Raw genomic sequence first — 57,671 nt, forward strand, 5'->3', positions numbered from 1 at the left:
GAGTCCGTGATCGCCGCGGCGGTTGCCGCCTCCAGCACGGCCTGGTGCGCCGGTTTGGCCGCGGCAGCCGCCTGCTCGCTCTTCTCGGATTTCTCTTCGAGATAATGCCGGAACCGGCGGGTCAGAACGTCGTGCATCGCCGCCGTGTCGTCCGTGGCGGCGGCCCCAGTCACGGTGAACTTGCGGTAGTCGGACTTCTTCGGCAGCCCGTCCTCCACCACCACCATGGAGCCGACCATGTTGGTGCCCTGGACGTGGGAAATGTCGAAGCATTCGATCCGGAGCAGCGCGACCGGGAGTTCAAGTGCTTCCTGGAGTTCCTGCAGGGCCTGGGAACGCATCGTGAGGTCTCCGGCGCGACGGGACTTGTGGAGTTTGAGGGCGTGCTCCGCGTTTTCCCGAACGGTGGACATGAGCGCTGCCTTGTCTCCGCGCTGGGGCACCCTGACATCCACCCGGGCCCCGCGCAATCCACTGAGCCATTGCGCGAGTTCCGCCGCGTTGCTGGGTTCGGCGGGCACCAGGACCTCCCTGGGCAACCGGCCTTGCACCCCGGCCTCGTCACCGTAAACCTGCTGCAGCAGGTGCTCGAGAAGTTCCGGGGTGGTGGAGTCCTCGACTTTTTCCACGACCCAGCCGCGCTGGCCCCGGATCCGGCCGCCGCGGACGTGGAAGACCTGGACGGCGGCCTCGAGCTCGTCTTCGTGCAGGGCGAAGACATCGGCGTCCGTGCCCTCGGCGAGGACCACGGCATTGCGTTCGAAGACCTTCTTCAGGGCCACGATGTCGTCCCGGAGGCGCGCGGCGCGTTCGTAGTCGAGCTCGGCCACAGCGGTGGCCATTTCCCGTTCCAGCCGGTTGACGAATGGTTTGGCTTCGCCGCCCATGAAGGTGCAGAAGTCCTCGGCCAGTGCCCGGTGGTCCTCGGCGGAGATCCGGCCGACGCAGGGTGCCGAGCATTTGTCGATGTAGCCGAGCAGGCAGGGCCGGCCGCTGGCCTGGGCGCGCTTGAACACCCCGGCGCTGCAGCTGCGCACGGGGAACACCCGCAGCAGGGTGTCCATGGTGTCCCGGATGGCGCCGGCCGTGTAGGGGCCGAAATACCGGGTCCCCTTGCGCCGGTCGCCGCGCAGCACCTGGACGCGGGGGTACTTCTCCCCCATCGTGACCGCCAGGTACGGGTAGCTCTTGTCGTCCCGGAACATCACGTTGAACCGTGGCGCGAATTCCTTGATCCAGGTGTATTCCAGCTGCAGCGACTCCAGTTCGCTGCCCACCACTGTCCATTCGACGCTGCTGGCCGTGTGCACCATCGCGTAGGTCTTCGGCATCAGCCCGGCAGGGTTGGCGAAGTAGGAATTCAGCCGGGAACGGAGGTTCTTGGCCTTGCCGACATAGATGACCCGGCCGTGCGGGTCGCGGAAGCGGTACACGCCCGGATTGGTCGGAATTTCACCCGTCTGGGGTCGGTAACTCGCTGGATCTGCCACGGTTCCAGTCTACTGAGCCGCAGGGGGTGCCGCCGCACCTGCCCGGCTGGCAGCACGCCACTGCAGCCGGTATGCGACTGGCTACGGGCGCGCGGGACCTACTCGTACTACTCTGTGGTTTTGCTCTGGTTGTAGCTGGTGGAGCGTTCCTGGCCGCTCAATTCCGCGATCGCGTCCATGATGCGGTCCGTGACCTGGCGGCGCGCCGGAAGCGAGTGGTCCGGGCCCGTCTTCTCGAAGTACAGCGGCTCGCCCACCTTCATGATGAAGTGCTGCGGCTTGACGGCCTTGCTGTCCGCGGGCAGCAGGTGTTCGGTGCCGATCAGGCCCACCGGGATCACCGGCGCGCCCGTCGTGAGGGCCAGCCAACCGACGCCGGTGCGTCCCCGGTACAGGATGCCGTCGCGGGAGCGGGTGCCCTCGGGGTAGATCCCGACGCCCTTTCCGGCTTCGAGGATGTCCAGCAGCGTCTTCAGTGCCTGCACGCTGGCCGCCTGCTCACCGCGCTCCACGGGGATGGAGCCCACAGCTTCGAAGAAGGACTTCATGGCCTTGCCCTTGATGCCGCCGGTGGTGAAGTATTCGGCCTTCGCGAAGAACGCCACGGGCCGTGGCATGAGCGCCTGGACAATCACGCTATCCAGGAACGAGAGATGGTTGGGCGCCACGATGAACGGGCCGTTCTTGGGCACGTTTTCCAGGCCAATGACCGTGGGACGGCAGGTGGTGGATATGAGCCCGCGGGTGGTCCAGCGGATTCCCTCAAACATTGCCATCGGCGGGCACCTCGTTCAGCGCTGTGGTCCCCGGGCGTTCGGAGAGTCGGGTGATGGTTGCGTGAAGCGCCGCCGCGTCGTGCACGACCTCGACGGCGCCCGCCTCGTGCAGTTCGCCGTCGGGCGCAAAGCCCCAGCCTACGCCGATGCAGTCCAGCCCGTTCGCAGCCGCCCCGGCCACGTCCTGCGCCCTGTCCCCCACCATCACAGCCTGCCCGGCCAGTGCAGGGGCGGCCGCGGCCAGGTCCGAGAGCGCGGCGGCGACGATGCCGGATTTGCCTTCCGGGACGGACGCCGCTCGCGGGCCGGTCGCGGACTCGTCGGCGGCGGAGCCCCGGATGCTGTGGAAGAGCCCGGCAATGCCGTGGTGCTCCAGCACGGTGCGGGCCAGCCCCTCCGGTTTCTGCGTGGCGACCGCGATGGGACGCCCGGCGGCGACAAAATCCTCGAGGAGCCCGCGGATTCCCGGATACAGCCGGCTCTGCGCGATGCCGGTGGACGCGTAGTGCACGCGATAGATCCGGATGACGTCGTCCAGCAGTGCGGCCGGAACGCCGGCAATTTCCGTGAGCGAATGGCTCAGCTTGGGTCCGACCATGGCGTCCATCCGGGACTTCTCCGGAACGGGGAGGCCAAGCTCGGCGAGGGCCGCCGCGATTCCGCCCGTGATGCCCCCGGCCGGATCGACAAGAGTGCCGTCAAGGTCGAAGATTACGGGCACTGTTGTTTGGGTCACCGGCTTAGTTTCTCACGAGTGCGCGGCTGCCAGAAATTCGCATACTCCGTCAGGAATACGTCAGGCGAAACGCTGCATCGTCAGGGGGACGGAATCCCGCCGAAGCGGCGCCCTTCCCCCTCACGATCCAGCCTCCGCTCCCGGCCCCCGCGCCCAAACGAGGAGCTAGCGCCGGCGCTCAGGCGAGGAGCTCGGCCAGGAACGCGGCGGTGTGGCTTTCGCTTGATGTGGCCACCTGCTCCGGTGTGCCGGTAGCGACCACCCGGCCGCCGCCGGAACCGCCGTCGGGGCCGAGGTCCACGATCCAGTCGGCGCTCTTGATCACGTCGAGGTTGTGCTCGATGGTGATCACCGTGTTGCCCTTTTCCACGAGGCCCTGCAGCACCATGAGGAGCTTGCGGATGTCCTCGAAGTGCAGGCCTGTGGTGGGCTCGTCCAGGACGTAGACGCTGCGGCCGTTGGAGCGCTTCTGGAGCTCGGCCGCGAGCTTCACGCGCTGGGCCTCGCCGCCGGAGAGCGTGGTGGCGGGCTGGCCGAGCCGGACGTAGCCGAGGCCGACGTCGACCAGCGTGTTGAGGTGGCGCGCGATCGGCGAGAAGGCGGCGAAGAACTCGGCGCCTTCCTCGATGGGCATGTTCAGCACGTCCGCGATCGTCTTGCCCTTGTAGTGGACCTCAAGGGTTTCACGGTTGTACCGGGCACCATGGCAAACTTCGCACGGGACGTAGACGTCCGGCAGGAAGTTCATCTCGATCTTCAGCGTGCCGTCGCCGGAGCAGGCCTCGCAGCGGCCGCCCTTGACGTTGAAGGAGAACCGGCCCGGCATGTAGCCCCGGACCTTGGCCTCGGTGGTTTCGGCGAAGAGCTTGCGGATGTGGTCGAACACGCCGGTGTACGTGGCCGGGTTTGAACGCGGGGTGCGCCCGATGGGGCTTTGGTCGACGTGCACCACCTTGTCCAGGTGTTCCAGGCCCTGGACGATCTTGTGCCGGCCGGCGACCTGCTTGGCGCCGTTGAGCTTGTTGGCGAGGACCTTGTACAGGATCTCGTTGACGAGGGTGGATTTGCCGGAGCCGCTGACGCCGGTGACGGCGGTGAAAAGTCCCAGCGGGAAGCTGGCATCGACGTTGAGGAGGTTGTTCTCCTTGGCCCCGACCACCTTGAGCTCGCGCTTCTTGTCGTACTTGCGCCGCTTCTTCGGGATTTCGATCTTCTTCCGGCCCGCAAGGTAGTCGCCGGTCAGCGAATCCCTGTTTTCCAGCAGCGCCTGGTAGGACCCGGAGTGGACCACCATGCCGCCGTGCTCGCCGGCGCCGGGTCCGATGTCCACGACCCAGTCTGCCTCGTGGATGGTGTCCTCGTCGTGTTCCACCACGATCAGGGTGTTGCCAAGGTCCCGGAGCCGGGTCAGCGTTTCGATGAGGCGCCGGTTGTCCCGCTGGTGCAGGCCGATGGACGGCTCGTCGAGGACGTAGAGCACGCCGACGAGGCCGGAGCCGATCTGGGTGGCCAGCCGGATGCGCTGGGCTTCGCCGCCGGACAGGGTCCCGGAGGGCCGTTCCAGGTTCAGGTATTCGAGGCCGACGTCGAGGAGGAAGGTCAGGCGGGCCTGGATTTCTTTCAGGACCTGGTGGGCGATCTGCGCTTCGCGGCCCGTGAGGACCAGGTTCTCGAGGAAGTGCGCGCATTCGCGCATGGGCAACGCGGCGACCTCGGCGATGGACTTGCCGTTGATCAGCACGGACAGCGAGGCAGGGTTCAGCCGCGCACCGTTGCACGCCGGGCACGGGACCTGGCGCATGTATTCCTCGTAGCGGTCGCGCGCGAAGTCCGAGTCGGTCTCGCCGTGCTTGCGGTGGACGTACTGCACCACGCCCTCAAAGCCCGTGCTGTACTTCCGTTCCCGGCCGAAGCGGTTGCGGTATTGCACCACCACTTTGTGGTCCTTGCCGTGCAGCACCGTTTGCCGGACGTCGGCGCTCAGCTTTTCCCACGCCGTCGTCATCGAGAAGCCGAGCTCCTCGGCGAGGCCGCCCAGCAGCCGGTTCCAGTATTCCGTGGTGGCGGTGCCCAGCGACCACGGCGCAATGGCTCCCTCGGAGAGCGAGAGCTCCGGATTGGGAATGATGAGTTCCTCATCGACTTCGAGTTTGGTGCCGATGCCGCTGCAGGCACTGCAGGCACCGAACGGGTTGTTGAAGGAGAAGGAGCGCGGCTCAATCTCGTCGATGGCCAGGGGGTGTTCGTTGGGGCACGCAAGGTGCTCGGAGAACGCCCTGATCCGTCCGGGGTCATCTGCCTCGACGTCGACGAATTCGGCCAGGACGCGGCCCTCCGCCAAACCGAGCGCGGTCTCGACGGAGTCGGTCAGGCGCTGGCTGATGCCTTCCTTGACCACGAGCCGGTCCACCACTACTTCGATGGTGTGCTTGAACTGCTTGCCCAGCTTCGGCGGATCGCTGAGCTGGACGAGGTCGCCATCCACGCGTGCCCTCGAGTAGCCCTTGGCGGTCAGTTCCTTGAACAGGTCGACGAATTCGCCCTTGCGCCCGCGGACCACGGGTGCGAGCACCTGGAAGCGCGTGCCCTCCGGGAGTTCGAGCAGCTGGTCCACAATCTGCTGGGGGGTCTGCTTGGTGACGGGCTCGCCGCAGACAGGGCAGTGCGGCCGGCCTACGCGGGCCCAGAGCAGGCGCATGTAGTCATAAATCTCGGTAATGGTACCCACGGTGGAGCGCGGGTTTTTGCTCGTGGACTTCTGGTCGATGGACACAGCCGGTGACAGGCCCTCGATGAAGTCGACATCGGGCTTGTCCACCTGCCCGAGGAACTGCCGGGCGTAAGCGGAGAGCGATTCAACGTAGCGGCGCTGCCCCTCGGCGAAGATGGTGTCGAATGCGAGGGACGACTTGCCGGAGCCGGACAGGCCCGTGAACACGATCATCGCGTCGCGCGGCAGGTCCAGGTCCACGTTGCGCAGGTTGTGCTCGCGCGCGCCCTTGACGACGAGGCGCGTCATGTCCGGCCGCTTCAGCACGGCACGGGACGGGACGGGATCATGGACTGCCAGCGGTTCGACGGTGGGGTGGACTTCAACGGCTGGATCTTCAGCTACGGCTTTAGGCACGAATCTAATGCTAATCGAAAACTTCTTCGAAAAACTATTCTGCGCACCCTCGGCACCGGCCTGGTGTGCTAGTGGCGGTCGTAGGCGGCGGCCAGCAACTGCACGGCCTCGGCGAAGCTGGCGCCTTGCGCCTTGGCGGCCGCGGCAAACTCCGCGGCGGCGGCCGACAGGGAACTCCAGGCCTCGTCGCGTGCGCAGACCACGGTGCCGTTGCGGCCCCGCGTCACCACCACCCCGGCGGCCTCCAATTCCTTGTAGGCGCGGGCCACAGTGTGGGGTGCGACGCCCAGTTCCCCCGCCAGGCTCCGCACGGGGGGCAGCCTGGTTCCCGGCGCGAGCGTGCCCTTGTCGGCGCGTTCAATGACATACAGCCGGAGCTGCTCGAAGAGCGGAACGGAGCTGGCCGGGTTGGTCCGCCAGGCGCCCGGGAACCGCTCCCCCGCGGTGTCCGCCGGGCTCACAGTTCCGGCTCCGGAACGGCCTGCACCTGTTCGCGACCGGCGAACTGCGCCTCATAGAGATCCTTGTAGAGCCCGCTCCCGGCCACCAGTTGCTGATGGGTCCCGTGTTCAACGATCCGTCCGTGGTCCATGACGAGAATTAGATCAGCGTCCCGGACGGTGGACAAACGGTGTGCGATCACGAAGCTCGTATGACCTTCGCGCAGCCGGGCCATCGCGTGGCGGATCTGCAGTTCGGTGCGGCTGTCCACGGAACTCGTCGCTTCGTCCAGGACCAGGATGCTGCGCCCCGCCAGTTGCGCCCGTGCGATCGAGACAAGTTGGCGCTGCCCGCGGCTCAAGGCGTCGCCGTCGTCGCCGACCATCGTGGCGTAACCGGACGGCAGGGACCTGACGAAGTGGTCCACGTGGCTGGCCCGGGCCGCTTGGACGATGTCGGCGTCGCTGGCCCCCGGCCGGCCGTACTCGATGTTCTCCCTGATGCTGCCGGTGAACAGCCAGGCGTCCTGCAGGACGATGCCGAAGGTGGACCGGAGCTCGTCCCGCGGAATGGTGGAGATGTCGGTCGAGTCCACCAGTATCCTCCCGGAGTCGAGTTCATAGAAACGCATCAGGAGGCTCACCACCGTCGTCTTGCCGGCCCCGGTGTGACCCACGATTGCCACGGTCTGCCCGGGCTCAACCGTGAAGGAGAGGTCCTTCACCACCGGAGTGCCGGGGCTGTAGCCGAAGCTGACGTGCTCGAAGGTGACGCGGCCCGCCACCGCGGCCGGAGCGGGCGCGTTCTGGGCCCCATCCCCGGCGCGGGATGCGTGCCGCCCGTGGGACTTGCCGGGTGCGTGGATCTTATGCACGCCATGCACCGCATGGAGGGAACCTTTGCCGCGAACCCGGCCGGCGCCGTTGGCCGACGCCGTCGACCGTGCCGGCGCTGCAGTGTCCGGCGGGATCTCCGGTGCGTCGAGCAGTTCGAAGACCCGCTCCGCGGAGGCCAGGCAGGATTGCAGGAGGGTGAGCATCCCTCCGATCTGCCCCATCGGCTGGCTGAAGAGGCGGGAGAACTGAATGAAGGCCTGGAGGCCGCCGATCGTCATGGCGCCGGCAGTCACCTGGAACGCACCCACGACGGCCACGGCAATGTAGTTGAGGTTGGCCACAAACACCAACAGCGGCTGCACGATCCCGGACAGGTACTGCGCGCGGGCGCTGGACCGCGTGAGCTGCTCGTTGCAGTCCCGGAAGCTTGCTGCTGACGCCTCCTGCTGGCCGAAGGCCTTGATCACTTCATGCCCGGTGAAGAATTCTTCGAGTTGGGCGTGCATGGCGCCGGTGCTGCTCCACTGCGCCGTGAAGTGCTGCTGTGAATGCCGCGCCACCGATACGGTGATGGCCGTGGACACCGGCACCGAGAGGACAGCGATCAGCGCCAGCAGCGGCGAGAGCCAAAGCATCATGGCGAGGGCGGCGGAGAGCATCAGGATGGACAGGATCATCTGGTTCAGCAGCTGGTTGAGGGCCTGGGAGATGTTGTCGACGTCGTTCGTGGCCCGGCTGAGCACCTCGCCGCGGCGCTGCTCCTCGAAATGGCTGGACGGCAGCACATGCAGCTTCTGCTCCACGGCCCCGCGGAGCCCGTAACTGACGCGCTGCACCGCCGTCGCCGTCAAGGCGCCCTGGATCCAGCTGAACAGCGACGCGCCGACGTAAAGGGCGGACACCGTCAACAGCCGGGCTGCCAGTGCACTGTCGTCGAGGGAGCCGCCCACAAAGCCCGCCACCACGACGTCGGTGGCGTCGCCGAGGATTTTCGGGGCGGCCACGTTCAGTGTCACGAACGCACAGGTGGCCGCGATGACGCCGGCCATCCGCCACTTCAATGGCCGCAACAGCCCCAGCAGCCTGGCGGCGGACCGCCATTTGGTGCCCTCCGCGGCACCGGGACCCGCGGCGGCCCCGTTGCCGGAGTTCCGGCCGCGGCTCACGGCGTTTCCTCCAGGACGAGCTGGGACGCGGCAATTTCCCGGTAGCTTGGCGAGGACGCCATGAGTTCGCTGTGCGTGCCCTGGGCGACGAGGCGCCCGTCCTCCAGCACGAGGATCAGACCGGCATCCGCAACGGTCGCCACCCGTTCGGCCACGATCAGCACGGTGGCCGAACGCAGCAGGGGCTCGATCGCGGCGCGGAGCCTGACGTCCGTGCCGTAGTCCAAGGCCGAGAAACTGTCATCGAACAGGTAGACCGGGGCATTCTTGAGCAGTGCCCGGGCGATGCAGAGGCGCTGCCGTTCGCCGCCGGAAAAGTTGGTGCCGCCCTGGCTGACGTGTGCGTCGAGCCCGAGGGGCAGGTCGCGGACGAAATCGGCGGCCTGCGCGGCCGTCAATGCCTGCCACAAGTCCTGGTCGCCGGCCGCGGGGGCGCCGACCCGAAGATTCTCGGCGACCGTGCCCGAAAAGAGGTACGCCTGCTGCGGGACCAAGGCGAAAAGGTTCCGCAGCGCGTCCAGGGTCAAGGCCCGCACGTTGCGGCCGCCGATGCTGATCTCGCCGGCGGTTGCGTCGAGGAACCGGGGCAGCAGGTTCAGGAGCGTCGTCTTGCCGCTGCCGGTCGCCCCGATGATCGCCGTCGTGGTCCCGGGCGCGGCGGTAAACGTAAGCCCGTCCAGCACAGGCGCTTCGGCGCCGGGATATGCGAAGGACACGTTCCGGAACTCGACAGCGTTTCCCGGTGAGGTGTTGGCCGGTGCGGCTTTTCCCGGTGCTGCGCCGGCGGCCGGGTCCGCGATCGCCGGTTGCGTGTCCAGCACCTCGCGGATCCGTTCCGCGCAAGCGGACGCGCGCGGTGCGGTCATGAAGACGTACATGGCCATCATGATGGCGATCAGGATTTGCAGGATGTAGGCGATGAACGCGGTGAGGGCGCCCAGGCGCATTTCGCCGGAGTCGATCCGGTGGCCGCCGAACCACACCACGCACACGGAGGACAGGTTGACCACGAGCATGATCATCGGCATCATCCCCGCCACCAGCAAAGCGGAGTGCAGGTTGTTCCGGGTGAGGTCTTTGTTGGCTTCGTCGAAGCGGCGGATTTCGTGGTCCTGCCGGACGAAGCCGCGGATCACGTTCGCACCGATGATCTGCTCGCGCAGTACCCGGCTGATGCGGTCAAGGAGCGACTGCCCTTCGCGGTAGAGGGGAATTAGGCGGCGCACGATTACGGTCATGATCACCGTAAGGACCGGAATCACCGCGACCACGATCCAGGACAGCGCGGCGTCCTGGTGCACGGCCAGGGCGATGCCGCCGATGAAGATGGCCGGGGCGGCAATCAGCATGGCGAAAACCAGGACGGCGAGGTTTTGGATCTGGACGACGTCGTTGGTGGCCCGGGTGACCAGGCTGTGCGCGCCAAAGACGCCGACCTCCTGGGAGGAGAAAGAGCGCACTTTCGTGAAGAGTTCCTCGCGCAGCTGCCCCCCGATATCCATGGCGACGACGGAGCCCAGATATCCCGCCGCGATGGCGGTGAGCACCTGCACGGCGGCGATTCCGGCCATCCAGCCGCCGAGGTGCAGGATTTCCCCGGTGTTCCCGGCAATGATGCCGTCGTCAATGATGGCGGCGTTCAGGGTTGGCAAGAGCAGGTTGGCGGTGGTTTGCATGAGCTGCAGCACAACGATGGCCAGCACGCTCCCTTTGTGCGCGGACAGCAGCCGCGCCATCAGGCGTATTAGCACCGAACCTCCATTACTAGCCCAGGGCTCGGAATGGAACCAGCCTAACGGCTGCCCCCAGACCGCCACGTCATTGTAAGCCCCATATCGGAGTGTTTCGTGTCATCGGGCTCACCCGCGTTTTTGCGCCACGGCGAACGTGCGCCGGAACGGAAAGACGGTCCCGTGCCGCCCCGCAGGGTAGGCAGTGTCAAGTTGCGCCGAATACTCTGCCTCGAACTCCGCCGCCTCATCTTCCGGGAGGGCCGCGAGGACCGGCCGGAGCCCCGTGCCGCGGACCCACTCGAGAACGGGGCGGGCACCCGGGAGCAGCTGCATGTAGGTGGTCTCCCAAGCGTCGGCGGCGCAACCGGCGTCGAGCATGATCTCCAAATACTCCGCGGCCTCCCCCACCACGTCATCGTGGCGCAGGACCCCGGCAAGCCGTCCCGCCCAGGCCGGCGACTCGGCCAACTCCCGCATCAGGGTGTGCGAGGGGGCGTTGAAGTTCCCCGGCACCTGAAGGGCGAACCAAGCCCCTGGTTTAAGTGCATCGAGCCAGGCCGGCAACAGCTCGCGGTGGCCGGGCACCCATTGCAGGGCTGCATTGGTGACCACCACATCCGTGTCCCCGGACGGCAGCCAGTGCAGGATGTCGGCCAGATCGAAGGACAGATTGGGCGCCGCGTCCGCACGGGCCTTGGACTTGGTCAGCATCTCCGGCGAGGAATCCAGGCCCACCACCTGGGCACCCGGCCAGCGCTCAGCGAGTGTCGCGGTCAGGTTGCCCGGACCGCAGCCGAGGTCGACGACGTGCCGCGGGGCCTCCGCGTGAATCCGGCCGGTCAAATCAAAGAAAGGACGGTCCCGGTAATCCCCGAACTGCACATATTTTTCGGGATCCCACTTCATGTCCACCTCCGGTCCCGGCACTGTTGCACTAACGGAAGCGTAGCCCCGCCCTGATGGCCAGCCAAGGAGGCAGGCACCGGGCGTGTGGGGCGGGACGTGCCGCCGGTGCCGCGGGCATCAGGCGGGCACTAAGCTGGAAGGCGATGAAACTCGCTGATCAGCTCCCTGCCCCGGCCGCCCGAATTCCCGGCAGGACTGGCCTGGACCCGGACGAGCTCTACACCCGGTTTGTGGAGTGGACTGAGACCCGCGGCCTTGCGCTCTACGCCGCCCAGGACGAAGCGATCATGGAGCTTGCCTCCGGCTCCAACGTCATCCTGGCCACGCCCACCGGCTCCGGTAAATCACTTGTGGCGATCGCCGCGCACTTCCAGGCCATGGCCCGCGGGCGGCGCAGCTACTACACCGCACCCATCAAAGCCCTCGTCTCGGAGAAATTCTTCGCCCTCTGCGAGATTTTCGGTGCCGAAAACGTCGGCATGATCACCGGTGACTCCGGCGTCAACCAGGAGGCGCCGATCATCTGCTGCACCGCCGAAATCCTGGCCAACATCGCCCTGCGGGAAGGTGCCGAGGCCCAGCTCGGCGCCGTCGTCATGGACGAGTTCCACTTCTACTCCGACCCGCAGCGCGGCTGGGCGTGGCAAGTGCCGCTGCTCGAACTGCCCCAGGCGCAGTTCCTGCTGATGTCGGCAACGCTGGGTGACGTCAGCCGCTTCGAGGACGGGATCAGCGCCCTGACCGGCCGCCCGACGACGACCGTCAGTTCCGCGGAACGCCCCATTCCGCTGCACTACTACTACGAGCAGACCCCGGTCCACGAGACCCTTGAGGAGCTGCTCGCCACCAAGCAGGTTCCGGTCTACGTGGTGCATTTCAGCCAGGTTGAGGCGATTGACCGGGCGCAAAACCTGATGAGCATCAACGTCTGTACCCGCGAGGAGAAGGACAAGATCGCCGAGCTCATCGCCGGGTTCCGCTTCGCCGCCGGCTTCGGCAAGACCCTCAACCGGCTGGTCCGGCATGGGATCGGCGTCCATCACGCCGGCATGCTGCCCAAGTACCGCCGACTTGTGGAGCAGCTCGCCCAGGCCGGCCTGCTGAAGGTCATCTGCGGCACCGACACCCTTGGGGTGGGCATCAACGTGCCCATCCGCACTGTGCTTCTCACCGCCCTGAGCAAGTACGACGGCGTGCGCACCCGGCTGCTGAACTCCCGCGAGTTCCACCAGATCGCCGGGCGCGCCGGACGCGCCGGCTATGACACGGCGGGCACTGTGGTGGTCCAGGCCCCGGAGCATGTCACCGAAAACGTGAAGGCCATGGCCAAGGCCACGGCCAAGTTCGGCGACGACCAGAAAAAGCTGCGCCAGGTGGTCAAGAAGAAGCCTCCGGAAGGCTTCGTATCCTGGGGCGAACCGACCTATAAGCGGCTGGTGGAGTCAGTACCGGATCCGCTGACGTCGAGCTTCACCGTGACCCATGCGATGCTGATGAACCTCATGGAACGTCCCGGCGACCCGTTCCAGGCCGCCCGCCGCCTGCTCACCGAGAACCACGAGAGCCGGGCCTCCCAGCTGCGGCTCATGAAGAAGGCCCTGGGCATCTACCGCGAGCTGCTCGCTGCCGGAGTCGTGGAGCGGATCCCGCCGGCGGAGCAGGAAGCGGACGGCCGCACGGTCCGGCTCACCGTCCACCTGCAGGCCAACTTCGCCCTCAACCAGCCGCTGTCCCCCTTCGCCCTTGCGGCACTGGAGCTGTTGGACCCGGAGTCGCCGTCGTACGCCCTGGACGTCGTGTCCGTGATTGAGGCGACCCTCGAAAAGCCCCGCCAGATCCTGTCGGCACAGCAGAAGAAAGCGCGCGGCGAAGCCGTCGCGGCGATGAAGGCCGACGGCATCGAGTACGACCAGCGGATGGCCATGCTTGAGGAAGTCACCTACCCGCAGCCGCTCGCCGAGATCCTCGGCGAAGCGTTTGATGTCTACCGCAAGGCAGCGCCGTGGGTCGGCGACTTTGAACTGGCGCCCAAGTCCGTGGTCCGGGACATGTACGAGCGTGCCATGAACTTCGGCGAATTCGTCCAGTTCTACGGCCTGGCCCGCTCCGAGGGGATCGTGCTGCGCTACCTCGCCGACGGATTCAAGGCGCTCCGCCAGACCGTCCCGCAGGACGCCCTCCGCGAGGACCTCGAGGACCTCATCGCCTGGCTGGGTGAACTGGTCCGCCAGGTGGACTCCAGCCTGCTGGACGAGTGGGAAGAGCTCACCTCCGGCGCCGCGCCCACACCGCACGACGCGCCCCCGCCACCGCCGCCGGCGCTGACCTCCAATCTCCGGGCCTTCCGCGTCATGGTGCGCAACGAGATGTTCCGCCGCGTGGAGCTGTTCGCCGATGAGGCCGCCACCGCCCTGGGCGAGCTCGACGCCGGTTCCGGCTGGGACGCGGAGCGTTGGGAGGACGCCCTGGATGACTACTTCGACGAGCACAACGACATCGGCACGGGCCCGGACGCCCGCGGCCCGGCGCTGCTGATCATCACGGAGGAACCAGGGCTGTGGAAGGTCCGGCAGATCTTCGATGACCCGGCCAACCACCACGACTGGGGCATCTCCGCCGAGGTGGACCTCGCGGCCTCGGACGAGGCAGGGTCCGCCGTCGTCCGCGTCACGGACGTCAACCGGCTCTAGCGTCCGGCGCCCGGCGGGCCGCGCACGCGGGCGCCGGCGGGAGGGGCACACGGGCGCCGGCAGGACGGGCACGCGCCGCTAGTAGACTCGAACAATGAGTGTAATCCGGCCCGCCGCCCCGCATGACGTCCCTGCCATTCTGCAGATGATCCACGACCTCGCCATCTACGAGAAGGAACCGGACGCGGTCCGGAACACTCCGGAGATGCTCACCGAGGCCCTCTTCGGGGAGAACCCGAGGGTCTTCGCCACCATGGCGGAGAACGCGGCCGGCGAGGTCCGGGGCTTCGCCCTCTGGTTCCTGAACTACTCCACTTGGGAAGGGGTCCACGGGATTTACCTGGAGGACCTCTACGTCAGGCCCGAGGCCCGCGGCGAGGGCCACGGCAAGGCCCTGCTGCAGCACCTGGCCGCGACCGCCGTCGACCGCGGTTACGCCCGGGTGGAGTGGAGTGTGCTGGACTGGAATGAGCCCTCCATCAACTTCTACAAGAAGCTCGGAGCCGTCCCGATGGAAGAATGGTCCACCTTCCGCCTCACCGGCGGGGCGCTGGACGCGTTTGGCGGCGCCGGCTCGCAGCCCGCCGCGGGCTCCCGCGCGGAGGCCGTCCATGGTTGATCTTCCGCTGACAGGGCTCACCGGAGCCGCGCTCCTGGAGTCTGCGTCCAGCGCCGAGCGCAGAGTGCCGCACAGCGTCCGGGCACGCCACACGTACCGGGGAATGCGCACCGCGGAACACTATTTCCAGGTCCCCCTGGACCACTTCGGCGACGCCGGCGGCCGCGGGGAGACCATCACGGTGTTTGCCCGGGAGTACGTGTCCACGGAGCACAGTGAGGAAGCCGCGGCCGGGTTGCCGTGGCTGCTCTACCTGCAGGGCGGTCCCGGCGGACGCGGCAACCGCTTTCCGTCGTTAGGCGGCTGGAGCAAGGCCGCCGCGCGGGACTTCCGCATCCTCATGCTGGACCAGCGCGGCACCGGCCTTTCCTCGCCCGTCGACCGCAACACGCTGCCGCTGCGCGGAACGGCGACGGAGCAGGCCCGCTACCTCACACATTTCCGGGCCGATTCGATCGTGGCCGACGCCGAGGCCATCAGGGCCACGCTCGGCGCGGCCCCGTGGACCGTCTACGGCCAGAGCTACGGCGGGTTCTGCGCCCTCAGTTACCTGTCTTTCGCCCCGGAGGGGTTGCGGGAAGCACTCGTGACCGGAGGCCTGCCCCCGCTGGGCGGTTCCGCGGACCGGGTATACCGGGCGACGTTCCGTCGGGTCGCGGCCCGGAACGCCGAATACTTCGGCTGGTATCCCGAAGACCGTGCCGCCGTCACCCGCATCGCCCGGCACCTGCGGGACACGGAGGAATACCTGCCCGACGGCGGCCGGCTCACGGTCGAACGGTTCCAGATGGTTGGCTCGTTCCTGGGCGGGAACACCCGGGTGGATGCGCTGCACCACCTGCTCGAGGACGCCTTCGTGGCAACTCCGGACGGTGACCGCCTCTCGGATGGATTCCTGGAGCAGGTGCGGGGCCTCGTCTCCCGGGCCGCGAACCCCTTGTACGCGCTGATGCACGAGTCCATTTACGCCCAGGCCGGAGCCACCGACTGGGCCGCCTGGCGGGTCCTGAATGAGTTCCCCGAGTTCCGCCCCGACGCGCGGGAACCGCTCCTGACCGGGGAAATGGTCTACCCCTGGTACTTCGAGCAGGACCCCGCCCTGCGTCCGCTACAGGACGTGGCGCGGCTGCTCGCCGAGAAGGATGACTGGGCGCCGCTCTACGATCCGGAGCGGCTGGCACTGAACACCGTGCCCGTCGCGGCAGCCGTGTACACCGATGACATCTACGTGGACCGCGAGCTCTCCCTCGAAACAGCCGCAGCCGTCCGGGGCCTGCAGGTGTGGGAGACCGACGAGTTCCACCACGACGGGATCGCGGACGACGGCGAGGCGATCTTCGGCCGCCTGCTCGGTATGGCCCGCTCCGCCCGCCGCTAGCCAGACAACCACTGGACATGTCCCCCCGCTCGCCAGACACCACTGGACATGTCCCCCGTTAGCAGCAAGCAATGGGCACAGTGCCTTCATGTCCGCTCCACGGACCTAGGAATGGACATGTCCCCCCGCGGCCCCAGACGACCACTGGACATGTTCCCCGTTAGCAGCAAGCAATGAGCACGGTGCCTTCATGTCCGCTCCACGGACCTAGGAATGGACATGTCCCCCCGCTGGTCCAGACGACCACTGGACATGCCCCCCGCGCGGGGGGCCAAAAGCTACGGCGCTGAGCCCGTGAGGGTCCAGCGCCGTACTTTTACATGCTGCCTAATTGCCGCCTAAAGTGCTGCCGGGTGTCCGGCCACCGCCACTAGTCGACGTCGCTCAGGCTCTTGCGGGCGTCTTCCTCCAGCCGGGCATCCAGCTTGGATTTCGACGCCTTGGAGCTGATCAGGCTGGCGATCACGGCGATGATGATGGTGCCCATGATCACGGCGAGGGAGACGAAGGTCGGGATCTCCGGTGCCCATTCAATGTGCTGGCCGCCATTGATGAAGGGCAGTTCGTTGACGTGCATGGCGTGCAGGACCAGCTTTACGCCGATGAACGCCAGGATCACGGACAGGGCGTGCTTAAGGTAGATCAGCCGGTTCATGAGCCCGCCCAGCAGGAAGTAGAGCTGGCGCAGCCCCATGAGGGCGAAAATGTTGGCGGTGAACACGATGAAGGCGCTCTGGGTAAGGCCGAAGATGGCCGGGATGGAGTCGACGGCGAACAGCAGGTCCGTCATGCCGATGGTGACGAAGACGATCAGCATGGGGGTGAACACCTTTTTGCCGTCCACCACGGTGCGGAGCTTGCCTCCGTCGAACTTCTCGGACATCGGCAGGATCCTGCGGATGCGGGCGATCAGCGGGTTTTCCTTGTCCTCTTCATCCTCGCCCTCGTCCTGGGCCTGCTTCCACGCGGTCCAGAGCAGGAACGCGCCGAAGATGTAGAAGACCCAGCTGAACTGCTCGATGACGATCGCGCCGAGCATGATGAAGATGCCGCGCAGGATGAGGGCAATGATGATGCCCACCATCAGCACTTCCTGCTGGTACTTACGCGGCACCGAGAAGCGGGCCATGATGATGATGAAGACGAAGAGGTTGTCGATGCTGAGGCTGTATTCCGTCACCCAGCCGGCGATGAACTGGCCGCCAAATTCGGGGCCGGTGAACGCGAACATGGCGCCGGCGAAGACCAGTGCCAATGCGACATAGAAGGTGACCCACAGCCCGGCTTCCTTCATGGAGGGCTCGTGCGGGCGTTTGAGGACCATCAGCAGGTCTATGGCCAGGATGAGGCCGAGGGCGACAAAGGAGCCGATCTCGAACCAAAGGGGTAGTTCGGGCACGGAGAAACCTTTCGTAGGGTACAGCTCAGCGGTGTAAGTCTCTCCGACAGCCTGCGCAAGATGTGGCTCGGCTGCCCGCTACGCCCGGCGCGGCATCCGTGCCTCGCGTGTTGACGATCGTAGCGCTTGGGATACTCCCCTACGTCCGTCCGAGTTTACCCTAGGCGTGCCCGGCGGACTGCATCTGCCGCAGTTCCTTCTTCAATTCGCCCACCTCGTCGCGGAGCCTGGCCGCGAGTTCGAACTGAAGCTCGCCTGCTGCGGCGTGCATTTGCTCAGTCAGCTGTTCAATCAGGCCCACCAGGTCCTCCGCCGGCGCGGCGGCGAGCCCGTCCTGCCTGATCGTCGAGGCACCCTTGCCCTTGCCGCGGGTCTTGCCCGCCGCGGCCAGGAGTTCGCGGGTATCCGCATCTTCCTTGGCAAGCTGGTCGGTGATGTCGGCGATCTTCTTGCGGAGCGGCTGGGGGTCGATGCCGTTCTCGGTGTTGTACGCCACCTGGATGGCGCGGCGCCGGTTCGTCTCGTCGATGGCCTTGGCCATCGAGTCGGTGATGCGGTCCGCGTACATGTGGACCTGGCCGGAGACGTTTCGCGCCGCGCGGCCGATGGTCTGGATCAGGGATGTCGCCGAGCGCAGGAAGCCTTCCTTGTCGGCGTCGAGGATGCTCACCAGGGACACTTCGGGAAGGTCGAGGCCTTCGCGGAGCAAGTTGATGCCCACCAGGACGTCGAAAACACCCATCCGGAGTTCGCGGAGCAGCTCGACGCGGCGCAGCGTGTCCACGTCCGAGTGCAGGTACTCCACCTTCACGCCGTGCCCCAGAAGGTAGTCGGTGAGGTCCTCCGCCATCCGCTTGGTCAGGGTGGTGACCAGGACGCGTTCGTTCTTCGCCGTGCGGGTGCGGATTTCGCCGAGCAGGTCATCGATCTGGCCCTTCGTGGGCTTCACGACCACCTCGGGGTCGATCAGGCCCGTGGGCCGGATGATCTGCTGGACGAAGCCGTCGGCCCTCTCGAGCTCGAACTTGCCCGGCGTCGCGGACAGGTACACCGTCTGGCCCACCCGGTCCTGGAACTCATCCCACTTCAGCGGCCGGTTGTCCATGGCCGAGGGCAGCCGGAAGCCGTGGTCCACCAGGGTCCGCTTGCGGGACATGTCGCCCTCGTACATCGCACCGATCTGCGGCACCGTCACGTGGGATTCATCGATTACCAGAAGGAAGTCGTCCGGGAAGTAGTCGAGAAGGCAATGCGGCGCCGTCCCGCGGGCGCGCCCGTCGATGTGCGAGGAGTAGTTCTCGATGCCGTTGCAGAACCCCATCTGCTGCATCATTTCAAGATCATAGGTCGTGCGCATCCGGAGCCGCTGGGCCTCGACCAGTTTGTTCTGGCTCTCCAGGACCTTCAGCCGCTCAGCCAGCTCGTCTTCGATCCTGGTGATCGCCCGGCTCATGCGTTCCGGACCGGCCACATAGTGCGAGGCCGGGAAAACGTACATCTCGGTCTCGTCACGGATCACCTCGCCGGTGAGCGGGTGCAGGGTGTAAATGTTCTCGATCTCGTCCCCGAAGAACTCGATCCGGATCGCCAGCTCCTCGTACATGGGAATGATTTCCACGGTGTCGCCGCGGACCCGGAAGGTGCCGCGGTGAAAGTCCATGTCATTGCGGGTGTACTGCATGGAGACGAATTTCCGGAGCAGATCATCCCGGTTCATCTCCGCCCCCTTGCGGAGGGTCACCATGCCCAGAATGTACTCTTCCGGGGTGCCCAAACCGTAGATGCAGGACACTGTGGCTACCACGATGACGTCCCGGCGCGTCAGCAGCGCGTTGGTGGCGGAGTGGCGGAGCCGTTCGACTTCCTCGTTGACGGAGGAGTCCTTCTCGATGAAGGTGTCCGTCTGCGCCACATAGGCTTCGGGCTGGTAGTAGTCGTAGTAGGAGACGAAGTATTCGACCGCGTTGTTTGGCAGCAGCTCGCGGAATTCGTTGGCCAGCTGCGCGGCGAGCGTTTTGTTCTGCACCATCACGAGCGTGGGCCGCTGGATCTGCTCGATCAGCCACGCAGTCGTCGCGCTTTTGCCGGTACCGGTGGCACCGAGGAGGACCACGTCCTTTTCGCCGTTCCTGATGCGCTCCGTCAGTTCCGCGATCGCGGCCGGCTGGTCACCGGCCGGCTGGAACTCGCTGATGACCTCGAAGGGCGCCACGACACGGTTAATCTCCTGGGCAAGGCTCATGGCTCTAATCTACCGCCGCCCATCGGCGCCCACTTCAGATTCAGCTTTGGGCTGTACCCAGTCCGGCGGCGGCGCCCCTGTCCGGGGCGGTTGCGCCGCCGTCGGTGCCGCTCCCGCCGTCGACGGCGCCGCCGTCGTCCGCGTAAGACGGCGGCTGCCATCCCGTGCGCTGCACCCAGGCGTCCATCCGCGGGGCAGCGTAGTCCGAGAACCAGGCCTCCTTGTCCGCCGCGTACCCTGCGGTGGACCTGTCCACCCCGTGGAGCCCCGCCACGCGGCGTTTCTCCGCCACATAGTCCGCGCGCGCGCCGGCGTCAGAGCGGAGCCAGTCGCGGAAGCACAGCGAGTACCGCCAGCCCGGGGATCCCGCGGCGCGGATGTGCACGTTCACCGGCCTGCCGGGGTCGGCGTTGCCGTGCAGGCGCTTGCCCCAGTCTGCGGGGTCGGGGTGCGAGGGTTTGGGTTTGTCGGCAATGATGCCCGGCCAGCGAGGGAACCCGGCGTCAGCCAGCAGCGGGGCGAGCCGGTCCGCGGCGTCGAGGTCGCGGACGCTTAGCTGGAGGTCGATCACGTCCTTGGCGTCAAGATCCGGGACCGCCGTGGACCCGATGTGGTCGACGGCCAGGACGTCCTGCTGGACCGCGGTCCGCAGCCGGGCGATCAACCGGTCGGCCTGCGCCGGCCACGCCGGATCCGCCGTGGTGAGCACGGGCCCTCCCGTCCGCGGTGCGATCCGTTGTTCCTTGAGGTTCAGCGCGAACGGCACCAGCCGCTCCTCCCACAGCGTGTCGACCGCGTGCCGAAGGTGCTCCGGGGCGCCCGAGTTGTCCAGCACGACGTCTGCGGCCGCCAGCCGGTCCTCGCGGCTCGCTTGGGCATTCATTCGGGCGCGTGCCTCGTCGGCGCTCATCTGGCGGTGGTCGGCCATCCGACGGACCCGCACATCGTCCGGCGCGTCCACCACAATCACCAGGTGGAAGTTCTTGCCTTGTCCGGTTTCCACCAGCAACGGGATGTCCTGGACCACGACGGCGCCTGCCGGGGCGGCGGTGACCAGCGCTGCGGCGCGCTCCCGCACCAAGGGGTGGATGATCCCGTTGAGCGCGGCCAGGCGTTCCGCGTTCCCGAACACCAAGGCGCCCAGCCCGGGCCGGTCCAACCGCCCGTCGGCCCTCAGGACCGCGGCACCGAAGGTCTCCACCACCCGTGCCAGCCCGGGTGTGCCCGGCTCCACAACCTCCCGGGCCAATGCGTCGGCGTCGACAAGCACCGCGCCGAGCTCGCGCAAGCGCGCGGCAACCATTGACTTCCCCGCGGCGATCCCGCCGGTCAACCCGATCTTCAACACCTCACCAGACTAAACTGAACCGGTGGCAGATGAGGCGGACTCCCCCGAGAGCAGGACTTCCGTCTACACAACCCCCACCACCGGACCCGGGTTCCGTTCCGAGATTGAAGTCAAGCGGTCCCGGTTCATCACTGTCTTGGCGCGTACGCCGGACGAGGAGGCGGCCCGCACCGTCCTGGCCGGTCTGCGCAAAGAATTCCATGATGCCCGGCACCACTGCTCCGCGTTCATCCTGGGCCCCGACCGGGACGTGCAGCGCTCCAACGACGACGGCGAACCGTCCGGGACTGCGGGCATCCCCATGCTCGAGGCACTCCTGAAGCGTGAGACGGCGCCGGGCGTCGCCGACCTCAGCGACGTCACCGCCGTGGTGGTGCGCTATTTCGGCGGCATTCTGCTGGGCGCGGGCGGGCTGGTGCGTGCGTATTCGGAATCGGTGTCCACGGCGTTGGAACTCGCGCCCCTCGTGCGCCGCAGTCGGTTCCGGATCTGCGCGGTGCCGGTGCAGCATGCCGCGGCCGGGCGGCTCGAGAACGACCTACGCGCCGCGGGCTACGTCATGGCCGAGACCCGTTACGAGGCGCAGACCACCGTCCTGCGGCTTGCGCTGCCGGACAATCCCGCCGAACTGGCCCGCGCGGTGGACCGCGTGGCCGCCCTGTCCGCCGGCAGCGCCTCGCTGCTGCGCGAAGAAACGGCGTGGATCGACGTCCCGATCAGCTGAACGGTGCCCGCGGGAGCTTGGCGGGCATTGCAGGGCGGCCTGGCCCGCCGGCGCCGGACATGTCCCCCGGCCACGGCGAGCGATGGACACAGTGCCTCTATGCCCACCCTACAAACCCAGGAATGGACATGTGCCCCCGCCGGGCGTCTGTCGGAACACGCTGCGGGCCTGCCGCAGCTGCCCTCACGGAGCTGCGGCGGCGGCCTCCGACTCTGCTGTGCGGGTAAGGAAAGCCCCGGCCCGCTGGAAGTCGCGGACAGAAAACATAATCCCCGTCACTATGACAGCCACGCCCGCGGCCATGAGCCACGAGCTGAATCCGTCTCCTCCTATGACTTGGGGAATGAGCACGAACGGGTACGCGGACATCCAGACGAGCTGTGTGGCGAGATTCTTTCGTAGCTGCACTGCGGCGGCCCGCGAAACGACAAGGTGATCCGGATCAATGGGTGCCTTGCCGAGAACTTGGCGGCGGATGTCTTTTCGCTCCTCATCCTCCAGCGACAGCAGCACGTCAATCTTGCCCAGTTCCGCTGCCGGAGCGATTTTCTTCGCGTTATAGACGAAACCACCGATCACGACGCCCAGCACTGCAAGGAAGTATCCGAACACCAAGAAGTGCGGCCAGTCCCCCGGCCCACCTCCAAGGACCAGGATCCCGCCGATGGTTCCTGCCGCGACAAGGATGATCACGCCGGCCGGGAAATAGCGCGTGTAATAGGCTTTCAGCGCACCGTCAAGGCCCCGGTCTGCCACGCCCTGCGATCTTCTCGTGGCCTTGGCCCAACCGTCGTTGGACTTTGGCATGAGATCATCGATTCCGGTCATCGTCTCTTTCCCCATAGGCGCAGTAGATGGTGCAAGGGCCCGATGATCCTCCGCCGATACTGCCGAGCCTGCTGCTCAAATCCTGAAATTTTCAATGCCCGTAAGCCAGCAGCATGGAATTGACAAAACATAGGGGCACCGCCGCCGGCATTCGGCACCATCCGACATGCCTACCCACGGACCCAGGAATGGACATATCCTCTGCCGGGGCGCACGGATGATCGGCGAGGCTAGATCTCGTGGGCAATCTCCCAGATGTGCCCGGCGGGATCACGGAAGCAGGCCGTGCGGACACCCCAGGGCGGGTCCATCGGTCCGTTGAGCAGGTCCACGCCGCGGCGGGACAGTTCGGCGCACATGGAATCGACGTCGTCCACCTGGATGGTGAACTGGAGTCTGGCACCGGACTCAGCGCTGGCCACGGCCGCCGGGTGGATCAGTTCGGTGGCTTCGGAGACATTGAGCAAATTGATCAATGTGTTCTCGAACTTAAAGACGGCAGAGACGTCGTCCTCAAAGACAAGCGGGAGCTTGAAGACTTCCGCGTAGAAACTCTTCGTAATGGCTAGGTCTTCGACAAACAGGGTGATGGCCCCGATGCGCCGTGGCCACGGGCCTACCGCTTTGCCTGTGTCCTGCGCTTCAACAGTCTCCGGCGCTTCAGCCATGGCAGTCACCTCGTCGTCGGCGGGAAATCTCAACCTGCAAAGTGTGGACTCGGGGCCGGGCTGCCGTCAAGGATTGCGCAACCCGCGTGTTCGGGGGCGCACGTCCGATTCTTCCGAACATGGCAGGGGATATGCGCTCGTCCAAGGTACATGCCCGTGGGTCTGGCCCCGGGAGTAGACATGTCCATGGCCGGGGCGGGCATCACCTTCCGACCATTGGACATGTTCCTAGGGACAGCCCGGGAATGGACATGTCCACGGTGGGGCCAGACGCCACCTTCGCGCCACTGGACATGTTCCTCACGGACCCGCAGGAAAGGACAGGATCCCCATATGCCCGCTTGTCAGTCCAAAGAATGAGCATGTCCCACTGGGAAAGCGCCAAGAATGAGCATGTCCCCCGGGGAGGCCTGGGAATGGGCAAGTCCCCACAGCGAGGGCGCCAGAAATGAGCAAGTCCGGTGGAGCAGGCAGCCGCGGAGCAGTCCCCACAGGGAGGGCGGCAAAATGGGCATGTCCCAACGGGAGGGCACCAAAAATGGGCATGTCCGGTGGAGCAGGCGACCGCGGAGCATGTCCGTGGACAACGCGCAGGCAACGAAGAGGTGGCCGCCCCCGAGGGGACGGCCACCTTTGTGCACCGTGACGGTGCCGGTTCAAGCTACGAACTGCCTGGCCTCAGGGAGCGGACTCCCGGAGGGTTGAGGGCAATTAGTTGCCGGTCAGCTTCTCGCGCAGAGCGGCGAGAGCCTCGTCCGAAGCAAGCGTGCCTGCACCGGCTTCGGTTGCGGCCGGCTCGGAGGAGTAGCTGGTGGTGCCGGAATCGCTGTCACCGGACGTTGCTGCAGCAGCGTCGTCGGAAGCGTGCTGGGCAACCTGCTTCTTGTGGGCTTCCCAGCGGGTCTGGGCGTCAGCGTACTGCTGCTCCCAGGCGGCGCGCTGGTTCTCGTAGCCTTCAAGCCACTCGTTGGACTCCGGGTCGAAGCCCTCCGGGTACTTGTAGTTGCCCTCTTCGTCGTACTCGGCGGCCATGCCGTAGAGTGCCGGATCGAATTCGGTGCTGTCGGCGTCGACGCCCTCGTTGGCCTGCTTGAGGGAGAGCGAGATGCGGCGGCGCTCGAGGTCGATGTCGATGACCTTGACGAACAGCTCGTCGCCAACGGAGACAACCTGCTCGGCCAGCTCGACGTGGCGCACGGCGAGCTCGGAGATGTGGACCAGGCCTTCGATGCCGTCTTCAACGCGAACGAACGCGCCGAACGGAACGAGCTTGGTGACCTTACCCGGAACAACCTGGCCGAGGGCGTGGGTGCGGGCGAAGGTCTGCCACGGATCTTCCTGCGTAGCCTTGAGCGACAGGGAGACGCGCTCGCGGTCCAGGTCGACCTCGAGAACCTCGACGGTGACTTCCTGGCCAACTTCGACAACCTCGGACGGGTGGTCGATGTGCTTCCAGGACAGCTCGGAAACGTGAACCAGGCCGTCTACGCCGCCCAGGTCCACGAAGGCACCGAAGTTGACGATGGAGGAAACGACGCCGGGACGGACCTGGCCCTTTTCCAGCTTGTTGAGGAACGTGGAGCGGACCTCGGACTGGGTCTGCTCGAGCCATGCACGGCGGGACAGCACAACGTTGTTGCGGTTCTTGTCCAGCTCGATGATCTTGGCTTCGATCTGCTGACCGATGTACGGAGCGAGGTCGCGCACACGGCGCATCTCGACGAGGGATGCGGGCAGGAAGCCGCGCAGACCGATGTCGAGGATAAGACCACCCTTGACAACCTCGATGACGGTACCGGTGACAACACCGTCTTCTTCCTTGACCTTCTCGATGGCGCCCCAGGCACGCACGTACTGAGCACGCTTCTTGGAGAGGATCAGGCGGCCTTCTTTGTCTTCCTTGGTGAGCACCAGGGCTTCGACCTGATCGCCAACGGAGACGACGTCTCCGGGGTCAACGTCGTGCTTGATGGAAAGCTCGCGGGAGGGAATGACACCTTCGGTCTTGTAACCGATGTCGAGCAGAACTTCGTCGCGGTCGACCTTGACGACGGTACCTTCGACGAGGTCTCCGTCGTTGAAGTACTTGATGGTCGCGTCGACAGCTGCGAGGAAGTCCTCAGCGGTACCGATGTCGTTAATCGCGACTACGGGGGTACCGGGCTTCTCGGTGGAGGTGATGGTCATGTAGTAGGGGCTCCGTTGTGGATAGTTAGTCGGTCAGGCAAACCGCTTCGCCCGCATTATGGAATGCAGGCGAAGAATACGGCTTCACAGCAAGGGATCCGCCGGGTCATCCTGATTTTGTGGATTGTAAATGCGCGCACGTAGTATGCGCCCGTTTAGTCTAGTCGTTTACTTCAACGCGGGTCAAAGCGCTAGAAGTGCGTCAGGCAGTGCGGTGAGCGTTCGACGGCGAACATGAGTCGCGCCGCCAGCGCGGCTCCCGCGGTGTGTTCGGTGATCCGGCCGGCGGCCTTCAGGGTGACGGGACAGACGGCGCCGAGATAAATGGAGCCGAGGTCCGCGACATCCAGGGTCAGGTCCGGCTCGGCGTCCGGTGCCGGCGCCGCCGCGGCTTCTCCCCCGCGGACTTCCAGGGCGAACGTGCCGGCGGCAAAACCGAGGCCGTCGCGGATGGCGAACACCACCCGCCCGTCGGCCGAGTACCGCCGGGCGCCCAGAACCCGCACGGGGTCGAGGATTCGCAGCCACAGCATGTCCCGTTGGTCCGAGGATTCGAGGCAGCGGGGGTCCTCCAGGGCCCAAGTCAGCGGGTCGTCGACAGGCGCGTCCTGCCAGCTGATCCGTTCCACGAGGTCAATGCTGCCGAGGAACTGCCACAGTTCCAGATAGGCGGCGTCGGTGGCCGCCACGAGGTCGACGATCTCCATGGTGTACGGCTTGGCGTCCCAGCCGCCGAACTTGTAGGAGACGTACCCGTCCACGGTGCCCGCGGCGTCGTAGTGCAAAGCACAACGGACTGCCTCGTCTTCGCCGCCGTCGCGGCCCAGCGTGCCCGAGGACCGCAGCCGGTAGGCCTCCTGCCGGACGATCGACCCCGGGGTCTGGTGGTGCAGCCGTTCGAAAACCTCCGTCGCCAGCTCCAGCAGGACTCTCCGGTCCGCGATCTCCACCGAGCCGACGGGCTCGTGGCGGAGACGGAACCGGGGACCAGTGTCCACCTTGATGCTGCGTTCAAACGTCGACACGCCGTAGCCGAACCGGCCATAGATCGACGCCTCCGAGGCCGTCAACGCCGCCAGGGCGACGCCGTCGGCCTTCGCGGCGGCGAGGTCCTCTGTCATCATCCGCCGGAGCAGCCCCTGCCGGCGGTGGGTCCCGCGTACCGTGACAGCCGTGACCAGGTGCGCCTCGAGCTGCCGCCCGTAGCCGATGTTCAGGTCCTTGCGCATCGTGGCGAACGTGGCCACGGGGACCTCGGCGGCCAGCGAGTGGGCCGCGACGCCGTCGGCCTGGTACACCCCGGTCATCTCGCGGTTGTCCACGCGGTACATGGCCATGATCTTGTCGACGGACTCGTCCTTGCGCGGCTCGTCGTAGAAGCCGATCCCTACGCCGCGCAACCACTCGACGCCGGCCGCGTAGTCCTCCGAGTCCTTTTCAGCCGCGCGGAACCGCCTGAGCTCATACTTCTCTGTCACGTGTTTCTCCCCCTGAGATAGCTGTGGCTCCGGCAGCGCCGGACCGAAAATCTGCCGGAACGAAAACGCCGGCCCCGGTAAAGCGCTAGTGTCCGGCGTCGTACCAGCTCGATCCGACGCCGATCTGGACCTCCAGGGGAACGGTCAGGTCCGCCGCCGATCCCATTTGCTCCGTGACGAGTTTCTCCACGGCCTCCCGCTCGCCCGTTGCCACTTCGAGGACCAGTTCGTCGTGGACCTGCAGCAGCATCCGCGACTTGAGTCCCTGCGCTTTCAGCTCGGAGTGGACGCCCAGCATGGCCCGCTTGATGATGTCCGCGGCGGACCCTTGGATCGGCGAGTTCAACGCGATGCGCTCCGCGTTTTCCCGGAGCTGCCGGTTGGTGCTGGTGAGGTCGGGCAAGTACCGGCGCCGGCCTTCGATCGTGGCGGTGTAGCCGTCGATCCGGGCCTGGTCCACCACGCCACGGAGGTAGTCGCGCACGGCGCCGAACCGGTCGAAATAGTCCTTCATGAGGGTCCGCGCCTCGTCAACGGAAATCTCCAACTGCTTGGACAACCCAAACGAGGTCAGGCCGTACGCCAGGCCGTAAGACATCGCCTTGACCTTGGAACGCATGGCGCTGGTCACCTGGTCCGTGGGCACGTGGAAAATGTTGGAACCCACGAACCGGTGGAGATCTTCGCCGTCCTTGTAGGCCTGGATCAGCCCGGCGTCCCCCGAGAGGTGCGCCATGATGCGCATTTCGATCTGTGAATAGTCCGCCGAGAGCAGGCACTCGTAGCCCTCGCTGACCACAAAGATGCCGCGGACGCGCCGGCCCTCCTCGCTGCGGATCGGGATGTTCTGCAGGTTGGGATTGTTCGAGGAGATCCGGCCCGTGGCCGCGACGTTCTGCGCGTAGGTGGTGTGGATCCGGCCGTCCTCCGCCACCGACTTCTTCAGCGACTCCAGCATCTGGCGCAGCTTGGACGACTCCCGGTGCGCCATCAGCTGGACCAGGAATTCGTGGCCGGTCTTTTCCAGCAGGTTCTTCAGCGATGCGGCGTCCGTGGTGTAGCCCGACTTGATTTTCTTGGTCTTCGGCAACTGGAGTTCGTCGAACAGCACCGTCTGCAGCTGTTTGGGCGAACCCAGGTTGACCTCGTGGCCGATCGCGGCGAAGGCCAGCTCCTGGGCATTGTCAATCACTTTGGCCAGGTCCGACAGCTGCTCGTCGATGCGGGGCATGTCGATGGCGATGCCGGCGAGTTCCATGTCGGCGAGGACCCGGGTGACAGGAAGCTCCAGGGTGGCCAGCAGGTCCTCGGCCTTGCGGTCCTTCAGTTCCGCTTCGAAGTACCGGCTCAGCTTGTGGACGACGGCGGCCACCTGCACCAGGGCGCCGGACGCCGCGGCAGCGTCGTCGTCGAACTCCAGCTCCAGCTGACCGGCCTTCGCGGCCTCCGCAGAGACATGGATGTTCAGGTGGTGCTGGGCCAGCTCCGCCAGCTCGTAGGTGCGGCGGTCCGGCTCAATGAGGTAACCGGAGACGGACGTGTCGTCCACCACCCCTTCCAGGGCGAACCCGCGGTTGGTCAGCGCCTTCAGTGCCGCCTTGTAGCCGTGCACGACCTTCGGGGATTCCCCGTCCCGGAGCCATTGTGCCAGCACGTTCTCCGCGTCCGCGTCCAATCCCGTGAGGTCAACGTAAGCCGCCGCGTCGTCCCGCACGATGGCCACGGCGTCGGCGTCCTCGCCGATTCGTCCGGCCAGCACGTCCACGGCGAGGGCGGACCGCTCTCCGGTCCCGGCGGCGAGAAAGTCCCGGAGAGCCTCCGCATCCTGCAGCCTTGCGAAGTCCCGGTTTTCCAAGGTCTCGCGTTCTGCTTCGGGGATCTCACCGGCGTACAGCTCGAAGAGCCGGGTGCGGATGGTCTTGAATTCGAGTTCGTCGAAGAGCTCCTCAAGCGCCTGCTGGTCCGGTCGCGGGTCCGCGAGATCCTCCAGCGCGACCGGCAGGTCGAGATCGGTGTGAAGCCTGTTCAACCGCCGGTTGCGCTTGACGTCCTCAACATTTTCGCGGAGGGCGTCCCCTACCTTCCCGCCGATCCCGTCGAGGTTCTCAAGCACCCCCTCAAGGCCGCCGTAAAGGTTGATCCACTTGGCGGCCGTCTTGGGTCCGACGCCGGGAACGCCCGGGAGGTTGTCCGCGGTCTCCCCCACGAGGGCGGCGAGGTCCGAGTACTGCCCGGGGCTGACGAAGTACTTCTCCTGGATGGCTGCGGCGTCCATCCGCGGAATGTCGCTGACCCCTTTCCTGGGGTAGAGCACAAAGACGTTGTCCGTAATCAGCTGGAACGCGTCGCGGTCACCCGAAACGAGCAGCACCTCGAAACCCGCCTTTTCACCCATGGCGGCGAGGGTGGCCAGGATGTCATCGGCCTCATAGCCGGGCATCTTGATGGTCTTGATGCCCCACGCGCCCATGACCTTGTCGATGAGGTCGATCTGGCCGCTCATCTCCCGGGGGGTCTCATTGCGTCCGCCCTTGTACTCGCTGTATTCGGCCTTGCGGTGGGTGGTGTCGTCCGAGACGTCGAAGGCAACCGCTACGTGGGTGGGCTTCTGCTCCTTGATCAGATTGATGAGCATGGACGTGAAGCCGTGGATCGCGTTGGTGTGCTGGCCCCGGGCGGTTGAGAACTTGTCAGCGGGGAGGGCGAAGAAGGCCCGGAAGGCCATGGAGTGTCCGTCCAGTACCAGCAGGCGCGGCTGGTCCGTAATGGGAATCACGGGGGCTTCAGTGGCGGAAACCGACACCGCGGCCCGGGTGGAGGGCCGGGCGGACGGGGCCGCGAGCCCGGACTCCGGCTCAGCTGCCGGGAGGGTGTCTGATGCAGTGCGCCCTGTTGAGGCGGGGGCAGGGGCCGGTTTGGTTGTTTCACTCACAAGTGCCAGCCTAGTTCCCATGATGGACAATTTCACGCCGGCCCCGTTCGCGGCGGAGCTCGCGGCCGCCGGGGTTCCCGAGGAGATGCACGATTGGCTGGGCCAGTACGGCGTCGGCGCCCTTGTGGTGAAGCTGGGAATCCACTTCCTTGAGATGAGCCCGGAGCGCACCGTGGCCACCATGCCGGTGGAAGGAAACACCCAGGTGGCCGGCATCCTGCACGGCGGGGCCCACGTTGTCCTGGCCGAAACCCTGGGTTCCTTCGCGGCGGGCCTGCACGCGGGGCCCCACCGGCAGGCGCTGGGGATCGAAGTAGGCGCCACCCACCACCGGGCCATCTCCGAGGGAACCGTCACCGGCACCTGCACGGCCATCCACCTCGGCCGGACGCTCACCACCCACGAGATCGTCATGACGGACGAGCAGGGCCGCCGGCTCTCCACCGCCCGCATCACGAACCTCATCCGCGATATCGCCCCGTAGGGCGCCGCCGGGGGTTCGCCGGCCGGCTTCCGCGGGCTCTTATTCCCCTAGCCGTTGCCCGGGTTCTTGCCGAAACGATAGCGCAGCTCGACGACGCCGCGGCCCATGGTGCGGGACGAGAGCAACTCCAGCGGCGGCGTCGGGCCTGCCATGGGCAGCACCTGCTTGCCGCTGCCCAGCACCACGGGAATGACCGAGATAATCAGTTCGTCCAGCAGCCCGGCGTCGGCGAACTGTGCTGCCAGCACTCCCCCGCCCACCACCCAGACGTTCCGGCCCGCGGCCTCGTCCCTGAGGTCGTCGACGAACTCGGTGACCGTCCCGCGCACAAACGTCACGTTGGCCCCCTCCGGGGCGGAGTGTTCGTGATGGGTGAAGACCCAGCAGGGCGTGCCCGGGTACGGCCACGCGCCGGGCTCGTGCGCCAGCAGCCAAGCGTACGTATCGCCGCCCATGACGATGCAGCCGATGTCCGCCATGAACGCATCGTAGCTGTCCTGGCCGCCCTCAAAGCCGTCAAACTGAAGCAGCCAGGCCAGGTTGTCGTCGTCGGTGGCGATGAAGCCGTCGAGTGAGGATCCCACAAAGTACTGGAAGCTGGCCATGGCCACAGCCTAACCAACCACTGCCTGGTGGACTACTGCCTAATGGTGGAAGTAGGGAACGATCAGCCACAGCCCGAAGAGGACGGCCAAACCGCAAAAGCCGAAGCACACGTAAGAGAGCGGCCGGATCCAGGCCGCTGGCGAGCCCTGAACGTCCCCAGCGATGGCCGTGAGCCGGACGCCGAGGGCGTAGAGAACCACGACCGACACCGCGGCCACGAGTGTGGCACCGGCCACGCTCAACAGTTCCAACCATTTCATCGCTTGGCACCGCCGTTCTTGACCGCCTTGCCGGCGGACTTCTTCTTCTTCGGGAACTGCACGGCCTGGCCGACTTCCTCGATCTGAACCGCGTTGTCGTGGCCCACAGGGGATTTGCGCGAATGAACGAACATGTAAGCCACGGCCGCGGTGCCGACGACGGCCGCGATGACGACTCCGATCACGCCGGTCTGCACGAGCAGGGCCGTAAGCGCGCCAACGATTCCGGCCGCGGGCAGCGTGAAGAGCCAGCCGACGGCGATCCGGCCTGCTGTTCCCCATCGAACGGTGGTGCCCCGGCATCCCATTCCCGAGCCGATGACCGAGCCCGAGGCCACCTGGGTGGTGGAGAGGGCGAAGCCAAGATGCGACGAGGCCAGGATGGCGGAAGCGGTGCTGGTTTCGGCGGCGAAACCCTGCGCGGGCTTGACCTCGGTCAGACCCGAGCCCATGGTGCGGATGATCCTCCAGCCGCCCGCGTACGTGCCGATCGCAATGGCGAGGGCACAGGCGGTGATGACCCACCACTGCGGGCCGGAGCCGGCCGGTTGCGTGCCGGCGGAGATCAGGACCAGGGTGATGATGCCCATGGTCTTCTGGGCGTCGTTGGTGCCGTGCGCCAGGGCGACGAGACTGGATGTAAAGACCTGGCCGTTCCGGAACCCGCCGCGCTTCTGGGTCAGCTTGTCCCCGGTTTCCGGGTCGTGGCGGGACGTCAGGGCATAGGCCAGTCGGGTGCACAGGTAGGCCACACCGCCGGCGATGATCGGGGCGAAGACCGCGGGAAGGATGACCTTCTGCAGGATCGACTCGAAGTTGATCGAGTGGATGCCGATGCCGGCGATCGCGGCGCCGATGAGGCCACCGAAGAGGGCATGGGACGAACTCGACGGCAGGCCCTTGAGCCAGGTGATCATGTTCCAGAGAATGGCGCCCATGAGACCGGCGAAGATGATGTCCGGGGTGATCTGGACACCATCGGAGCCTTCCTTGATGATGCCGCCGGAGACAGTCTTGGCTACTTCCGTGGAGAGGAACGCGCCCACGAGGTTCAGCACCGCCGCCAGGGCGACCGCCGTCTTCGGCTTGATGGCACCGGTCGCGATGGGCGTAGCCATGGCGTTCGCAGTGTCATGAAATCCGTTGGTGAAGTCGAAGAACAGCGCCAGCAGTATCACTAGCGCAACCATTACGGTGATTTCCACCTGTTGCCCAATCTGAAGTATTCACGGTCGGCAGTTCCACGTCCCCGTTTGCCGCACGGCCACGACCCTCATCCGATAGATCCAATGATAGTCCAGGGCACATTAAGGCAGCTTGAAACCTTATCGATGGTACGTGGGAATGACGGCAGCGCAAAACGTGCCAGAAGACCCCAATTTCCAGGCAGCCGGGTTCGCGGCCCCGATCGGGAAGGCGGCGCGATCAAGGTCACAGGAAAACACAGCGGCCTACACGGTCCTACGGACGTCAGTCGCCGGACCGGCGTCAAGCATGGAAGCGATTTTATCCTCCAGCGCGGCGAGCGAGGCTTCGGGCAGCACGATCAATCCGTCGAGTTCGCGGCGGGCGCGCCGGTAGGCCGTCTGGCGTTCGGCGGGCGTCGCTGCGGCATCCGATGCGATCCTCAGCAGCTTGCGGGCAGTCTCCAGCCGTTGGCGTTCCGGGCCGGTGAATTTGCTGTCCCTGATCCTTTTGGCTTCGCGTTCGGCGACGTCGAACGCGATGTCGAAGCTCGTGACGGCGGCCCGGTATTCGGCGAGCCTGGCCGCAGTCTTGAGGTCCCCGGGGGCGGCGGGGCGCAGGCCGTCGGCCTCACGCTTGGCCCGCAGGAATGCCACAGTGAGAGGCTCGCGGACATCGGTCATGACCGGGAAGTCGATCAGTTTTCCCACATCGAGTTCGTAGTCCAGCCAGCGCTTGTTCACGGCGTCGTGCGCCTTCATGAGCCGCAACACCTCGACCTGGCTGGCCTGTTCTGCCTGCGCGGCCTGGTTCTTTAGCGTGTAAAGCTCCACCCGGCGGCGGTGCCTGCGCTCGGTGGCTCTCGACCAGGACCGCGCCCACCCGCCGAGCAGTCCGCTCAGGGGAAAGATGAGCCACCAAAAGTGGGTGACAAAATCGAAGTAGTGGTCCACGGCATCATCCTCCCACCGGTCGGCGGCGGCGGAAAGCCCCTCCCCGGAAGGTGCTCCCCGGCCGGTTCCGGGCCTGGCCTGAGCACGGATCGCCCGCCGGGCTCACTCCCCGTGCTTGTCCTTGTGCACCCGCGTGACGAGCGTGGGACACGGGACGTTCAGCAGCACCGCATGCGCCGTGGAGCCGAGCACAGTCCTCGAAAATCCGCCCCGCCCGTGGCTTCCGATCACCAGTAGCCTTGCTCCGGCGGCGATCCCCACCAGCGCCTTGGCCGGTTCGGTGTTCGTCTCGAGCCGCTGATGGACCACCAGGTCCGGGTACTTCTCGCCGAGCCCGGCCGCGGACTCGGCGAGCACAATTCGGCTCTCTTCAACGATGCTCGCGGCGAGGCCGCTGGAGGGCCGCTGTTTCTCGAGCCACCGGGCAGGGCTCTTGAAACCCAAGACGGCGGTCAGCTCGTCCCCGCTCAGGTCGGCCTCGGCGGCCGCGACGGCGACTGCCTGCATCGACTCCCTGGAACCATCGACGCCGACCACCACGCCCGCGGCCCCGGCCGCCGGCTCCTCCGCAATGACGGCTACCGGGCACTCCGAGGCGGACACCACCTGCAGGGCGCGGTCTGTCATCGGTCCGCCGTCCAGCCAATACTTGTCATGCCCGCCGACAACCACCAGCGCCGCCTGCTTGGAGACCTCCCGCAGCACCGACCCCCCGCTGCCGTGGCCGAGCTGGATGTCCACTTCAACGTCGGGGGCCTGGTCGCGGGCGCTCGCCTGTGCTTGGCGCAGCAGGTCCATTCCCGCTTCCCGGATGATCTCGTGGTACTGGAAGTCAGGTGTCACCCACCGGTCGTCCACTGCGTGGACCACTATGACCGGGAGCTTATCCCGGGCCGCCCGCCGCAGGGCCCAGGCCAGTGCGGCGTCACTGCGCGCCGACCCGTTGATTCCGACGACGATTGCCTTGGCCATGCTGGACCCTCCCTAGTAACCTGTCGGCTCAGTCTCAAGCTCCGGTTCCCGGGGCGGTCCCTCGTGGTGCACCGGCCGCAGCGCCTTGGTGTGTTCGAGCCAGAGGAGGGCATCGTAACGCTCCCCCATCCGGGTCGGGACGTAGTTCCCAACTTCCCTCTCCGGGTGGTAGACGACACCGATCGCCCGGTGCCCGAGCTTGGTCGAAAGCCACGGCCCGGTTCTGTCATCCCCGAAGTCCAGCACCGACGGCACGCCGAGGGCCTGATGCAGGAAGTCTTCGTGGCTGCCCGGCCGCGCCTCGGGCACCGTCAGGATCCGCTCCGGGCGGCCCCACCCGTCTGCGGCGATCACGGAGCCCCGGTGTGCCGCGAGGCCGACCAGCAGCACCCCCTCGGCCGCGTGGCGTTCACGCAGCAGTTGCCCGACGTTGACCAGGCCATCCTGTGCCATGTCCGTAGCCCTCGCATCCCCTACATGCGTGTTGTGCTCCCAGATCAGGCCCTTCGACGCCGGCCCGAGGTGCCGGCTGACCCGGTCGATGGTGTCCGCCATGTGGTGGTCGCGAACATTCCAGGACTGCCGGTCGCCGCGGACCATGATGCGGTAATAATGTTCCGCATTGGCGGCGACCTCGGCGTTCTGGACGGCGTCGAAAGCGTCTTCGTTCTGCGGGCCGGCGTTGGAGACCCGGTTCCGGACTTCGGTCAGGAGGGCCACGACGTCGGTCTCGCAGGACTGCGGCACAAGGCGCCTGCTCCAGGCCGCATACTCGTGCGGGTCCTCGTGGTGAGGCAGGAAACACTGCCAGGCGCGCATGGCCGCGGGGACAGCTTCCGGGACGTTGGCCTGGAGCCAGTCCATGATTTCGCGCAGCGAGTCCCAGAGCGAGTAGACGTCCAGGCCGTAAAAGCCCACCCGCTTGTCCGGGGGCCGCCCCAGGTTCCAGCTGCGCAACCAGTCCAGGAACGCAGCAATTTCCTCGTTCGCCCACATCCAGGTCGGCCAGCGTTCGAAGCCGGCCAGGAGCGCGTGCACGCCCTGGTCCTTGCCGTCCTGGCCGCGGACCCACCGGTTGATGCGCCAGCAGTCGGGCCAGTCCCCTTCAACCCCGATCCAGTTGTAGCCCTCCTCCGCGATGAGCCGCCTGCTGAGGGTGTCCCGCCACGTGTAGAACTCATGAGTGCCGTGCGACGCCTCGCCGATGGCCGCGAAGCGGCAACCGGCGGCCCGATTCACCAGTCCGTTCAGATCACGATCGCTTTTCAGCGGCCGGGCAAGGTCATGAATCTCCTTTAGCAGCGAGGTCCGGGTGGCCACGCCGGGAGTCATCGTGGACCCTCGGTTCCGGTTCTCTGCTGGTACCCGGGCGCCAACACTTTTTTGTTGGTGGTTCGCAGGACCTTAAGGCTCGGCTGCTGGTGTTTCATGGCACTCCCGTGGACCTCGACCTGGCACGACCCACATGCCGGACGTTTTATAAGCCGGACCTTTTTAAATGCACGGACATGCGAAATGCACGCCCTGCGACTCGCGGTGTAGGCCCCAGCTTCCGCCCCTCCGACGCCGGGCGCCAAGGGCCGAAAGTCACCTCCGCTCTGAGCGGCAGTTACCTGCAAAAGCGCAAGGTCGATGCTTGCGAAGGGGAATTGCCGACAGGCCCGGCGTATCCCTTGTGGCACGCAGGGGAAGCTGATAGGCCTGACGGTATGGTGCAAATTTGCACATCAGCGCGCCGCTTCCTCCGGGTAGCACCTGCCCCGGCGGTGTGCAGCGCGACACGTGCCCGGTGTATCAGGCACGTGCCTCAACTCCAGAGCGCCACGTGGAACTTGGACCCCCGCCGTTCCAGCCCCCGCGAGCCGCCGGGAGCGACCATGGCCGCGGTGGCATCGGCAGTGGCGGCAAACCGTTGCAGGGTCAGCGCCATGGTGGTCGCCCGGCGGCGGTCCAACGTGCTGGCCCACCAGAGTCCGGCGATCGGCGTTCCGGCGACCGGCACACGGACCAGCGCGCCGCTGCGGATCTCAGCCCGGACAATGTGCCCGAGCGCCATCATGGTCCCTTCACCTGCCCTGACGGCGGCGAGGGCCTCCGTCTCGCTGCTGAGCCGGACGATGTCCGGCACTACCCCTTGGGAGGCCAGCCAGCGGCCTTCCTCGCTGGCCGCCTGGATGCCGGCGGGGCCACTAAACCAGGGCCGCCCCAGCAATTCGGCCAGTCGCACCGGGCCGTGGAGCGAGGCGAGGGGATGCCCGGCAGCCACCACGAGGATGCGCTGGTACCGCAGGAACGCCACGGATTCCAGGCCGACGTCGCCCGTACTGCTGGAAACGGTGCCGTTGGGGGCAGCTCCGTTAGCGGCGGGCGGCCGGGCGCCCAGGGCGATGTCGTGGACGCGTTCCAGCAGCAGCGACGCAATGTCCTCGGCTTCCTCGACCACGACATCGACCGAGGCCCCGGGAACCCGGCGGGTGAAAAGGTCCAGCAGCCGGCCGGCAGCGTGCTCCGCAAACGGTGCCGTCGCCACGATTTTCAGGCGCCCGGTCTCGGTCTGGGCATGGGCCACCTCCCACCGGGCCTTGTCCGCCAGGCCGATGATGTCCGGGGCGTATTCGGCAAGGGCCCGGCCTCCCGGGGTCAGCGCAATCCCACCGTGGGCGCGTACAAAGAGCGGGTCGCCAAGGTCCTGCCTGAGCGCGGCGAGGGCCGCGGAAACGGCCGGTTCGCTGACGCCGAGGTGGGCCGCGGCAGCGTGAAGTGAGCCCAGCTTTGCCACCAAGGCAAAGGTCCGCAACTGTCCCAATGTCATCGCCACGGCTTCATAACCTTTCGCTTATGACGATATTGACACCCCGGTTTGGCCGGGGCAAGACTGGCCTCAATCCGGCCCCGGCAACGATCGCGCCACGCCGCCGGCCGTTCGAAGTGAGTTCGGAGTGAGTTCGGAGCGAGGCAGGGACTATGCAGATTCCGGCATCTTTTGACTACGTGCGCGCCAGCAGCGTGGACAACGCCCTGGAACTTCTCGCCCGCTACGGCCCCGAATCCCGGGTGGTGGCCGGCGGCCACAGTCTGCTGCCAATGATGAAGCTTCGCCTGGCCCGGCCCGAATGGCTGATCGACATCAATGACCTCTACGAGCTGGACTTCATTCTCCGCGACGGCAACAAACTCCGGGTGGGCGCCCTGACCCGCCACACCACCTTGCTGGAGTCGGACGAGGTCGCCGCGCTGTTCCCCATTGTGCGGGACGCCGAACGGGTGATCGCCGACCCTACGGTGCGTAATCGAGGCACCATCGGCGGCTCGCTGTGCCAGGCCGATCCGGCCGAGGACCTCTCCACTGTTTGCGATGTCCTGGATGCCGAGGCAGTGATCCGCGGGCCGGGCGGTGAGCGCGCTGTGGCCATGTCCGGGTTCCACCGCGGACCCTATGAAACCGCCGTCGGGCAGGACGAGCTGCTGTGCGAACTCAGGTTCCCCATCCGCCCCCGTGCGGGCAGCGCCTACGAGAAGGTCGAGCGGCGGGTGGGCGACTGGGCCACCGGTGCCGCCGGCGCCGCCGTCACCCTTGCCGCGGACGGCACGGTGGAGGACGCCACGGTCGGCCTCACTGCCCTGGGCCTTGACCGCACGGTTGCGGAGGCCGCGGCCGTGCTCCGCGGAAAGCGTCCGGCCGAGGACTTGTTCACTGAGGCCGGCAGGCTGGCAGCTGCGGCCTGCGATCCCGTACCGGACCAGCGTGGCCCGGTCGACTACAAGCGGCATCTCGCCGATGAACTCACCCGGCGGGTACTGCGGCGGGCCTGCGCCCGCGCCGCTCAGATGGCCGCACGGATGCAGGAAGGCTGAAACCGATGCAGATCAGCATGACCGTCAATGGCAGCGAGTTCACCAGCGAGATCGAGCCCCGGGTGCTGCTGGTCCACTACATCCGCGAAGTCCTGGGGCTTACGGGCACCCATTGGGGGTGCGATACGAGTAACTGCGGGACCTGCGTGGTCCTGATGGACGGTCAGCCGGTGAAGTCCTGCACGGTTTTGGCCGCCATGGCCGCCGGCCACGACATCCGCACTGTCGAGGGACTCGCCACCGGCGGCACCCTCGACCCCGTCCAGCAGGGCTTCATGGAGGAGCACGGGCTGCAATGCGGCTTCTGCACCCCGGGAATGATGCTGACCGCCCGTGCGCTGCTTGATAAGAATCCGCACCCCGACGACGCCGAGATCCGGCAGGCGATTTCCGGGCAGATCTGCCGGTGCACGGGCTACGCAACGATCGTCCGCTCGGTGCAATGGGCGGCCGCCCATCCTGCCGGCACCGGCTGGGACGGTGCGGACACCGCCGTCCCGGACGTCGCGCCAGAGACAGCGGACACAGACGCGGAGGTGAAGGCATGACCGTCATCCATGACCGGCCGTCAAACCCGGCCCCAGGCGACGAGGACCGTCCGATCGGCTACGGCCGCATCCAGCGGAAGGAAGATCCGCGCTTCGTGCGCGGCAAGGGCCACTACCTGGATGACATCGTGCTGCCGGGGATGCTGCATGGCGCCATCCTGCGGGCTCCGGTGGCACACGCCCGGCTCGTGTCCATCGACACCACGAATGCCCTGGCACATCCGAAGGTCGTGGCGGTCATCACCGGCAAGGACCTTCTGGGTCTGAAGCTCGCGTGGGCACCGACGCTCTCGGCGGATGTCCAGGCCGTCCTGGTCACGGACAAGGTCCGGTTCCAGGGCCAGGAAGTCGCGTTCGTCGTGGCCGAGGACCGCTACGCGGCCCGGGATGCGCTGGAGCTGATCGAAGTCGAATACGACATCCTTCCCCCGCTGGTGGACGCCCGCAAGGCGCTCGACCCGGACGCGCCGGTGATCCGCGATGAGATCGAGGGCCGGACGGACAACCGGATCTTCGACTGGGAGATCGGCGACAAGGCCGAAACCGATGCGGTGTTCGCCTCCGCCGATGTCGTGGTCAGCCAGGAGGTGGTGTACCCGCGGGTTCACCCCGCGCCGATGGAGACGTGCGGCGCCGTCGCCGATTTCGACGCCGTCAACGGCAAGCTGACGCTCTACGAGACCACCCAGGCCCCGCACGCGCACCGGACCCTGTTCGCGATCGTCGCCGGCATCCCCGAACATAAGATCCGGATCGTCTCCCCCGATATCGGCGGCGGCTTCGGCAACAAGGTCGGGATCTATCCCGGCTACATCCTCGCCGTCGTCGGCTCGATCGTCTCTGGCCGCCCGGTCAAATGGGTCGAGGACCGCTCCGAGAACCTGATGTCGACCTCGTTCGCCCGGGACTACATCATGCAGGGCGAAATCGCGGCCACCAAGGACGGCAAGATCCTTGCCCTGCGCACCCACGTACTGGCAGATCACGGAGCGTTCAACGCCACCGCCCAGCCCACGAAGAACCCGGCGGGCTTCTTCTCCATCTTCACCGGCAGCTACGACCTGCAGGCCGCCCACTGTTCCGTCACCGGCGTCTACACCAACAAGGCTCCCGGCGGGGTCGCCTACGCCTGTTCCTTCCGCGTCACCGAGGCCGTCTACCTGGTGGAGCGGATGGTGGACGTCCTGGCCCGCAAGCTGAACATGGACCCGGCGGAGCTGCGGCTCAAGAACTTCATCCGGCCGGAGCAGTTCCCCTACGCCAACAAGACCGGCTGGGTATACGACTCGGGCAACTACGCCGCTGCCCTGCGGCTTTCCATGGAACTGGCCGGGTATGAGGACCTCCGCCGTGAGCAGGCCGAAAAGCGCGAGCGCGGGGAACTCATGGGCATCGGGGTCGCGTTCTTCACGGAAGTCGTGGGCGCCGGCCCGCGGAAGCACTTCGACATTGTGGGCCTCGGCATGGCCGACGGCGCCGAACTGCGCGTGCACCCCACCGGCAAGGCCGTAGTCCGGATCTCCGTGCAAAGCCAGGGCCAAGGCCACGAGACGACGTTCGCCCAGATCGTGGCCGAGGAACTCGGCATCCCGCCGGAGGACATCGATGTGGTGCACGGGGACACGGACCAGACACCGTTCGGGTTGGGGACCTACGGCAGCCGTTCGACGCCGGTCAGCGGCGGTGCCGTCGCCCTTGTCGCCCGGAAGGTGCGCGAGAAGGCAAAGCTGATCGCCGGTGCCATGCTTGAGACCCGCCCCGAGGATCTCGAGTGGGAAAAGGGACGCTGGTTCGTCAAGGGCGACCCCGGTGCCGGGAAGACCATTGCCGAGATCGCCATGGGCGCCCACGGCACCGTGGCCCTGCCCGAGGGCGTGGACGGCAACCTCGACGCCGAGGTCACCTACGACCCACCCAATCTCACCTTCCCGTTCGGCGCCTACATCTGCGTCGTCGACGTCGACCCCGGCACGGGGCAGGTCAAGGTGCGGCGCTTCATCGCCGTGGATGACTGCGGCACCAGGATCAACCCGATGATCATCGAAGGCCAGGTGCACGGCGGACTGACCGACGGCGTCGGCATGGCACTGATGGAGATCATCGAGTTCGACGAGGCCGGCAACTGCCTCGCCGGGTCCTTCATGGACTACCTGATCCCCACGGCCATGGAGGTGCCGGACTGGGAGACCGGATTCACCGTCACCCCCTCCCCGCACCACCCGATCGGAGCCAAGGGCATCGGCGAATCCGCCACAGTCGGCTCGCCCCCGGCTATCGTCAACGCCGTGGTCGACGCCCTGGCGCCGTTAGGCGTCACGCATATGGACATGCCCTGCACACCGGCCCGTGTCTGGGCTGCGATGCAGGGCCGGGCCAGGCCGCCGATCTGATGCCCACCACCGCAGAGACCCTTGCCGCCAGGGCGGAAGAACTCGCCGGTCGCCGTGAACCGTTCGTCCATGCCACGGTGGTACGCGCCCAGCGTCCCGCAAGCGCCCACGCCGGGGACACCGCCCTGGTGCTGCCCAGCGGGGAGATCCAGGGCTTTGTGGGCGGAAACTGCGTCGAGGCATCGGTGCGCGAGTACAGCCTGCAGGCCATCGCCTCGCAGGAACCGCTCCTGCTGCGCGTCCTGCCCGGGGAACCGTCCCGCGCTGCAGAGGAAGGCGCCGTCGCGGTCTCTAACCCGTGCCTCAGCGGCGGGGCGATCGAGATCTTCCTCCAGCCGCGGATCCCGGCGCCCCGGGTCCTGGTGGTGGGCACGACGCCGGTGGCGCAGGCCCTTGCGACGCTCGGCTCGGCGGTCGGCCTCGACGTCGAACTCACGGACGGCGAAACCGCTGATCCCCACGGTGAGGACGCGGCCTTGATTGTCGCCTCCCACGGCAAGGCGGAGGAGGCCGCCTTGGAGGCGGCCCTGCGCGCCGGCGTCCCCTACGTTGCCCTGGTGGCCAGTGGCACCCGCGGCGCCGCCGTGCTGGAATCCCTCGACGTCGACGATGCCCTGCGCGCGCGTGTCTTCACGCCGGCCGGGCTGCAGCTCGGCGCCCGGACCCCCGGGGAGATCGCTCTCTCCATCCTGGCCCAGCTGGTCGGGGAACGGTCCAAAGCACGGAACGCCGCCCTGCGTCTTGCCGAAGCTGCCGGGGTGACCCCGGGCATGGTGGTGCCCCAAGAGCCGGGGCCTGCGAGCGCCGTTGATCCGGTGTGCGGCATGTCCGTTCCGGCCGTCGGGTCGTCGCTGCACGTGGAGTACAACGGAATCACCGTGTACTTCTGCTCCCCCGGGTGCCGGGCCGCCTTCCGCAAGGATCCGGGACGTTATGCCCTGGCTGTCTGATCAGCAGGGGCCCGCATGACGACGGCGGCGCGGGCCGGAGCGGAGGAGGACGTCCAGCGCCGGATCCCGGATGTCCCGTCACTGGTGGCCGCTCTGGACCGCAACAATTACCTGGCCGACGTCGGGCTGGCAACGGCGCTGTTCCTGGCCGTGCGTCTGCCGCAGCCCATCCTGCTCGAAGGCGAGGCGGGAGTCGGGAAGACGGAGGCCGCGAAAGCGCTGGCCGAGCTCCTCGATACCCCCCTGTACCGGCTGCAATGCTACGAGGGAATCGACGCCGGCGAGGCGCTCTACGAGTGGAACCACCCGCGCCAGCTGCTCGGCATCCGGCTGGCCGAGGCCGGCGGCGCGGCGGTCACCGAAACTGACCTTTTCGCCCCCCAATATTTGCTGCGCCGGCCGCTCCTGCAGGCGCTAGAGCACCCTGGGCCTCGGCCGGCCGTGCTGCTTCTGGACGAGATCGACCGCGCGGACGCCGAATTCGAGGCGTTCACTTTTGAGCTGCTGGCCGAGGCCGCGGTCACCATCCCGGAGCTGGGTACGATTCGAGCCACGCATCCCCCGATCGTGGTCCTCACATCCAACCGGACGCGGGACCTTCACGACGCGCTGACCCGCCGCTGCCTGTACCACTGGATCGATTATCCCGGGCCGGACCGCATCGCCGAGATCGTGCGCCGCCGGGTACCTGCGAGCAGTGGACCCCTGGCCCTACAGGCCGCGGCCGCCATCACCCGGGTCCGCACCCTTGACCTGGCCAAACCGCCAGGCATTTCCGAGGCAATCGACTGGGTCTCCGCCCTGGCCGTCCTCGGAGTGCAAAGCATCGACCCCGGGACGGCCGAACAAACCTGGGGCACCATCGTCAAGAATCGCGACGACCTCGAACTCGTCGGCTCCCGCGGAGCGGCCTGGCTCGTGGAGGGCACCGATGGTCAAGGGTGACATTGCCGTGGCAGCCCGGCCGCCGCACGTGGAGGCAGCCGCATTATCGGCCGCATTCGTCACCGCCCTCCGGCAGGTCGGCCTGCCCGTGTCGCCGGACCGGGCCGCGCGGCTGGCCGAGTCGCTCCACCTCATCCCCCCGGACCGGATTGAACAGCTCTACTGGACCTGCCGTGTGGTCCTGGTGGCCGCCCGCGAACAGGTGCCCCTGTTCGATGCCGTCTTCGCGGCCGTGTTCCGCGGGTCGGCAGCGCACAAGTCGGTAGGAGCCCCTGGCCGGGCGCTGCCGCCGTCGCCCGGGCAGGAGGCCCGGACCCGGCCTGCGCCGGCGGACGCCCGGCCACCCGGCACGGCAGCCGGCACGCATCCGCCGCAGCCTGCCTCCCCGCACCCTGCCGCGTCAGGCCTGGACAGCTCCCTCATGCCCGGCCGGGCCGACCGGGAGGCCATCCTGGCCATGGCCTCCCCCGACGAACACCTGCACGACACTTCCTTCGCCGAGCTCTCTTCCAACGAACTGTTCCAGGTACGGCGGCTGGCAGCGGAACTGCTGCTGGCGACACCGCTTCGACTGAGCCGCCGCACCCGCGCATCCGCGCACAGCACCGTGAGGCTGGATGTGCGGGCGACCGTGCGCGCTGCCCGCCGGTCCGGAACCGATGCACCGCGGCTGCTCTATGCCCGCCGGCGCGGGCAGCGCCGCAAGCTGGTGCTGCTGTGCGATGTGTCCGGCTCCATGGAGCCCTACGCCCGGGTGTTCGTGTCCCTGCTGCAGGGCGCAGTGGCCGGTGCTGGGGCGGAAGCGTTCGTCTTCTCCACCCGGCTGACCAGGGTCACGCGGCAGCTCGCCCTTCGCGATCCCGACGAGGCCCTGGCCCGTGCGGCTGCCTCCGCGCCGGGCTGGGCCAGCGGAACCAGGATCGCGGAAAGCCTGCGCCACTTTATCGACGAGCACGGCCGCCGCGGACTGGCGCGGGGCGCCGTGGTGGTGATTTTCTCGGACGGCTGGGCCGACGAAGATCCCGACCAGGTGGCAGCCCAGATGGGCCGCCTGCGCCGGCTCGCCCACAGGATCATCTGGGTGAATCCGCGTAAGGCGGCACCACGGTATCAGCCCCTCGTGGGCGGCATGGCTGCGGCACTGCCCTACTGCGACGCGTTCGTCAGCGGCCACAGCTACCGGGCGCTGGCAGAGGTGGCGGCCGCCATCCGCGGCAGTGGCGCCCCGCAGTAATGGCGGCGGCGACCAGATTTCCGGTGAGAGTCATCCACGAGTGAGAGGCAAGGGGCCAGCTGATGCAAATTGACAGTGAATTCTCGGTGACCGCACCGATAGACCAGGTGTGGGACACACTGATGGACTTTGAACGGGTTGCCGTATGCCTGCCCGGGGCCAACATCCTGAACAAGCTCTCTGACGACGCCTACCAGGTGGGCATGTCGGTAAAGCTGGGCCCGGTCACGATGCAGTACAAGGGCCTGCTGAACGTCATTGAACGCAATGCGGCGCAACACCGCGCCGTGCTCGGCGGCAAGGCCCAGGAGACGCGCGGACAGGGCACCGCCGAGGCAACCGTGACTCTGGTACTTGCCGAAGAGGGCGCGGCCACCCGGGGCTCAGTCGGTGCGGATCTGACGCTGTCCGGCAAGGCGGCGGCAATGGGCAAAGGTGTCATCGGCAGTGTGACGGAGCAGATGATGTCGCTCTTCGCGGACAATCTGCAAACCGTGCTGGCAGAGGGGGCGCCCCCGGCCGCAGTGCCAGCGGAAGGGGTGCCACCTGAGCCGGCCGGTGAGGGCATCGGTGAGGCAATCCCGGAGCCGGTCCCGGCGTCGGCGGCAGTCTCTGCTCCCGGGCCGATGACCTCGGCGCCATCGGCGGCAACGCCCCCTGCTGCCGGGTCGATGCAGGGCGGGCCTGCGGCGGCTGGCGGCCTGGACGCCTTGAGCCTCGCGAAGGGCATTGCGGCGGAGCAGCTCTCCAGTCCGGTGAAGGTCCTCGGGGCCGTCGCCGTGGTGGCGTGTATTGCATACTGGGCCGGCCGGCGCTCGGCCTTCCGGGCACTCCGGCTGTGCGGCAGGCTTTAGGGGACGCGGATGCACGATGTCCTGGCGGCCATGTTGCGGGACTGGCGGAGGGGTGCGACGTCGGGCCTGGCCACCGTCGTGAGCACGTTCCAATCCGCGCCACGGCTCCCCGGCGCGGCCATGCTCGTGACGGCGGACGGCGAGGCAGTGGGCTCCGTCTCCGGCGGCTGCGTGGAGGGTGCCGTCTATGAACTGGCCAGCGAGGTCGTCAACGGAGGCGAGCCGGTCCTGGTGCGCTACGGCGTCAGCGACGACGACGCCTACGCAGTGGGCCTTACCTGCGGTGGGATCATCGACATCTTCGTGGAACCGGTATCCCGGGAGCGTTTTGCCGAGCTCGACGCCGTCGCCCGGGCCATTGCCGCGGGGCGCCGGGTGGGGGTCGCCACGGTCATCGAACATCCGGATGCAAACCGGATGGGCAGGCATCTCATCGTCAGGCCGGAAGGGTTTGAAGGCGACCTCGGTTCCGACCGCACCAACCAGGCCGTGGGCGACGACACCCAGGGCCTCCTCGCCGCCGGGCGGACGGGCATCCTGACCTACGGCGTCGACGGAGAACGGCTCGACACCGGCATGCGCGTCTTCTTCGCAAGCTATGCCCCGCCGCCGCGCATGATTGTCTTCGGTGCCATCGACTTCGCCGCGGCCCTGGCACGGCTTGGCGCCTTTCTGGGGTACCGGGTGACCGTATGTGATGCACGTTCTGTCTTCGCCACGCCCGCTCGATTCCCCGACGCCGCCGAGGTGGTCAACGCGTGGCCGCACCGGTACCTGAGTGACCAGTACGCCCAAGGGCTGCTGGATTCCAGGACCGTACTGTGCGTCCTCACCCACGACCCCAAATTCGACATCCCCGTCCTTGAAGTGGCCCTCCGTGGCAGGCCCGTCGCCTTTATTGGCGCGATGGGATCCAGGCGCACTCACGAGGACAGGATGGCGCGGCTGCGGCAAGCGGGACTGAGCGAAACAGAGCTGTCTAAGCTCCACAGTCCGGTGGGCCTTGATCTGGGTGCCCGGACCCCCGAGGAAACGGCCGTGTCCATCGCTGCGGAGTTTATTTCCCAGCAGTGGAGCGGCAGCGGGGAGCCTCTGCGGCAACTAGGCGAGCGGATCCATCACGACGAGCAGCTGTAGCGGTATGTGAACCCGGGGTACGTCACCCGGCGGCACGTCGCGAACAGCGCCCGGACTGCCGGGCGTAAGCTCGTGCCATGGCGAGATACTTTGATGTGCACCCCGAGAACCCCCAGCCGCGTTCGATCCTGCAGGCAGTGGAGATCGTGCGCTCAGGCGGCCTGATCGCCTACCCCACCGATTCGTGCTACGCACTGGGCGCCCAGCTCGGTAACCGGGAGGCCCTGGACCGGATCAAGTCCATCCGGCACCTGGGCGACAAGCACCACTTCACGCTCGTTTGCAAGGACTTCGCCCAGCTGGGCCAGTTCGTCCAGATCGACAACGACGTCTTCCGCAGCATCAAGGGCGTGACACCCGGCAGCTACACCTTCATCCTGCCCGCCACGAGGGAGGTGCCCAAGCGGCTGTTGCACCCGAAGAAGAAGACAGTAGGCGTGCGCATCCCGGACAACCACGTAGTCCAGGCCCTGCTCTCCGAACTCGGCGAACCCCTGCTGTCCAGCACTTTGCTGCTTCCCGACGAGGAAGAGCCGCTGACGCAGGGCTGGGAGATCAAGGAGCGCCTGGAGCATGTGGTGGATGCCGTCATCGATTCCGGCGACTGCGGCGCTGAACCTACCACGGTGATCGATTTCTCGGGGGGAGCCGCCGAAGTCGTCCGGCGGGGCATGGGCGACCCTTCCCGCTTTGAATAGGCTGGTTTGGATAGGCTGGTGCCGCTACGCGGACCCGGCCGCGCGCGCCTGCCTGTTCCGCAGCCACCGGCGGACGAGATCGACGGCGGCCACCAGTCCGGCGAGGGGCGAAAGCACCGCTACGGCGTAGACGAAAAGCAGCCAGGTCAGGGTGGTCACCGGCGACTGGCGGGCGCTCAGGAGGGACAGTCCGCCGAACAGGCCTAGGACCCAGAATAGGATGACCCCGGACAGCACGGCGGCCGCGGGGAAGTACTCGTTCTTAACGACTTTCTTGACGTTCTTAACGACTTTCTTTACGGTTTCCATGGGCCCTCCTGTCACCCGGCGGTGGGACAGCCCGCCAGGCTCCTTCCCAGTATGAGGCCCCGGGTCCAAGGATTTGCCGCGAATCGCGGCCACGTGACGAAGTTAACTCCCCGTCCCGGCGGCAGCGCAATCCGGCGCAACGAGACGCTAGACGGCGGCCCGTACCCGCTGAAGAAACGAATCCAGCACGCGCCCGGCATTCTCGTGCATGCGCCGCGACTCCGCCGCCGGCAGCTGCCGGCTCTTGGGCCCGTTCATCCGCTCACCCAGATAGAGCAGTGCCGCGAGGACCTCGGAAAGTTCGGAATTTGCTTCCGCATGCTGCCGGAGCAGGCGAAGATGCGCCTGCTGCAGCGCCGGTCCGGGAGTGCAGCCCAGGTCGTGATCGAACAGCCGGCGGCAGCGGTCATACGCCGCCAGGCCTTCGGCCGGCAGGCCCGCCTGCTCATAGGCTGTCACCAGCACAGTCCAGGCCCGTTCGTTGAGGGGCTCGGACCGGATGGCAGCCTGTACCAGGTTGACGGCGTCCTCCGGTTTGCCCAGCATTGCGGCAGTCTCGGCCGCGAGGATCTGCAGCGCCACCTTTTCAGCCGCATGGCGTGTGCGTGCCTCTTCAGCCCAGTCGGAGGCAAGTTCGAACCCGAGCAGCGGTTCGGCGCTAAGGTCTAGGGCCTCGAGCAACAGCGGGTACGCCTCCGCTGGCGGCAGCTCCGCGGCAGCGCGGACCAGTGCACGGAACCGGAACAGGTCCAGGTCCACGAGGGCGGGGTCCAGGACGTAGCCGCTGTTGGCGGTGCGGAGCGGACCGGTCTTGGTCTGGCCCGGTTGGATGGCGCGCCGGATCCCGCTGATGTAGCTTTCCAGGGTGGCTACCGAGCCGTCGCTGGCTCCTGCGCCCCAAAGGAGATCGATCAGGCGGGTCTTGGACACGGGCGTGCCCAGGTTTAGGAGGAGGATCTCCAGTATGTGCCGCGGCTTGCATCCGCCCATGTCGGCGGCAGTGAGCGAGACGCCGTCCCGGCGTACTTCAAAGGATCCGAATAAGCGGACCGAAATGGGGGGTGCAGTTCCCGTTAGGCTTTCCACGTTGCTCTCCGATTTCCCCAGATAGAACGACCTCAATCGCCTGCGAAGAGCCGGTTCAGCATTGGAATCAGGCCATACTGAGACTCTGTTCCTCCGGCTTTCCAATGCCACCGTGACATGTCCGGACTTGGCGCAACAAGATATGCCGCTACCCGATCTTTCGCCCGGAGAAAGTCGGGTACAGGCGTCAGTATCGCTGAGTACGGCGGCGAAGCGGCAGGCAGGTACTTACGGCGTGAAACGAGTAATTCTGCGGGCCGCGGTCCCGGGCACCCAAGTAGTTTCCGGGACGGCAAATTCGTGCCCTCCCGCGATGCATTGCGCCGAAATCCGGCCCTGAATCCCGCGTTGAGCGGGCCTATGCCGGACGGTTTTCCCCTACTGGTTCTCCGTCATGTCCGCTGGCACCGCTACCAGACCCAGCTCCACGCCATCGCGCAGGACGGCCAGATCAAGTGGCTCCCCGATCGCTTCGGCGAAGAGCAGTTTCTGCAGGCTCTCGGCATTGGACACGGACCTCTCGCCTACCTTCAGGAGGATGTCGCCGCCCCGGAGCCCGGCGCGTTCGGCGGGCGAACCCGGCAGTACTTCCACCACCAGCAGGCCGTGCCGGCGACCGGTCCGGACGACGGCGCTCGGCTGCAGCTGGGTAGGCGTGCTGACGAGCCCAAGGTAGGCCCGGCGGACACGGCCGTCCTTGACCAGCGACGCGATGATGCGCCGGGACGTCGCGTTGACGGGAACAGCCAGGCCCAGACCGACGCCGGCGACGGCCGTATTGATGCCGACAATCCGTCCGCGGGCATCTGCCAGCGCCCCTCCGGAGCTGCCAGGGTTGAGCGCAGCATCGGTCTGGATGACGTCCTCGATCACGCGCCGGTTCCGCCCGGACCAGACTGGAATAGAGCGGCCCAGGCCGCTGACCACTCCGGCTGTGACGGAACCCGAGAGTCCGAGCGGATTACCAACGGCGATCACCAGTTGCCCGACCCGGAGCGATTCGGCGTCGCCCAAGTCCGCCGGTGCCGCCGTCGGCGCCCGGCCGTGGACCACGGCAAGGTCGGAGAGCGGGTCGGCTCCCACCACCTCCACGGCGGTGGACGTGCCGTCCGCGAAGAGCGCGTGTCCTGACTCGGCGCCGCCCACCACGTGGGCGTTGGTGAGCAGGTACCCGTCAGTGGTGAAGAGAACGGCAGAACCTGCTCCAACCCTGAACCTGCCGTTGCGCCCCTTGCCGGTCATCTCGATCGCCGCGACGTGTGGCGTGACAGCTTCGGCTACGCGGATGACCGTTGCGGAATAGGAGTCCAAGGGGTCCTCGGACACGTCAGATCCGGAAACCCTGCTGATGGCTTCGGCCACGGTGCACCTCCCTGCAAAACGGTACTCATCCAAGTCAACCACCGCCGTCCCGGCAGTAGTCCTGAGCGGCATACGCCGTCAGTGAAATACGCCGGATGAAGTGTCGGAGGTGCAACAGTTCAGCCGGGCGTGGATCCCCGGCTAGGCTCGAAAGATAGATCCGCCCGACCGCCCAGGAGAACCTACGTGAACCCAGCGTCCGCTTCCCCCGCTCCGTTGCCCCCGCCGGGCCTGACGTGGGGCATTAAGCGCAGCTTCATGGACTACATTGCGGGGCTCCCGGACGGCGCTGTCTCCGCCGCCGACGGCGCCACGGTGACAGCGTCCGGAGCATTCTGCTTCGCCCCCAACGGCTCCGAGTACGATCCCGCCGGCGGTACCGGCGTGCTGCGGTTCCGCGGCGACGTTCGGGTCGCCGGCCACCACGGCATGATGTTTGTCCGGCTGTTGGATCCCTGGGTCGAATTCGCCGGCGGGCACGGGGTCCTGTCCATCAGCACGGGCGACGGCGGCGGGAAAGACCGCGTGGACGTCGGTAACCTGCGCACTGCCGCGCCCCGCAACATGGAGGGATTCCTTGTCTGGGAGCGCGTCGACGTGGCGGTATCCCAGGCTGGTTCGGAACTGTTCGACGGCCAGTACGCCGACGGCCAGCCGATGGACCCGCTGGTTATCCGGGTGCCGGCCTGACGGGCCCTGGCCTGCTTTAGCGGGGCCGGGCTGGGCGCACCCTCACCGGCGCGACGGCACTGATGAGCGCGACGGCGGTCACGGAACCTGCCGCCATGATCGAGGCGAGCACGACGATCTGGAAGCGACCCGCTTCCACAGGTGAGAGTCCCCCGAAGATTGCGCCCACGAACGCCCCCGGCAAGGTGACCAAGCCGGTCGTCTTGGTCTGGTCCGTCGAGGGGATGAGAGCTGAATAGACCGCCCGCCGGGCCAACTCCAGCGTCGACTGGCGGCGCGTGGCGCCCAAGGCAAGCCACGCTTCAACCTCGTCCCAATGGTCATTCACCGACTCGGCAAAGTGCCGGCCGGCCAGCGTGGCGATCGTCATCGCATTGCCGATCACTATCCCTCCGATGGCCAGCGCGTACCGCGGCGTGAAGGCGATCGCGCCAGTACCGAAGTCGATCGCAAGCGTCACCACGACGCCCGCGGCCATGGAGCCGCCCACCACCGCGAGGCGGCTCCACGCCCAGCCCAGGCGTCGCGATGCGGTGACTGCGGCCACGGTGAACATCACGAGGAGTGCCGCGCCGACCCAGACCGGGCTGGTGATGACACCGCCCAGTATCAGGCTGATGACAGCGAGCTGCGCAGCTCCGCGGAGAATCGCCAGCGCCGGTGCAGATCTGTGCGGGATTCGGAATGCCGCGAGCAGACCGACAGCCACCGCCATCAGGAGCCCAACGCACAGCAACGTGGGCAGCAGATCAGGGAAACCGGTCATCAGGCCAGCCTATAGATCTGTCCGCCGGCAGCAGGCGCACTTGCGGTTGGTCTGGCCCCGGGATGGACGCAGCCGCCTGACGCCGGGAGACCTGCCGATGAGGGGTCCCGGCGTCAGGCCAGCGCGGCGCTATGGCTTCAGGACCACCTTGATGCAGCCATCTTGCTTCTTCTGGAACATCTCGTAGGCTGCTGCAGCCCCGTCCAGGGACACTTCATGCGTCTTCAGGTCCATTACGCCCAGAGGATCCGACGGATCCTCCACAATCGGGAGCAGCTCATCGGTCCAGTTGCGCACGTTGCACTGGCCCATGCGCAGCTGCAACTGCTTGTCGAACATTGTCAGCAAAGGCATCGGACTGGCCGTACCGCCGTAGACTCCACTCAGCGAAAGCGTTCCGCCCCGACGGACGGCGTCGATGGCGGAATGCAAAACCGTCAGCCGGTCCACGCCGGCGGTCTCCATGGCCTTCTTCGCCACGGCGTCCGGCAATATGCCCACAACATGTTGGGCGAACGCACCGACCGGTGAGTTGTGGGCCTCCATTCCGACGGCGTCGAGCACGGCGTCAGGGCCCCGCCCGTCCGTCATATCGCGCAGCCGGTCCCCGATATCCTTCGTGAAATCCAGGGTCTCTATCCCGTGGCGCTCAGCCATCCGGCGCCGCTCCGGGACAGGTTCCACCGCGATCACCCGCTGCCCCAAATGACGTCCGATGCGGCTGGCGAACTGTCCTACGGGGCCGAGCCCGAACACGGCAAGCGTGCCCCCGGCGGGGACGTCGGCGTATTTCACGCCCTGCCACGCGGTGGGGAGGATGTCCGAGAGGTACAGGTAGCGCTCATCCGGCAGTTCTTTCCCGACCTTAATGGGCCCGTAGTCGGCGTGCGGAACGCGCAAATACTCAGCCTGGCCGCCGGGCACGGAGCCGTAGAGTTCAGAGAACCCGAACAGGCTCGCCCCGCTGTTGTGATCGTGCACCTGCGTTGTTTCACACTGCGACTGCAGGCCCTGCTTACACATCCAGCAGTGGCCGCAGGAGATGTTGAACGGAATGACAACGCGGTCCCCCGGCTGGAGGTCGTGGACGCCGGCGCCGACCTCCTGGACGATCCCCATTGGTTCGTGGCCCAAGATGTCGCCGGACTTCAGGTACGGGCCCAGGACTTCGTAGAGGTGGAGATCGGACCCGCAAATCGCCGTCGAGGTAATTTTGACGATGGCGTCAGTGGGGTCCTGGATCACCGGGTCCGGCACGTTTTCAACGCGGACCGACCTCTTGCCTTGCCAGGTTAATGCCCTCATTAGAACTCCTTCGCGTGAACCGAAATTGCTAAGCATGCTGAGCATCCAGCCTAGCCCGGAGCCTCGTCCACGATCAAGGACTACCGGCGGAAGGCCGCCGAACGCACGCCCGCCGCGCTGCCCGAGCGCATCGTCCGGCGAAAGGGCGGCCGATTTCCTGATCGCACTCAGGGAGCCAGCACCGTCTCGATTAACATCTGCTCAAGCCAGGCGAGGTAGCCTTCCTCGCTCCAGCCGGCCTGCACCACCAGGAGCTCATGCTGGTAAGGGGACGTCAGGACAAAGAGCGTCGCAGCCACGGACTCTTCCGACATGTCCGCGCGAAGGCCGCCGCGCTGCTGAAGCAGGCGCGCCACCTTCAGCAAATCAGCGCGGATGCGCTCCTGGAGCCCGGCATGCGCCGCAGCGATGTCCGCATCCCCCTGTGCGGCAGCCGCCAGTGCCTGCCAGAGCCGCCCGATGCGGCCGTTGAGTTCCGCGGCAAACGAGGCCAAGCCGAGCAGCGCGTCCCGGGCCCGCTCCTGGGCCAGCACAGCCTGCGCCGCCGGCACCTCAAGAATGGACCGGCCGCCCTCCGCGCCGGCTGTCGCCGTCTCCAAGGCAGCGAGCAGCAGCCGCTTCTTTGGCCCGTGGCTTTGGACCGTCTCCACGGATACGCCGGCCTCACCCGCGATGGCCGCAAGCGTGGTCGCGGTGAAGCCGTTCGCCGCAAAGCAGCGGCCGGCCGCCTCAAGCACGCGCCTGCGGGTGGCGGACGCCTGCTCTTCCCGCAACGCTGAACGGTACTGCCGCGGCCCAGAATTATTCCTCGCCATTCTTCCTCACCATATTGACTACTGTTACATAGTAATCAAAACTGAAGCAACGTAATCAGTTCAGGAGGCGGCATGGCATCGGTACTTGTTTGTTCCAGTCCCTTGATCGGGCATGTCACACCGATGCTGGCCGTGGCCGCCGGCCTCGTGGAGAGAGGGCACGATGTCCGCTTCCTCACGGGGCAGCGGTTCGAGCACCGGGTGGCGGAGACCGGCGCCACCTTCGTGCCCCTCCCGCCGGCGGCGGACTTCGACGATACGAAGCTGGACGAGGCCTTCCCGGGCCGCGTGGGGCTGAAAGGACCCAGAGGAATCCGGTTCGACATCAAAGAAATCTTCATGCGTCCCGGGAAGGCCCAGTACGAGGCGATCCAGGCGGTCTTCGCGGAGCGTCCGGTCGATGCGGTCCTGGCCGAGTCGCTGTTCATGGGCGCCGCACTGCTGCTCGCCGGAGCGAATCCAGGCCGTCCTGCGGTCATCAACTGCGGCATCGTGCCGCTCAGCCTGGCCAGCCGCGACACGGCTCCCTACGGGCTGGGCATACCGCCAATGTCGGGCGCCGCGGGCCGGCTGCGGAACCGTGCACTGCAGACCCTGACCGAGAAGGTGGTCTTTGCCCCAGTCCAAAAATACGCGGACAACATCGCCCGCGAGGTCACGGGATCACCGTTTCCGAACTTCTTCATGGACTGGCCCCGCGCCGCCGACCACATCGCCCAGTTCGGCGTTCGCGACTTCGAATACCCCCGATCCGACCTGCCCGAGACAGTCCATTTCGTGGGCCCGGTATCCCAAGGCGGAGCAGCGGCCGCCAGCGCCCCCGCGCTGCCCGAGTGGTGGGCCGACCTCGATGCCGGCCGTCCCGTTGTGCACGTCACCCAGGGCACTGTCGCCAACCGGGACTTCGACGACCTCGTCCGCCCTGCTATTGAAGGTCTGGCTGACGACGACGTCCTCGTCGTCGTCACCACCGGTGGCCGGCCACTCGACTCACTCTCCGGTCCACTCCCCCGCAACGTCCGCGTCGCCACCTACCTGCCCTACGACGAACTGCTGCCCAAAACGGACGTCCTGGTCACCAACGGAGGCTACGGCGGCGTGCAGTTCGCCCTTCGCCATGGCGTGCCCCTCGTCGTTGCGGGCGAAACAGAGGATAAAACCGAAGTATCAGCCCGGGTGGCGTGGTCTGGCAGCGGAATCAATCTGCGGACCAACCGCGCCAAACCCGACGCCGTCGCCAAGGCCGTCCGCGCAGTCCTGTCCAGTCCTTCCTACCGCGACGCCAGCAACCGCATTGGCCTCGCCATCCGGGACTCGCGGGGCGTGGACGAGCTTGCCGATCTCCTCGAACGCCTTTCCGCCAGCCGGACGCCGCACGCTGACGAGGGCTGACCAGGACAGACCGGCATCACCGCGCCGGGGTTCCGAACCCCGGCGTGCCAGCCGCCCTCCCTTGGCAAGGATCAATCGGGACAAGTATCTATCGGGACAGGATCAACCGCGGCAGGGATCAATCGGACAAGTATCAATCACTACAAGATCAATCGCGCGAGATGGCTGAACTGACCGCGGTCGGGCTGTCGAATGTCTTGTCGGGCAGGCCTTCCAAAGCTTTCAAAGTTTCCGCGTCCGCCCCAGAATCCTTTGCCTTGGACAACAGCGTCTCCCGGTCTGCCGGGTAGTCCACTCCCCCGAGGAACTTCTGGACTTCAATGGGTGTAGGGAGGTCATTCATGGTCTTTCGTCCTTTCGCTCAATCAACTTCCTGGCCCAGTACTTCCAGGTAGGCTTCCACCGTCCGGTCCGGGATGGTGGTTGGCGCCTCCAGGTGCACGGCGCCCGAGGGAAGAATGCCCGCGCCGCCGTACCTGTCCATCACCTGCCATTGGGCGAGCACATCCTCGCCCGCGTGAACCGGCGGAAGCCGCGTCCAAAACTCGAACCCGCCGGCGTCGTGCAGGGCTGCGGTCCGATACATGACGCACCCGCCGAGCCATGCGATCCGGTACGCTATCCATTCCCCAGACTGGAGACCAAGGTCCGCGCTGAGGTGCGCCAAGTTCGCGGCACTATGGAGGGACCAACGCTCAAAACCGTCGGCCCCCGGCCTGATCCGTTCCGGATGGACCGGCCCATCCCACGGGGAGAAGGCACCTGTCTGCTCCGGGCGCCTGTCTGAGAGATAGGACAAGCCCTGCGGTGCCATGCCGACAAACCCACAATCGAGCTGTTCCAAGGCCTCACCCAGAAGTTGCAACGCGTCCGGCTCCAGCCAAACGTCGTCGTCGAGGAACAGAACTTTCTCCGCCGCGGCCTGTTCGAGCATGAACTGTCGATGCTCCGCCAGCCCCTGCCGCGGCAAATGCCGTAGGAGTTCGACAGGCCGGCCCTGCGCCCGTAGCACCCGGACCATCGCCGCCGCTGCCGCGCTCTCCCAGGCCGGCGCCCCCGAGGATTGGTCGCTGATGACCACCCTGAACTCCGATTGCTGCTGCGCCGCCAGCCCGGCCAGGGTCACACCAAGCTCCGCGGGACGGTCGCAAGTTGGAATAAGAACGTCGACAGGAACCTCGGCCGCCGGTATTGCCGGCTGTGCCCAATGCGAAGACGACCGGCTCATTAAAGTCTCCTCCCTCTCAGCCCGGAAATGTCCGGTGCCGCGTTTTTGGAGTCCCGGCGATGTGGGCGCCTGGGCGGGATGACCACTGATAATTCCAAGTCATAAGCATACTGAGCATAGGCGTCGATGCAAGGTCCGGCGGCACGGGCGGAAGGCACTTCTCAGCCACTGCGCAACGCGGATCCTTCCCAGACCCTACGAAGGTGGGTAATCTGAGAAAACTATCGGCCTTCGTGTTTGTGCATTTGGGGGCGGGCGGTTAAGGCTCGTGCAGGAAGGGCCGCTGGTGCCGTTAGGACAGTAGCGCAACCACCTCGGGCCTGACCGGCCCCTTCCACCTAGGACATCCATGCGCCGAACGGGACCCCGCACGCACGGTGACAGTTGCCGCACGTTCGGTGTCGAGGAAGAATTCCTGCTCGTCGACAGCCGAACAGGGCAGCCCATGCCAGTCGCCGAACAGTCACTTTCCCGACGCCAAAAATCTGTGGAAGCGCCTCTGGGGCCGGCGCTGACCCTGGAAGTTCAGCAGGAGCAACTTGAGGCCGTTGGCCCTGTCTGCCGCACCCTGCCGGAGTTGGCCTCAGCCATCCGCTCTGGCCGCATCCTGGCCGATGAGGCTGCCCGATCCATGGGAGCCCGGGCAGTCGCGTTGGCCACCAGTCCCCTGCCGACGACGCCAACCCTGGTGGCCCATCCGCGGTATCTGAACATGGCTGCCCGGTTTGGGTTGACCCTTCACGAGCAACTGACGTGCGGCTTCCATGTTCACGTGGCCATCAACTCGGCGGAGGAAGGCGTGGCGGTTCTGGACCGAATCCGCGTCTGGCTGCCAATTGTGCTTGCCCTGAGTGCCAATTCCCCCTTCTGGAGGGGAACCGACAGCGGTTATGCGAGCTTCCGGTACCAAGCCTGGAGCCGGTGGCCGACGGCGGGCCCCTGCGAGCACTTCGGCTCCGTGCGGGCATACCGGCGCCACGTGCAGTCCTTGCTGGCAGCAGACGTACTCCTGGACGAAGGCATGGTGTATTTTGACGCCCGGCTGTCGCGCAGCCATCCCACAGTGGAAGTCCGCATCGGCGATGTGTGCCTGGATGCCGGCCATGCCGCCACCATTGCAGCCGTCGTGCGGGCACTGGTCGAGCAAGCAGCCCGGGATTGGGCAGCGGGCAGCCCCGCTCCCCGCGTCTCAGCCGCAGTACTCCGCCTGGCCGGGTGGAAGGCCAGTTCGGCCGGCGTGGACGGAGCGCTTTTGCATCCGTTGCTGAACACGCCGTGCCCGGCGGCTGAAGCCGTCCAGGCTCTCCTGAGCCACATCCGCCCCACCCTGGCCGAAACAGGCGATGAGGAACACGTGACCGATGAGTTGGCCCGGATTCTCACGGCCGGCACAGGTGCACGTCGGCAGCGGGAAGTGATGCTCAGCAGCCAGAGCCTGACAGCGGTGGTGATGGACGCCGTCGAACTCACCCACGGCACAGCGCAGGGGCAACGTCGTCTGCCCGGACGACTTCAATCAGCCTGACTACCCGAGCGGAGCACCACCATGGACGTGGACGACGAGGTCCGAAGCTACGTGGACACCCACGCGCCCCTGCTCGTCGAGCGGCTCTCGGAATGGATCCGCATACCCTCAGTGGCCGGTGTCCCTGAGCGGAAACACAACCTTGAGCGGTCGGCTAACTGGCTGGCCGGAGAACTGCGCGGCGCCGGATTCCCCATCACGGAGATCTGGCGTGGGGCGGAGTGCCCCGCTGTCTATGCCGAATGGGTGGCCGCCCCGGGCTCCCCCACGGTGCTCATTTACAGCCACCACGACGTCCGCGCCGTCAAGGAGGAAAACTGGGACCAAACCTCCCCGTTCGACCCGGTGCGCCGGGACGGCCGGCTCTACGGCCGGGGAACCTCAGATGCCAAGGGCCAGGTCTTGGCCCACGTCTGGG

49 protein-coding genes (2 of these 49 cut by a window edge) are annotated in these 57,671 nt (G+C 66.7%); 18 read left to right on the top strand and 31 right to left on the bottom strand.

Annotated features, from left to right (window positions below; all coding sequences use genetic code 11):
* From uvrC to BM372_RS14220, 8 genes are all read right to left on the bottom strand, one after another.
* A protein-coding gene (gene uvrC, locus BM372_RS14185; RefSeq protein WP_090956092.1) for an excinuclease ABC subunit UvrC crosses the window boundary here: on the bottom strand, positions 1–1,490 show its 5' portion. 529 nt of this gene lie to the left of the window's left edge; the window shows 1,490 of its 2,019 coding nt (coding positions 1–1,490); its start codon is at positions 1,488–1,490; the stop codon falls past the left edge of the window.
* A gap of 107 nt (positions 1,491–1,597) precedes the next feature.
* Positions 1,598–2,266, bottom strand: coding sequence for a lysophospholipid acyltransferase family protein (locus tag BM372_RS14190; protein WP_090956093.1), 669 nt, complete (start codon positions 2,264–2,266; stop codon positions 1,598–1,600).
* Positions 2,253–3,002: an HAD hydrolase-like protein gene (locus BM372_RS14195; RefSeq protein ID WP_090956094.1), complete on the bottom strand. Its 750-nt coding sequence runs from the start codon at positions 3,000–3,002 to the stop codon at positions 2,253–2,255. The genes BM372_RS14190 and BM372_RS14195 overlap by 14 nt, the downstream gene beginning before the upstream one ends.
* 178 nt (positions 3,003–3,180) lie before the next feature.
* Positions 3,181–6,129, bottom strand: a complete 2,949-nt coding sequence (gene uvrA / locus BM372_RS14200) for an excinuclease ABC subunit UvrA (protein ID WP_090956095.1) — start codon at positions 6,127–6,129, stop codon at positions 3,181–3,183.
* Between the two features lie 68 nt (positions 6,130–6,197).
* Complete coding sequence (locus BM372_RS14205; protein WP_090956096.1) at positions 6,198–6,590, bottom strand: GntR family transcriptional regulator; 393 nt, start codon at positions 6,588–6,590, stop codon at positions 6,198–6,200.
* Complete coding sequence (locus BM372_RS14210) at positions 6,587–8,455, bottom strand: ABC transporter ATP-binding protein (RefSeq protein ID WP_177236020.1); 1,869 nt, start codon at positions 8,453–8,455, stop codon at positions 6,587–6,589. The genes BM372_RS14205 and BM372_RS14210 overlap by 4 nt, the downstream gene beginning before the upstream one ends.
* 113 nt (positions 8,456–8,568) lie before the next feature.
* Positions 8,569–10,308 carry an ABC transporter ATP-binding protein gene (locus BM372_RS14215; protein WP_090956098.1) on the bottom strand — a complete coding sequence of 580 codons (1,740 nt, stop codon included), beginning with the start codon at positions 10,306–10,308 and terminating at the stop codon, positions 8,569–8,571.
* A gap of 123 nt (positions 10,309–10,431) precedes the next feature.
* Complete coding sequence (locus BM372_RS14220) at positions 10,432–11,211, bottom strand: trans-aconitate 2-methyltransferase (RefSeq protein WP_090956099.1); 780 nt, start codon at positions 11,209–11,211, stop codon at positions 10,432–10,434.
* Positions 11,212–11,354: 143 nt separating this feature from the next.
* Between BM372_RS14220 and BM372_RS14225 the strand changes: the two genes are divergently transcribed.
* The 3 genes from BM372_RS14225 to BM372_RS14235 all read left to right on the top strand — a co-directional run bounded on the left by BM372_RS14225 (position 11,355) and on the right by BM372_RS14235 (position 15,898).
* On the top strand, positions 11,355–13,901 hold the full coding sequence (locus BM372_RS14225) for a DEAD/DEAH box helicase (RefSeq protein ID WP_090956100.1): 2,547 nt from the start codon (positions 11,355–11,357) through the stop codon (positions 13,899–13,901).
* 94 nt (positions 13,902–13,995) lie between these two features.
* Positions 13,996–14,520: a GNAT family N-acetyltransferase gene (locus BM372_RS14230; RefSeq protein WP_090956101.1), complete on the top strand. Its 525-nt coding sequence runs from the start codon at positions 13,996–13,998 to the stop codon at positions 14,518–14,520.
* Entirely contained in the window at positions 14,513–15,898 is a 1,386-nt protein-coding gene (locus BM372_RS14235) for an alpha/beta fold hydrolase (RefSeq protein WP_090956102.1), read from the top strand. The genes BM372_RS14230 and BM372_RS14235 overlap by 8 nt, the downstream gene beginning before the upstream one ends.
* 370 nt (positions 15,899–16,268) lie before the next feature.
* Here the strand turns inward: BM372_RS14235 and BM372_RS14240 are convergent, their stop codons facing one another.
* The 3 genes from BM372_RS14240 to coaE form a co-directional block, all read right to left on the bottom strand.
* The gene (locus BM372_RS14240; protein ID WP_090956103.1) at positions 16,269–17,297 is read right to left on the bottom strand and encodes a TerC family protein; all 1,029 of its coding nucleotides are present in this window, start codon (positions 17,295–17,297) and stop codon (positions 16,269–16,271) included.
* A gap of 160 nt (positions 17,298–17,457) precedes the next feature.
* A complete protein-coding gene (gene uvrB / locus BM372_RS14245; RefSeq protein ID WP_090956104.1) occupies positions 17,458–19,539 on the bottom strand; it encodes an excinuclease ABC subunit UvrB in 2,082 nt (693 codons plus the stop codon).
* 40 nt (positions 19,540–19,579) lie between these two features.
* Entirely contained in the window at positions 19,580–20,887 is a 1,308-nt protein-coding gene (gene coaE / locus BM372_RS14250; RefSeq protein WP_090956105.1) for a dephospho-CoA kinase, read from the bottom strand.
* A gap of 22 nt (positions 20,888–20,909) precedes the next feature.
* Here coaE and BM372_RS14255 point away from each other — a divergent pair, with 22 nt between their 5' ends.
* Entirely contained in the window at positions 20,910–21,611 is a 702-nt protein-coding gene (locus BM372_RS14255; protein ID WP_090956106.1) for an IMPACT family protein, read from the top strand.
* Between the two features lie 183 nt (positions 21,612–21,794).
* Here the strand turns inward: BM372_RS14255 and BM372_RS14260 are convergent, their stop codons facing one another.
* The 5 genes from BM372_RS14260 to polA form a co-directional block, all read right to left on the bottom strand.
* On the bottom strand, positions 21,795–22,454 hold the full coding sequence (locus tag BM372_RS14260) for a hypothetical protein (protein ID WP_256214259.1): 660 nt from the start codon (positions 22,452–22,454) through the stop codon (positions 21,795–21,797).
* 215 nt (positions 22,455–22,669) lie between these two features.
* Positions 22,670–23,107: a VOC family protein gene (locus BM372_RS14265; RefSeq protein ID WP_090956107.1), complete on the bottom strand. Its 438-nt coding sequence runs from the start codon at positions 23,105–23,107 to the stop codon at positions 22,670–22,672.
* Positions 23,108–23,818: 711 nt separating this feature from the next.
* Positions 23,819–25,294: a 30S ribosomal protein S1 gene (gene rpsA, locus BM372_RS14270; protein ID WP_090956108.1), complete on the bottom strand. Its 1,476-nt coding sequence runs from the start codon at positions 25,292–25,294 to the stop codon at positions 23,819–23,821.
* Between the two features lie 191 nt (positions 25,295–25,485).
* On the bottom strand, positions 25,486–26,772 hold the full coding sequence (locus BM372_RS14275) for a GNAT family N-acetyltransferase (protein ID WP_090956109.1): 1,287 nt from the start codon (positions 26,770–26,772) through the stop codon (positions 25,486–25,488).
* 85 nt (positions 26,773–26,857) lie between these two features.
* Entirely contained in the window at positions 26,858–29,497 is a 2,640-nt protein-coding gene (polA, locus tag BM372_RS14280) for a DNA polymerase I (RefSeq protein WP_371261748.1), read from the bottom strand.
* A 226-nt stretch (positions 29,498–29,723) separates the two neighbouring features.
* Between polA and BM372_RS14285 the strand changes: the two genes are divergently transcribed.
* Entirely contained in the window at positions 29,724–30,188 is a 465-nt protein-coding gene (locus tag BM372_RS14285; RefSeq protein WP_090956111.1) for a hotdog fold thioesterase, read from the top strand.
* A 47-nt stretch (positions 30,189–30,235) separates the two neighbouring features.
* Here BM372_RS14285 and BM372_RS14290 read toward each other — a convergent pair whose 3' ends face one another.
* The 7 genes from BM372_RS14290 to BM372_RS14320 all read right to left on the bottom strand — a co-directional run bounded on the left by BM372_RS14290 (position 30,236) and on the right by BM372_RS14320 (position 36,976).
* Positions 30,236–30,793, bottom strand: a complete 558-nt coding sequence (locus BM372_RS14290) for a dihydrofolate reductase family protein (protein ID WP_090956112.1) — start codon at positions 30,791–30,793, stop codon at positions 30,236–30,238.
* A gap of 39 nt (positions 30,794–30,832) precedes the next feature.
* Positions 30,833–31,054, bottom strand: coding sequence for a hypothetical protein (locus tag BM372_RS14295; RefSeq protein ID WP_090956113.1), 222 nt, complete (start codon positions 31,052–31,054; stop codon positions 30,833–30,835).
* Positions 31,051–32,259, bottom strand: coding sequence for an inorganic phosphate transporter (locus tag BM372_RS14300; RefSeq protein WP_090956114.1), 1,209 nt, complete (start codon positions 32,257–32,259; stop codon positions 31,051–31,053). Before BM372_RS14300 ends, BM372_RS14295 begins: the two co-directional genes overlap by 4 nt.
* Before the next feature lie 246 nt (positions 32,260–32,505).
* Complete coding sequence (locus BM372_RS14305) at positions 32,506–33,192, bottom strand: hypothetical protein (RefSeq protein ID WP_090956115.1); 687 nt, start codon at positions 33,190–33,192, stop codon at positions 32,506–32,508.
* A gap of 102 nt (positions 33,193–33,294) precedes the next feature.
* On the bottom strand, positions 33,295–34,164 hold the full coding sequence (locus tag BM372_RS14310) for a universal stress protein (RefSeq protein WP_090956116.1): 870 nt from the start codon (positions 34,162–34,164) through the stop codon (positions 33,295–33,297).
* 12 nt (positions 34,165–34,176) lie between these two features.
* Complete coding sequence (locus BM372_RS14315; RefSeq protein ID WP_090956117.1) at positions 34,177–35,496, bottom strand: erythromycin esterase family protein; 1,320 nt, start codon at positions 35,494–35,496, stop codon at positions 34,177–34,179.
* Between the two features lie 475 nt (positions 35,497–35,971).
* Complete coding sequence (locus BM372_RS14320) at positions 35,972–36,976, bottom strand: LysR family transcriptional regulator (RefSeq protein ID WP_090956118.1); 1,005 nt, start codon at positions 36,974–36,976, stop codon at positions 35,972–35,974.
* A 152-nt stretch (positions 36,977–37,128) separates the two neighbouring features.
* Between BM372_RS14320 and BM372_RS14325 the strand changes: the two genes are divergently transcribed.
* The 9 genes from BM372_RS14325 (at position 37,129) to BM372_RS14365 (ending at position 46,775) form a co-directional block, all read left to right on the top strand.
* Positions 37,129–38,019, top strand: a complete 891-nt coding sequence (locus BM372_RS14325) for an FAD binding domain-containing protein (RefSeq protein ID WP_090956119.1) — start codon at positions 37,129–37,131, stop codon at positions 38,017–38,019.
* 5 nt (positions 38,020–38,024) lie between these two features.
* On the top strand, positions 38,025–38,567 hold the full coding sequence (locus tag BM372_RS14330) for a (2Fe-2S)-binding protein (RefSeq protein ID WP_090956120.1): 543 nt from the start codon (positions 38,025–38,027) through the stop codon (positions 38,565–38,567).
* On the top strand, positions 38,564–40,957 hold the full coding sequence (locus BM372_RS14335; protein ID WP_090956121.1) for an aerobic carbon-monoxide dehydrogenase large subunit: 2,394 nt from the start codon (positions 38,564–38,566) through the stop codon (positions 40,955–40,957). Before BM372_RS14330 ends, BM372_RS14335 begins: the two co-directional genes overlap by 4 nt.
* Complete coding sequence (locus BM372_RS14340) at positions 40,957–41,907, top strand: XdhC family protein (RefSeq protein WP_090956122.1); 951 nt, start codon at positions 40,957–40,959, stop codon at positions 41,905–41,907. The genes BM372_RS14335 and BM372_RS14340 overlap by 1 nt, the downstream gene beginning before the upstream one ends.
* Before the next feature lie 15 nt (positions 41,908–41,922).
* Complete coding sequence (locus BM372_RS14345; protein ID WP_090956123.1) at positions 41,923–42,852, top strand: AAA family ATPase; 930 nt, start codon at positions 41,923–41,925, stop codon at positions 42,850–42,852.
* A complete protein-coding gene (locus tag BM372_RS14350) occupies positions 42,839–44,086 on the top strand; it encodes a vWA domain-containing protein (protein ID WP_090956124.1) in 1,248 nt (415 codons plus the stop codon). Before BM372_RS14345 ends, BM372_RS14350 begins: the two co-directional genes overlap by 14 nt.
* A gap of 62 nt (positions 44,087–44,148) precedes the next feature.
* A complete protein-coding gene (locus BM372_RS14355) occupies positions 44,149–44,940 on the top strand; it encodes an SRPBCC family protein (RefSeq protein ID WP_090956125.1) in 792 nt (263 codons plus the stop codon).
* A 9-nt stretch (positions 44,941–44,949) separates the two neighbouring features.
* A complete protein-coding gene (locus BM372_RS14360; RefSeq protein WP_090956126.1) occupies positions 44,950–46,077 on the top strand; it encodes an XdhC family protein in 1,128 nt (375 codons plus the stop codon).
* Between the two features lie 77 nt (positions 46,078–46,154).
* Positions 46,155–46,775 carry an L-threonylcarbamoyladenylate synthase gene (locus BM372_RS14365; RefSeq protein WP_090956127.1) on the top strand — a complete coding sequence of 207 codons (621 nt, stop codon included), beginning with the start codon at positions 46,155–46,157 and terminating at the stop codon, positions 46,773–46,775.
* A 24-nt stretch (positions 46,776–46,799) separates the two neighbouring features.
* On the opposite strand, the gene BM372_RS14370 is transcribed toward BM372_RS14365, so the two are convergent.
* The 3 genes from BM372_RS14370 to BM372_RS14380 all read right to left on the bottom strand — a co-directional run bounded on the left by BM372_RS14370 (position 46,800) and on the right by BM372_RS14380 (position 49,532).
* Positions 46,800–47,084 carry a hypothetical protein gene (locus BM372_RS14370; protein ID WP_090956128.1) on the bottom strand — a complete coding sequence of 95 codons (285 nt, stop codon included), beginning with the start codon at positions 47,082–47,084 and terminating at the stop codon, positions 46,800–46,802.
* 147 nt (positions 47,085–47,231) lie between these two features.
* The gene (locus BM372_RS14375) at positions 47,232–48,170 is read right to left on the bottom strand and encodes an AfsR/SARP family transcriptional regulator (protein ID WP_256214268.1); all 939 of its coding nucleotides are present in this window, start codon (positions 48,168–48,170) and stop codon (positions 47,232–47,234) included.
* A gap of 378 nt (positions 48,171–48,548) precedes the next feature.
* The gene (locus BM372_RS14380) at positions 48,549–49,532 is read right to left on the bottom strand and encodes a S1C family serine protease (RefSeq protein WP_090956129.1); all 984 of its coding nucleotides are present in this window, start codon (positions 49,530–49,532) and stop codon (positions 48,549–48,551) included.
* A gap of 186 nt (positions 49,533–49,718) precedes the next feature.
* Here BM372_RS14380 and BM372_RS14385 point away from each other — a divergent pair, with 186 nt between their 5' ends.
* Positions 49,719–50,222, top strand: a complete 504-nt coding sequence (locus BM372_RS14385) for an HtaA domain-containing protein (RefSeq protein WP_143111487.1) — start codon at positions 49,719–49,721, stop codon at positions 50,220–50,222.
* A gap of 16 nt (positions 50,223–50,238) precedes the next feature.
* Here the strand turns inward: BM372_RS14385 and BM372_RS14390 are convergent, their stop codons facing one another.
* The 3 genes from BM372_RS14390 to BM372_RS14400 all read right to left on the bottom strand — a co-directional run bounded on the left by BM372_RS14390 (position 50,239) and on the right by BM372_RS14400 (position 53,108).
* On the bottom strand, positions 50,239–50,988 hold the full coding sequence (locus BM372_RS14390; RefSeq protein ID WP_090956131.1) for an ABC transporter permease: 750 nt from the start codon (positions 50,986–50,988) through the stop codon (positions 50,239–50,241).
* A gap of 129 nt (positions 50,989–51,117) precedes the next feature.
* On the bottom strand, positions 51,118–52,293 hold the full coding sequence (locus tag BM372_RS14395) for a zinc-dependent alcohol dehydrogenase (protein ID WP_090956132.1): 1,176 nt from the start codon (positions 52,291–52,293) through the stop codon (positions 51,118–51,120).
* A 167-nt stretch (positions 52,294–52,460) separates the two neighbouring features.
* Positions 52,461–53,108 carry a TetR/AcrR family transcriptional regulator gene (locus tag BM372_RS14400; RefSeq protein ID WP_090956133.1) on the bottom strand — a complete coding sequence of 216 codons (648 nt, stop codon included), beginning with the start codon at positions 53,106–53,108 and terminating at the stop codon, positions 52,461–52,463.
* Between the two features lie 72 nt (positions 53,109–53,180).
* Here BM372_RS14400 and BM372_RS14405 point away from each other — a divergent pair, with 72 nt between their 5' ends.
* A complete protein-coding gene (locus tag BM372_RS14405) occupies positions 53,181–54,500 on the top strand; it encodes a nucleotide disphospho-sugar-binding domain-containing protein (protein WP_090956134.1) in 1,320 nt (439 codons plus the stop codon).
* Positions 54,501–54,648: 148 nt separating this feature from the next.
* Here the strand turns inward: BM372_RS14405 and BM372_RS14410 are convergent, their stop codons facing one another.
* On the bottom strand, positions 54,649–54,843 hold the full coding sequence (locus BM372_RS14410) for a DUF2795 domain-containing protein (protein ID WP_090956135.1): 195 nt from the start codon (positions 54,841–54,843) through the stop codon (positions 54,649–54,651).
* A gap of 18 nt (positions 54,844–54,861) precedes the next feature.
* Positions 54,862–55,728 (bottom strand): glycosyltransferase family 2 protein, encoded by an 867-nt coding sequence (locus tag BM372_RS14415; RefSeq protein WP_090956136.1) that lies wholly within the window; start codon positions 55,726–55,728, stop codon positions 54,862–54,864.
* Between the two features lie 349 nt (positions 55,729–56,077).
* Between BM372_RS14415 and BM372_RS14420 the strand changes: the two genes are divergently transcribed.
* Both BM372_RS14420 and BM372_RS14425 read left to right on the top strand, forming a co-directional pair.
* On the top strand, positions 56,078–57,253 hold the full coding sequence (locus tag BM372_RS14420) for a glutamate--cysteine ligase (RefSeq protein ID WP_090956137.1): 1,176 nt from the start codon (positions 56,078–56,080) through the stop codon (positions 57,251–57,253).
* Between the two features lie 21 nt (positions 57,254–57,274).
* Positions 57,275–57,671: the start of a M20/M25/M40 family metallo-hydrolase gene (locus tag BM372_RS14425; protein ID WP_090956138.1), read on the top strand. Its footprint extends 992 nt past the window's final position; only the first 397 of its 1,389 coding nucleotides appear in the window; its start codon is at positions 57,275–57,277; the stop codon falls past the right edge of the window.

The sequence above is a fragment of the Arthrobacter sp. ov118 genome, assembly GCF_900116495.1.
Taxonomy (GTDB): domain Bacteria; phylum Actinomycetota; class Actinomycetes; order Actinomycetales; family Micrococcaceae; genus Arthrobacter.

Bases quoted from the DNA above. Each gene is read 5' to 3' on its own strand.
- BM372_RS14190 (WP_090956093.1), bottom strand. From the start codon at position 2,266: ATGGCAATGTTTGAGGGAATCCGCTGGACCACCCGCGGGCTCATATCC.
- BM372_RS14210 (WP_177236020.1), bottom strand. From the start codon at position 8,455: ATGGCCGGCGTCATCGCGGCCACCTGTGCGTTCGTGACACTGAACGTG.
- BM372_RS14215 (WP_090956098.1), bottom strand. From the start codon at position 10,308: ATGGCGCGGCTGCTGTCCGCGCACAAAGGGAGCGTGCTGGCCATCGTT.
- BM372_RS14220 (WP_090956099.1), bottom strand. From the start codon at position 11,211: ATGAAGTGGGATCCCGAAAAATATGTGCAGTTCGGGGATTACCGGGAC.
- BM372_RS14225 (WP_090956100.1), top strand. From the start codon at position 11,355: ATGAAACTCGCTGATCAGCTCCCTGCCCCGGCCGCCCGAATTCCCGGC.
- BM372_RS14230 (WP_090956101.1), top strand. From the start codon at position 13,996: ATGAGTGTAATCCGGCCCGCCGCCCCGCATGACGTCCCTGCCATTCTG.
- BM372_RS14235 (WP_090956102.1), top strand. From the start codon at position 14,513: ATGGTTGATCTTCCGCTGACAGGGCTCACCGGAGCCGCGCTCCTGGAG.
- uvrB (WP_090956104.1), bottom strand. From the start codon at position 19,539: ATGAGCCTTGCCCAGGAGATTAACCGTGTCGTGGCGCCCTTCGAGGTC.
- BM372_RS14260 (WP_256214259.1), bottom strand. From the start codon at position 22,454: ATGGGGAAAGAGACGATGACCGGAATCGATGATCTCATGCCAAAGTCC.
- BM372_RS14265 (WP_090956107.1), bottom strand. From the start codon at position 23,107: ATGGCTGAAGCGCCGGAGACTGTTGAAGCGCAGGACACAGGCAAAGCG.
- rpsA (WP_090956108.1), bottom strand. From the start codon at position 25,294: ATGACCATCACCTCCACCGAGAAGCCCGGTACCCCCGTAGTCGCGATT.
- polA (WP_371261748.1), bottom strand. From the start codon at position 29,497: ATGGCCTTCCGGGCCTTCTTCGCCCTCCCCGCTGACAAGTTCTCAACC.
- BM372_RS14285 (WP_090956111.1), top strand. From the start codon at position 29,724: ATGATGGACAATTTCACGCCGGCCCCGTTCGCGGCGGAGCTCGCGGCC.
- BM372_RS14290 (WP_090956112.1), bottom strand. From the start codon at position 30,793: ATGGCCAGCTTCCAGTACTTTGTGGGATCCTCACTCGACGGCTTCATC.
- BM372_RS14295 (WP_090956113.1), bottom strand. From the start codon at position 31,054: ATGAAATGGTTGGAACTGTTGAGCGTGGCCGGTGCCACACTCGTGGCC.
- BM372_RS14310 (WP_090956116.1), bottom strand. From the start codon at position 34,164: ATGGCCAAGGCAATCGTCGTCGGAATCAACGGGTCGGCGCGCAGTGAC.
- BM372_RS14315 (WP_090956117.1), bottom strand. From the start codon at position 35,496: ATGACTCCCGGCGTGGCCACCCGGACCTCGCTGCTAAAGGAGATTCAT.
- BM372_RS14320 (WP_090956118.1), bottom strand. From the start codon at position 36,976: ATGACATTGGGACAGTTGCGGACCTTTGCCTTGGTGGCAAAGCTGGGC.
- BM372_RS14325 (WP_090956119.1), top strand. From the start codon at position 37,129: ATGCAGATTCCGGCATCTTTTGACTACGTGCGCGCCAGCAGCGTGGAC.
- BM372_RS14330 (WP_090956120.1), top strand. From the start codon at position 38,025: ATGCAGATCAGCATGACCGTCAATGGCAGCGAGTTCACCAGCGAGATC.
- BM372_RS14335 (WP_090956121.1), top strand. From the start codon at position 38,564: ATGACCGTCATCCATGACCGGCCGTCAAACCCGGCCCCAGGCGACGAG.
- BM372_RS14340 (WP_090956122.1), top strand. From the start codon at position 40,957: ATGCCCACCACCGCAGAGACCCTTGCCGCCAGGGCGGAAGAACTCGCC.
- BM372_RS14345 (WP_090956123.1), top strand. From the start codon at position 41,923: ATGACGACGGCGGCGCGGGCCGGAGCGGAGGAGGACGTCCAGCGCCGG.
- BM372_RS14350 (WP_090956124.1), top strand. From the start codon at position 42,839: ATGGTCAAGGGTGACATTGCCGTGGCAGCCCGGCCGCCGCACGTGGAG.
- BM372_RS14355 (WP_090956125.1), top strand. From the start codon at position 44,149: ATGCAAATTGACAGTGAATTCTCGGTGACCGCACCGATAGACCAGGTG.
- BM372_RS14360 (WP_090956126.1), top strand. From the start codon at position 44,950: ATGCACGATGTCCTGGCGGCCATGTTGCGGGACTGGCGGAGGGGTGCG.
- BM372_RS14365 (WP_090956127.1), top strand. From the start codon at position 46,155: ATGGCGAGATACTTTGATGTGCACCCCGAGAACCCCCAGCCGCGTTCG.
- BM372_RS14370 (WP_090956128.1), bottom strand. From the start codon at position 47,084: ATGGAAACCGTAAAGAAAGTCGTTAAGAACGTCAAGAAAGTCGTTAAG.
- BM372_RS14390 (WP_090956131.1), bottom strand. From the start codon at position 50,988: ATGACCGGTTTCCCTGATCTGCTGCCCACGTTGCTGTGCGTTGGGCTC.
- BM372_RS14395 (WP_090956132.1), bottom strand. From the start codon at position 52,293: ATGAGGGCATTAACCTGGCAAGGCAAGAGGTCGGTCCGCGTTGAAAAC.
- BM372_RS14400 (WP_090956133.1), bottom strand. From the start codon at position 53,108: ATGGCGAGGAATAATTCTGGGCCGCGGCAGTACCGTTCAGCGTTGCGG.
- BM372_RS14405 (WP_090956134.1), top strand. From the start codon at position 53,181: ATGGCATCGGTACTTGTTTGTTCCAGTCCCTTGATCGGGCATGTCACA.
- BM372_RS14410 (WP_090956135.1), bottom strand. From the start codon at position 54,843: ATGAATGACCTCCCTACACCCATTGAAGTCCAGAAGTTCCTCGGGGGA.
- BM372_RS14415 (WP_090956136.1), bottom strand. From the start codon at position 55,728: ATGAGCCGGTCGTCTTCGCATTGGGCACAGCCGGCAATACCGGCGGCC.
- BM372_RS14420 (WP_090956137.1), top strand. From the start codon at position 56,078: ATGCGCCGAACGGGACCCCGCACGCACGGTGACAGTTGCCGCACGTTC.